Raw genomic sequence first — 57671 nt, forward strand, 5'->3', positions numbered from 1 at the left:
GTACTGCAGGGGGGACCCTGTGGGAGAGTAGGACGCCGCCGAACAATCATTGTGGGAAAGCCCCGCACCGTATGGTGCGGGGCTTTCCTGCGTTTCAGGGCCGTAGCCCTCTCGCTGCCCCGCTGAGCCGCCCTCTCAGAGCCGGCCGGAAGCCTTGAGGGCCAGGTAGGTGTCGGCCAGTTCCGGGGCCAGGAGGGACGGCGTGGCGTCGACGACGGTGACGCCGTGGCCGCGGAGGCGGTCGGCGGTGCGTTGCCGTTCGGCGCGGGTGCGCTCCGCGGCAGCTGCGGCATAGACATCGGCCGGCGTATGGCGGCCGGCAGTCATGGCCTCGATGCGCGGGTCGGCCACCGCGGCCACGATGATCTCGTTGTTCTGCGTGAGCCCGGGGAGGACGGGGAGCAGCCCCTCCTCGACCGGTGCGGCATCGAGGCCGGTGAACAGCACGATGAGGGAGCGGCGTGGCGCGCTGCGGCGGATTGCCGCGGCGAGGCCCCGGGCGTCGGCCTCGACGAGCTCCGGCTCGAGCGGGGTCAGCGCGTCGGTGAGCGCGGGGAGGAGATCGCGCGCGGTACGGCCGTGTACGGCGGCGCGTACGCGACGGTCGTAGGCGAGCAGATCGACGCGGTCGCCGGCGCGCGAGGCCAGCGCTGCGAGGAGAAGGGCCGCGTCCATGGAGGCGTCGAGGCGGGGAACGTCCCCGACGCGGCCGGCCGACGTACGGCCCGTTTCCAGGGCGAGGAGGATGTGGCGGTCGCGCTCCGGGCGCCAGGTGCGTACGGCGACGATCTGCTGGCGAGCGGTGGCGCGCCAGTCGATGGAGCGGGTGTCGTCTCCGGGGGTGTAGTCGCGCAGGCTGTCGAATTCGGTGCCTTCGCCGCGGGTCAGGATGCTGGTCCGGCCGTCGAGCTCGCGCAGGCGGGCGAGCTTGGCGGGGAGGTACTTGCGGCTGGTGAAGGGGGGCAGCGCGCGGACGGCCCAGGGGACCTGGTGGCTGCCCTGGCGGGCGGCCAGGCCGAGCGGGCCGTACGAGCGGACAGTGATGCGGACGGCGCGGTGTTCGCCGCGGCGGGTGGGGCGCAGGGTCGTGGTGACGCGGCGGCGCTCGGACGCGGGGATGCGGAGGCGGTGCCGGGATTCGTCGAACTCGGTGCCGGGGTGGAAGGCGCTGGGCGGCCAGGCGTCGCGGAGGTCTGCACGCAAGGGACGCCCGGTGGGATTGGTGACGGTGAGGTGTGTGGGGACAGCGTCACCGAGTCGAACTGATGTGTCACCGGTGCGGGTGAACTGCAGCTTTCGCACTGGCGCGGCGAGTGAAAGGTCGCACAGAATTGCTGCAAGCAAGGTGAGTTGGACGGTGAGGATGCCGGTCCAGCCGGGGAGAAGGAGCCCGACGAGGAGTGCGCTGATCGCCGCGAGGAGTGCGGTGCGTCCGGTAAGGGCCATGGCGCGGCTCAGCGGGGGACGGGGAGGTGGGTGAGGACCGCGGAGATGACGGAGTCGGCCGTGACTCCTTCCATCTCCGCCTCGGGACGGAGCTGGACGCGGTGGCGCAGGGTGGGCAGGGCCAGGGCCTTGACGTCGTCGGGGGTGACGTAATCGCGGCCGGTCAGCCAGGCCCAGGCGCGGGCCGTGGACAGTAGTGCGGTGGCACCCCGGGGGGAAACGCCGAGGGAGAGCGAGGGGGATTCACGCGTGGCACGGCAGATATCGACGATGTAGGCGGCGATGTCGGGGGACACCGCGGTCTTGGCCACGGCGGTCCGGGCGGCCTCGAGGTCGGCGGCGCCGGCGACGGGGCGTAGCCCGGCGGAGGCCAGATCGCGGGGGCTGAAGCCCTCGGCATGCCGGGTGAGGATGCCGATCTCGTCCTGGCGGGCGGGCAGCGGGACCGTCAGCTTGAGCAGGAAGCGGTCGAGTTGGGCTTCGGGCAGCGGATAGGTGCCCTCGTACTCCACCGGGTTCTGGGTCGCGGCGACCAGGAACGGCTCGGGGAGGGGCCGGGGTGTTCCGTCCACGGTGACCTGCCGCTCCTCCATGGCTTCGAGGAGGGACGCCTGTGTCTTGGGCGGAGTCCGGTTGATTTCGTCGGCGAGCAGGATGTTGGTGAAGACCGGGCCCGGCTGGAACGAGAACTCGGCGGTGCGCGCGTCGTAGACGAGTGAGCCGGTGACGTCGCTCGGCATCAGGTCAGGGGTGAACTGGACGCGCTTCGTGCCCAGGTCGAGCGCTGCCGCGAGGGAGCGGACGAGCAGGGTCTTGGCGACGCCGGGCACGCCTTCGAGCAGGACATGGCCTCGGCACAGCAGCGCGACGACCAGGCCGGTGACGGCGGGGTCCTGGCCGACGACGGCCTTGGCGATCTCGGTGCGCAGGGCCTCGAGGGAAGCTCGGGCGCGGTCAGCTGTCGGGGTGCTCACGAGGTGCGTGCCTCTCTTGGAGAAGGATCGAGCGTTCGAGGTCGTCGAGTTGGTCGGCCAGCTGGACCAGGGCCTTGTCGTCGTCGGGCGCGGGACCGAAAAGCAGGGTGTGCAGGGTGGTGCCGGATTCGCCGCGCGCGGTGAGGCGGGCGGTGACGGCCGGGACGAGGACGTCAGCAGTGTGGATGTCGGAGGGAGGGACGCCGACGAGGGGAGCCAGCCGGGTGCGGGTGGCGGAGCGCAGGACGGCGGCGGCCTGGTCGCGGGCGTCGGCCTGCTGGTAGAGGCGGGCGCGGCCCTCGGTCGTCTCGGCTGCGGGCACGGTGACGGGCAGCCGTTCGGGGACGAGGGGGCCGAGCCGGCGGGCTCGCCAGAGGGCGGTGAGTACGGCGGCGATGGCCAGCTGCAGCAGTCCCCAGCGCCAGCCGGAGGGGATGAGGTCGAGGAAGGAGCGCTCGCCGTTCTGGGCGGTCGCGGGGTCACTGACGGAGGGGAGGTACCAGACCAGATGACGGTGCGAACCGAGGAGTTGAAGGGCGAGCGAGGCATTGCCCCGTTCGGCAAGGCGGTGGTTGTAGAGCAGTTCGGGGGCGCCGAGCAGCACGGTGTCATGGGCGGCCGGACCGGCGTCACCCGCTGCGTTGTTCGGCAGGCGGAGCAGGGTGGGCAGGCCGTCGACGAGGTAGCAGCGGTCGGCATCGGGCGCGGAGGTGCGGTAGCGGACCCCGCCGAGGTCGGCGTCGCCGGCGCGGCGGGCGGCGGGCAGGGTGCAGTCCGGCGCGCGCACGGTGGTGTCGGTGGGCTCCGCTGCCCGAGTGCCGGGGGCCAGCATGTCGAGCGCCCCTTGGTCGGGGGCGAGGAGGACGGTGCGGCCGGTGGCGCGTTCGGTGGCCGTACGCAGGGCGCTGAGCTGCCGGTCGGTCAGCGGGTTCGGGTCGGTGATCAGCAGGGTGGTGTCCGGGCCTGCCGCGGCGGCGGCTTCGCCGGTGGTGGTCACGACGCGGGTACTGACGCCCCGTTCGGACAGCAGGGTGGCGAGGGCGCGGCTGCCGGTGGGGTCGGCGGAGCGCGGGTCGAGCCGGCCGTGCTGTTCGCCGGACTTCAGCGCGGCGATGGTGATGCCGCCCAGGGCGAGGATGAGGAGCGCGATCAGCAGGCCGCGGGAGCGCGCCCAGATCCTGGCGGCGGTGGGCGACACGGAGGTGGAGTACGCGGTCGGAGCGGTCATCCGGCGGCCTCGGAGCGGGCGGTGGTGAGGTCCGGCTTCGCCTGGCTCAGGTCGGTGTCCAGGGCGCTGAGCACGGCGTACTCCTCGGCGGTGCCGGGGCGGCGGCCGTATGTGATGCCGTCGAAGGTCCGGGCGGCGGCGCGCAGCCGGTCGGCGTGGGCCGGGAAGGCGCGGCCGGCCTCGGTGGCCGCCTCGTCAGCGGTGCGTCCAGGGGCCGGTGTGAGCAGCGCGCGTTCCTCCAGGGCGAGGACGAGCGCACGCATCCGTTCCTGGACGGCGGGCGTCCAGTCGCTGCGGGCGGCATGGGCTTCCGCGGCCGTACGGTGCTCGGCGGCGGTGCGGGGCCGGTCGGGGAAGAGCGCGGCGGCGGTGCTGGGCGTGCGGCGCAGTGCGCCGAGCCGCAGCCGGAGGGCGACGATCAGCAGCAGGACCACCAGGACGACGACGAGCAGTCCGACCCGGCCGCCGGGAGTCACTCCGGCGGCCGCGCTGAAGAGGTCGTCGATGCGCTCCCAGAGCCAATTGAGGGCTCGCTGGAGCGGGTTGGGGTCGTACTCGTGGTACCGCGGCTTGGACAGTTCGCGTTCCGCCGCCTCGCGGGCAGGGCCGCGCGGGAGCTGTACGGGCACGTCGTCGCCGGTGCCCGCGAGGTGCTGCGCGAGCACGGCGACTCTCCCCCCGACCGGCACCGCATCAGCTCCCGGGGGTGGCGCCGGGGGCTGGGGCCTCGTCGGTGCCGTAGCCGGGGAGCCCGGCCGCGCGCGCCAGTTCCAGATCGAGGGCCTCGCGCCGGATCCGCTGGTCCATGTACAGCAGCGCGGTGACGCCGGCGCTGATCGGGAAGGTGATCGTCGAGCTGATCACGGCACCGATGCCGACCACGATCAGGAAGGTCCAGCTGGTGGTGGCGTCGCCGGCCATCCAGTTCGTGACGCCCTCCCCGCCGAGCAGGAGGGCGATGACGGTGGCCGGGATCTGGACGACGAACTCCACGATCATCACGATCAGTACGGTGAGCAGCTGGATGCCCAGCACGCGCCACCAGGCGCCGCGTACGAGCTTGGCGGAGCGGCGCATGGACGTGATGACGCCCTGCTTCTCGAGCATCAGAGCCGGGGCGGCGAGGCAGTAGCGGATCCACAGCCAGACGCCGGCGACCAGGCCGGCGAGCCCGCCGAGCAGCGCGAGCGCCACACCGGCGGGGGCCGAGCCGAGCACGGCGACGAGGATGCCGGGCACCAGGCCGACCGTGATGACGGCCGCGATGAGCAGCGGAAGCAGGAGGAGCAGGCCGAAGAGGCGGGGCAGTTGGCGGCGGGAGTCGCGCCATGCCTCACCGGTGGAGACCGAGCGGCCCAGGACGGCACGGCTGACGACGATGGTGATCAGTGCGGTGACGATCACCGTGCCGAGCATGGCGATGAACCAGGTGATGCCGCTGGCGGCGAGCTGGCCGCCGGCCTGACGCATGACCTCGTCGACGTCCGCGCTCGGGTCGGTCCCGAGGGTCATGTTGTCGGCGCCGCGGAACCATACGCCCATCACGACTGTGGCGACGGTCTGCGTGATCACCGCGACGACGAGCGAGATGCCCATCATGGTGCGCCAGTGCGCTCGCATCGTGGCGACCGCGCCGTCGAGGATCTCGTTGACGCCGAGCGGGCGCAGCGGGATGACGCCGGGCTTGGCCGCCGGAGGCGGCGGGGACCATGCGCCGCCCCAACCGGGCTTGCCACCGCCCCAGTTGGTGCCGCCGGGGCTGGGCTGCCCGCCGTTCCAGCCCTGCTGGCCGCCCCAGCCGGGGCCGCCGCCGGGAGGGCCACCCTGGGGGCCGCCGCCCGGCGCGCCTTCGGTCGGCGTTCCGGTCGGTGCTCCGCCGCTCGGCGCGGACCACTGGCCGGCCGGTGGCTGCTCCTTGGCCCACTGGGTGGAGGGCGGTTGACCCGTCGTCTGCTGCGATGCGGGCGACGGCTGCTGACCATCGGTCTGCTGGGGCGTGGGCGTTGGCTGCTGATCCGCCGTCCCCTGCTCGGTTGCCGGGGCGTCCGCGGGCTGCGCGTCCGTTGGTTGCGTGTCCGTTGGTTGCGTCTCGGCGGGCTGCTCGGGCGGGGTGGGCTGCTCCTGGGGGCCGCGGTCCGGCTCGTCGGAGGGGGAGGATCCGGGCGAGGCCCAGCCCGGAGAGTTGTTCATCGTCGCTCCTTCACACTGCCCGTCCGCGGCGGCGGTCGGGTTCCGGGATCCGCGGTGCCAGTCATCGTGCCATGGCAAGTCCGGTTTCGTACCGGCCCCCTTGTCAGGAAGCGATGTTCCGGTACCGGCCGGAGATGTTCCGGTTGTCCCGGCGGCTGTCCTGGTCCCGGATACTGTCCCGTTTCCGAAGTCTGTCCGGGTCGCGAGGGGGGACCTTATGTTTGCCCTGCCGCTGACGGCAGACTGGGCGGATGGCCGATCCGTACGGAGTACGTCAGGCGGGCGCCGTGGCGCCCGCAGTCCCTGCGCTGCGCTGGGAGGAGCTGCCCGAAGGGCCGGTGGTGGTCCTGCTGGACCAGACACGATTGCCCGCGGAAGAAATCGAGTTGGTGTGCACGGACGTGCCGGCGCTGGTCGAGGCGATCCGGACGCTGGCGGTGCGGGGTGCTCCGCTGCTGGGGATCGCCGGGGCGTACGGCGTCGCGCTCGCTGCCGCTCGCGGGTTCGATGCGGCCGATGCCGCGGCGAGCCTGGCGTATGCCCGGCCGACCGCCGTCAACCTCGCGTACGGCGTGCGGCGCGCGGTGGCGGCGTACGACGGGGCACTGCTCGCCGGGCAGTCGCCGGAGGAGGCCGCGGGGGCCGCGCTGGCAGCGGCCAGGGCGGTACACGCCGAGGACGCGCGGGCCAGCGCGCGGATGGCGGAGCACGGGCTCGCGCTGCTCGGTGAGCTGCTGCCGGGCGGCGGTCACCGCATCCTCACGCACTGCAACACGGGAGCGCTGGTCTCCGGGGGCGAGGGCACCGCCTTCGCGGTGGCGCTGGCGGCGCACCGGGCGGGAGAGCTGCGACGCCTGTGGGTGGACGAGACCCGGCCCCTGCTGCAGGGGGCGCGGCTGACCGCGTACGAAGCGGCGCGGGCGGGAATGGCGTACACAGTGCTGCCCGACGGGGCGGCGGGGTCGCTCTTCGCGGCGGGCGAGGTGGATGCCGTACTGATCGGCGCGGACCGGATCGCGGCGGACGGCGCGGTCGCCAACAAGGTGGGCAGCTATCCGCTGGCCGTGCTGGCGCGCTATCACCACGTGCCGTTCGTGGTGGTCGCCCCCACCACGACGCTGGATCCGGAGACCGAGGAGGGTGCGTTGATCGAGGTGGAGCAGCGGGCCGGGCACGAAGTGACCGAAATCTCCCTGCCGCATGTACTCGCGGCGGGGACGGACGCGGGCGTCGGGGTTCCGGTGGCGCCGCTGGGCGCGCAGGCTTACAACCCGGCCTTCGACGTCACCCCGGCGGAGCTGGTGACCGCGATCGTGACCGAGGCCGGTGTGGTCTCTCCGGTCACTCGTGACAGCCTGGCGGAAGTGTGTTCCACGTCACGATTCGCTAAGTCACGATCAGGTAATGGGATGATGGCCGAATGAAGGGACGCGTCCTGGTCGTCGACGACGACACCGCACTGGCAGAGATGCTCGGCATCGTGCTGCGCGGCGAAGGCTTTGAACCGTCGTTCGTGTCGGACGGCGACAAGGCGCTCGCCGCGTTCCGCGAGGCCAAGCCCGACCTTGTACTGCTCGACCTCATGCTGCCCGGACGGGACGGCATCGAGGTGTGCCGGCTGATCCGGGCCGAGTCCGGCGTGCCGATCGTGATGCTCACGGCCAAGAGCGACACCGTGGACGTGGTGGTCGGTCTGGAGTCGGGTGCGGACGATTACATCGTCAAGCCGTTCAAGCCGAAGGAGCTGGTGGCACGGATCCGGGCACGGCTGCGCCGGTCCGAGGAGCCCGCGCCGGAGCAGCTGGCCATCGGTGACCTGGTCATCGACGTGGCGGGGCACTCCGTGAAGCGGGACGGGCAGTCGATAGCGCTGACGCCGCTGGAGTTCGACCTGCTGGTCGCGCTGGCGCGCAAGCCGTGGCAGGTCTTCACCCGCGAGGTGCTGCTGGAGCAGGTCTGGGGGTACCGCCATGCCGCGGACACCCGGCTGGTCAACGTCCACGTGCAGCGGCTGCGCTCGAAGGTCGAGAAGGACCCGGAGCGGCCGGAGATCGTGGTGACGGTGCGTGGCGTCGGCTACAAGGCCGGACCCAGCTGACATGCTCCGGGACGGTTCGGCTCCGGAGGGGACGCGGGGGCGGGCCGCCGACGCGGCGGATGACAGGTCCTTCTTCGAGCGCTTCGTGCGAGGCGGGCAGCAGCTGCTGCCCGACGGGGCGGCCACCGGGCCGGTCCACCCCATGCTGCGCCTCATCGGCCGCTGGGTGCGCCGGCCGCTGCTGCCTGCCATGCGGCTGTGGCGGCGCAACATTCAGCTGCGGGTCGTCGCGACGACCCTGCTGATGTCGCTGGGCGTGGTGCTGCTGCTCGGCCTCGTGGTCATCGGACAGGTGCGGAACGGCCTGCTGGACGCCAAGCGGCAGGCCGCGCAGAGCCAGGCCGCCGGCGGTTTCGCCGTGGCGCAGCAGATGGCCGACGGCGCCGGTGACATCCGCGGGGACGAGGCCCAGCGCCTCGGTAACCGCGGCGCGCAGGACTCCGCGACCTGGCTCACCAGCCTGGTCGAGCAGCTCGCCAGCGGCGGCCAGGGCGTGTTCTCGGTGGTCGCGCTGAGCTCGGACTCGGCTGTCGAGCAGCCGTTCGTGGACGACAGCCCAGGCGTCCGCGGCCCGCGCGCTTCGGGTGATGTGGACCCGGAGCGGAGCGTGCCGGCGGAGATGCGCCGGAAGCTGGACAAGAAGGCGGGTACGTACCGCGAGTACACCCAGATCAAGCGGGTCGGGTCGGACGAGGGCGAGCCCGCGCTGGTCATCGGCAAGCGGCTGGACGACGTCAACAGCAATCCGTACCAGCTCTACTACCTGTTCTCCTTCAGCCAGGAGGAGAAGTCGCTCAGCCTCGTGAAGGGCACCCTCGCCACGGCCGGGGTCTTCGTCGTGGTGCTGCTCGGCGCGATTGCGTGGCTGGTGGTGCGGCAGGTCGTCACCCCGGTACGGATGGCGGCGGGGATCTCCGAGCGGCTGGCCGCCGGCCTGCTGCAGGAGCGGATGAAGGTCACCGGCGAGGACGACATCGCGCGGCTGGGCGAATCGTTCAACAAGATGGCGCAGAACCTCCAGAGCAAGATCCAGCAGCTGGAGGCGCTCTCCCGGATGCAGCGCCGCTTCGTGTCCGATGTGTCGCACGAACTGCGGACGCCGCTGACGACCGTACGGATGGCCGCCGACCTCATCCACGACGCGCGCGAGGACTTCGATCCGGCGACCGCGCGCTCGGCGGAGCTGCTGCGCGGGCAGCTGGACCGGTTCGAGTCGCTGCTGGCGGACCTGCTGGAGATCAGCCGGTTCGATGCGGGGGCGGCCGCGCTGGAGGCCGAGCCGATAGACCTGCGGGACGTCGTCCACCGGGTCATCGAGGGCGCCGAGCCGCTGGCCGAGGCCAAGGGCAGCCGGATCGTCGTGCGCGGCGGCGAGTACCCGGTGGTCGCCGAGGCGGACGCCCGGCGTGTCGAGCGGGTGCTGCGCAATCTGGTGGTCAATGCGGTGGAGCACGGCGAGGGCCGGGACGTCGTCGTACGCCTGGCCTCCGCGGGCGGCCGGAGCGGCGGCGCGGTGGCCATCGCGGTACGGGACTACGGCGTCGGGCTGCGGCCCGGCGAGGCGACGCGGGTCTTCAACCGGTTCTGGCGCGCCGATCCGGCCCGGGCCCGTACGACCGGCGGCACGGGCCTCGGCCTGTCGATCGCGGTCGAGGACGCCCGGCTGCACGGCGGCTGGCTGCAGGCGTGGGGCGAGCCGGGCGGCGGTTCCCAGTTCCGGCTGACGCTGCCGCGGACGGCGGGCGAGTCGCTGCGTGGCTCGCCGATCCCACTGGAGCCGGAGGATTCGCGGCGCAACCGTGCCCGTAGCCGAGCAGCCGGACACCGCGCCATCGAGGCACGCAAGCCCGCGATCACGGTCCCGGCCCAGTCCGGGAACGGCGCCGCGGAGGCCGCGCCGCGCCCGGGCACCAACGGTGCGGCAGGCACCGGAGAGGCGTCGCACGAAGGCCCCGCGCACAACGGGTCGGGGCAGAGCGGCACCGTGCACAGCGGCACGGTGCACAGTGGCACCGTGTACGGCGGTTCCGCGCACAACGGGGCGGGGTCGAACGGGGCGGCGCCCAAGGAGACGCCTGCCGACGACACCACGGACGCGCCCCGCCATACGGGTACGGACGCGCATGCTCGTACGGGTGAAGCCCGGGGCGGCGAGGAACGGAAGGACGAGCTACGTGATCGGCGCTGATCGCCGTCGTGGGCGCGGCCGTGCCGGAAGGCGGCACCGGGGGCGTCGCCTCCGTACCGTCGCGGTGCTCGCCGCCGGGGCGATGCTGCTGGCCGGGTGCGCGTCGATGCCGGACAACGGTGAATCGCTGCCGGTCGACCAGGCGTCCCGCGCGGACGCCGACTCGCAGGTGCGGGTCTACGGCGTGCCGCCGCAGGACGGGGCGCAGCCGACCGACATCGTGCGCGGCTTCCTCGACGCGCTGACCAGTGACGAGGCCAACCTCCGTACGGCCAAGCAGTATCTGGCGGCGCCGGCCCGTAAGACGTGGCAGCCGTTCGCGACCACCAAGGTCCTCCAGGAGCGCCCCAAGGCCACACCGGGGGGCAGCCCGGCCAACCGCGAGGACGCCAAGGGCTTCACGGTCACGCTCGAGGGCACGCAGGTCGCCACGGTGGACCGCAAGCACGCCTACACGCCCCGGGAGAAGGCGTACCGCGAGACGATGCACCTGGCCCGGGAGAACGGGCAGTGGCGCATCGACCGGCTGCCGAACGGGCTGGTGTTGGGGCTGCCGGACTTCCAGCGCATCTATCAGCCCGTCAACAAGTACTACTTCGCGTCCTACAAGTCCGAGGCCGGGGAGCCGAGGGCGGGCAAGGACGTGCTCGTCGCCGATCCCGTGTACCTCCGGCAGCGGATAGATCCCGTCACGGCCAGTGTGAACGCGCTGCTGCAAGGGCCGACCAACTGGCTGCAACAGGTGGCGGTTTCCGCGTTCCCGAAGGACACGCACGTCACGCGGCCCACTCTGACGCTGGACGACTCCAACGCGTTGCGGGTACGCCTCAGCAAGGAGGCGACCGGCGTGGACGCCAATCAGTGCAGCCGGATGGCCGCCCAGGTGCTCTTCACGGTGCAGGGCATGGCGCGCGCTTCGAAGGTCAGCGAGGTGGAGCTCCAGAAGGACAGCGGCGACTCGCTGTGCAAACTGACGCAGGAGGAAGCGGCGGACCGTTTCGGCCAGCAGGCCCGGGTGCGGCACACGGCGCTGGAGTACTACGTCGACGGTGACCACCGGGTGGTCAGCATGACGGACACCGCGACCGACGCGACCCCGGTGCCGGGGCCGCTCGGTACGGGGAAGATCGCGCTCCGTTCGGTGGGCGTGGCACACGGCGAGGAGACCGCCGCCGGCGTCTCGCTGAACGGCCGCGCGCTGTACGTCGCCGCCCTGGACGAGATGTCCAAGCGGGCCGAGGTACGGCTGCGCAGCAAGGCGAAGAACGAGACGGACGGGCTGACCGCGCCGAGCTGGGACGGCCTGGGCGATCTGTGGGTCGCGGACCGGGACGACGACGGGTCGCGGCTGCTGCGGCTGCGGTCGGGCAAGGGCGAGCCGCAGGAGGTCGCGGTTCCCGGGCTCGGAAAGCGGCGCATCAAGGCGATCAGGGTGGCGTCCGACGGCATCCGGATCGCGATGCTCATCGAGGACAAGGGGCGGACGACCCTGCAGCTGGGCCGGGTGGAACGCGGCGGTACGGCGATGCACCCCGAGCTGTCCGTACAGGCGCTGCGCCCGATCGCGCCGCAGCTGGAGGACGTGGTGGCCGCTTCCTGGGCGGGCGACAGCCGGCTGGTCGTGGTCGGCCGGGAGACCGGCGGGGTGCAGCAGATGCAGTTCATGGAGACGGACGGTTCGGCGTCCAACACGCAGACGCTGCCCGGCGTGAACGGCGTCGAGGCGGTGGCGGCCTCGGAGGACGAGACCCGGCCGCTGATCGCGGACGCGGACGAGGGCATCGTCCGGCTGCCGGTCGACGCGAACTGGAAGACGGTGGCGACCCGCGGCACGGGCCCGGTCTACCCGGGCTGATCCGGGGCGCCGACACGGCCCTTCTCTTTCAGTAGAGCGTATTTCCGCAGGTCAAATAGCCTGTGTCCACGTCGCCGCAGGGGCGTCCGCCGAAGTTATCCACAGGGGTGGTGGCCGGGCGGCGGGGGCGGGACAGTGGAGACATGCGGGGGTTGTGGCGGGAATTCGCCGGGCTGGTTCTGCCGGTCGGCTGCGCGGGGTGCGGCCGGCCGCGGACGGAGCTGTGCGAGGAGTGCAGGCGGTCGCTGTGCGCCGGGGGCGGGCAGGCGGCCGGGAGGCGGCGTGGGCCGCGGCGGGTGCGGCCGAGCCCGGCGCCACCGGGACTGCCGAGGGTGTATGCAGCGGCCGCGTACGCCGACGCGGTACGGGCGGTGCTGCTCGCGCACAAGGAGCGCGGTGCGCTGGCCCTGGCCGTGCCGCTGGGCGGGGCGCTGGCGGGTGCTGTACAGGGCCTGAGGGCCGGGCCGGGGCCGCTGCTGCTGATACCCGTGCCGTCCGCCCGGAGCGCCGTGGCGGGGCGTGGACACGACCCGGTGCGCAGGATCGCGTTGGCGGCGGCGCGGGAGCTGCGGCGCGGTGGGACCGGGGCGCGGGTGCTGGCGGCGCTGCGGCAGCGGCGGGCGGTGATCGATCAGGCGGGGCTCGGCGCGCGGCAGCGGCAGCTGAATCTCGCGGGTGCGCTGGAGATCGCCGGCGGTGGTCGGCTGCTGCGCGGCGGGCGGGTGGTGCTGGTGGATGACCTGATGACCACCGGAGCGTCGCTGGCCGAGGCGTCGCGGGCGGTCAGAGAGGCGGGAGGGAGGGTGGCGGGAGCGGCTGTCGTGGCGGCTTCGCCCGGTGCTTTCGAAATCAACTGGAACTGACCGAGAAAATTCATCGTTGCAGGTACCGAGGGCAAAAAATCACCCAAACGGAGCTGACCCCCGTGAGGGGGTGCCGACAACCCCTCAAGCGAGCTATGTTCGGTTGTGAGGACTTGGCAGACGCTTTGCCTCGTATGCCGGATAGGTGCGGTTCGCGGTGTCGGCAGAGATGCTGAAAACGGCTGGAGTGGAGTCCTGGTCCGTGGGGGAGAAGGAGGTGAAAGTCGCCAAGTCCGAGGCTTCGGCAATCACCGGGGCCTGGTGCAAGAAGGAATTGCTCCGCCCACCGAGTGGAGCGATCCGGGAACGGAGTTCTGCGTGGACATCGTCGTCAAGGGCCGCAAGACCGAGGTGCCCGACCGGTTCCGCAAGCACGTGGCCGAGAAGCTGAAGCTGGACAAGGTCCAGAAGCTCGACGCCAAGGTGATCAGCCTGGACGTCGAGGTGTCCAAGGAGCCCAACCCGCGGCAGGCCGACCGTTCCGACCGGGTGGAGATCACTCTCCGCTCCCGTGGTCCGGTGGTCCGGGCCGAGGCGGCCGCCGCCGACCCGTACGCCGCGCTCGATCTGGCCACGGCCAAGCTCGAGGCGCGACTCCGTAAGCAGCACGACAAGCGACACTCGCGGCGCGGCAGCGGACGCACCCCGGCCAGCGACGTGGCCGTCAAGGTCCCGGAAGCGGCGCGGCTCAACACCAACGGCGAATTGGCCGGCGAGGAAGCGGCCACCGAGGAGAAGGTGCCGACCACCCGGATCGGGTCGCTGGAGGTTCAGGGCGAAGGCCCCCTGATCGTCCGCGAGAAGACCCACTCCGCGGCGCCCATGGCCCTCGACCAGGCGCTTTATGAGATGGAGTTGGTCGGACACGACTTCTATCTCTTCGTCGACGTCGACACCAAGCAGCCCAGCGTGGTCTACCGGAGGCACGCATACGACTACGGCGTCATCCGTCTGAACTCCGATCCGTTCGCGGACGGAACGCCCACCGATGCCGGCGGGGCGCTCGGCGGCTGACGCCACTCCCGAGGTGCCCCCGGCGCACGCCGGGGGCGCCATTGTGGCCGCTGTGAGCAGGAGTTGAGACCGTATAGTGTCTGTGCGGCCAGGGTGTTCAGACATGGTGTTCAGGCACGAAGCGGCGACATACGGGGGAGACGAAGTGTGTATGGCGCTGATCGGGCTGGCCGTAGCGGGCTGTTGTCAACCAGCCTTATGAGGAAGCTCAGGCCCTCCGGGCCGAGTAGTTGACGGGGAGGAACGATGGGGGACAGCTTCGGGCCCGTGCGCGACGAAGCGGACGATGACGGCGTCGGCACGGCCGACGATGTCGGCTCGGACGCGGCAGCGTCCCGCAAGGAGCCGATCAGAGTCCTGGTAGTGGACGACCATGCGCTCTTCCGGCGGGGCCTGGAGATCGTGCTGGCCCAGGAAGAGGACATCCAGGTCGTCGGCGAGGCCGGGGACGGCGCGGAGGCCGTGGACAAGGCCGCGGACCTGCTGCCGGACATCGTGCTGATGGACGTCCGGATGCCCCGGCGGGGCGGTATCGAGGCGTGCACCTCCATCAAGGAAGTGGCCCCCAGCGCGAAGATCATCATGCTGACGATCAGCGATGAGGAGGCCGACCTCTACGACGCGATCAAGGCGGGTGCCACGGGGTATCTCCTCAAGGAGATCTCCACCGACGAGGTGGCCACGGCCATTCGCGCGGTCGCGGACGGGCAGTCGCAGATCAGCCCCTCCATGGCGTCCAAACTCCTCACGGAGTTCAAGTCGATGATCCAGCGGACGGACGAGCGGCGGCTCGTGCCGGCGCCGCGGCTCACGGACCGCGAGCTGGAAGTACTGAAGCTCGTCGCCACGGGGATGAACAACCGCGACATCGCCAAGGAACTGTTCATCTCCGAGAACACCGTGAAGAACCACGTCCGCAACATCCTGGAGAAGCTGCAACTGCACTCCCGGATGGAGGCGGTCGTGTACGCGATGCGCGAGAAGATCCTGGAGATCCGCTAGCCGGCGGAGGCGACCCCGGAGACCCAGGAGACCCCGGAGGCGGCCCCGCCGTGTCCCCCGTTCCCGTCTCACGTCAGCCGGGACAGCTCCGCCGTGAGTGCGGCGAGCAGTGCCGGGTCGTCGCAGCGGTCGATGCGTACGGTGTCGCAGTCGACCCAGGCGGCGGCCTCCACCAGGGCCTTAGCCATGGGGCGTACGGCCTTCGGGCCCTGCAGCGAGACCTGCCGGGCGACCAGCGTCGTGCCCTCGCGGGCCGGGTCGACCCGGCCCATCAGCCTGCCGCCGGCGAGCAGGGGCATGGCGAAGTAACCGTGTATCCGCTTGGGCTTGGGGACGTACGCCTCCAGCCGGTGCGTGAAGGCGAACATCCGCTCCGTGCGCGGGCGGTCCCAGATCAGCGAGTCGAACGGTGACAGGAGCGTGGCGCGGTGCCGGCCGCGCGGCGGCTCGGCCAGCGCGGCCGGGTCGGCCCACGCCGGCTTCCCCCACCCTTCGACCTCGACCGGCACCAGCCCGGTGTCCTCGATGACCGCGCTGACCTGCTCGCCCTTGAGGCGGTGGTAGTCCGCCAGGTCCGCCCGGGTGGCGACGCCCATGGCGGCACCGGCCTGCGCGACCAGGCGGCGGACGCACTCGGTGTCGTCCAGGTCGTCGTGCAGCAGGGCGTCGGGAACGGCGCGCTCGGCGAGGTCGTACACCCGCTTCCAGCCACGGCGCTCCGTACAGACCACCTCGCCGGTGTCGAGCAGCCACTCCACGGCGATCTTCGTCTCGGACCAGTCCCACCACTCCCCGCCGTTCCGCCCGCCGCCCAGTTGGGTCGTGGTGAGCGGGCCGTCGGCCTTGAGGCGGTCCAGGACGGCGGCGCAGGAGCGCTCGGAGTCCTGCATGACGTGCCAGCGGTGGCCGCGCGCCCGCATGGCCCGGCGGCGGAACGCGAAGTGCGGCCACTCCTCGATCGGCAGGATGCAGGCGGCGTGCGACCAGTACTCGAAGCTGTGCGGCTCGTACGGGGCGCCGTCCGCGTCCGCGCGCGGGGTCCAGTACGCCGACTCCACGGCCGGGCGGCCGACGGGGCCGAGGCGGGCATACGGAATGAGCTCGTGCGAGCGGGCCAGCACGGAGATCGTGTCGAGCTGGACGGCACCGAGCCGGCGCAGCACGCCGCGCACGCCCGCGCGGCGGTCGGGCGCGCCCAGGAACCCTTGGGCACGCAGCGCGAGGCGGCGCGCTTCATCGGCGGACAGGCTGGTCACGGGCTGCGCTGCGGGCACGGCTGTCATGCGGATCAGCGTAGGACCGGCCACTGACAACGGGCCGGAAAATCGATCAACCGTTCCCTGGCCGGGCGGCTCACTTCTTGTAGGGCAGGTACGGCGTCTCGGAGGGGAGGCCCAGGTCGGAGGGGAGGAGGGAGCCGGCCCAGGCGTCGCGCCGGATGCCCCGATGGACGAGCATCGCGCGGGCCGTGCCCTCCATCCGGAAGCCGGCCTTGAGGGCGACCCCGCGGGATGCCGCGTTGCCGGCCTCCGCGTACCACTCCATGCGCTCCACCCCGAGGTCGGTGAACGCCCAGCGCGCGATCTCCCGGGCCGCCTCGGCGGTGTATCCCTGGCCGCGTCGCTCCTTCACCGTCCAGTAGCCGAGCTCGGCCAGCCGGTGGGGCGGCGCCAGCTGGTGCAGCCGTACCAGGCCGACCGAGCCCACGAGTGTGCCGTCACCCGCCGGACGGCCGTCCTCCTTGAGCGTTACGGCGAACGTGTACGTGGTGTCCTCGCGCCAGCCTCGATCGGTGAACGGGCCGACGAAGTCCTCCGCGTGCGCGCGCGTGTACGGGGAGGGGACGGTCGTCCAGCGCGGGATGTCGGGGTCCTGGCAGGCGGCGTGCACCGCCTCGGCGTCGGCCGGGCGGAAGGGCCGCAGGACGAGCCGCTCGGTGGTGAGGGTGACGGGTTCCATGGCAGCAGTGTGCGTATTGGCCGTGGCGGGGGCGAAGGAATTACGCTGCGCTCCGGGCGCGCCCGGAAACGCTTGCGCGGCGCGTGAACCGGAACAAGTTCCGGCCGTGCAGCGGCACCTTCCGCGGGCCTCGCGCGTTGTCGTAGCGAGAGGACGAGGGAAGGTGACCGACAGTGTCCTAGCGAGCCGTGGAAAGTTGTGGAGAAGGGACAGGGGCCTTCGGGCGACGGACCTCCCTGCGTAGCGGGGTCCTCCCTTACGATGGCCGTTGCGGCGGGGCCTGCCCCTTGGAAATATGCCGCGCCCGCGCACCGACCGTGCACAGGCCCGACCGGCGAGGAGACCAGCCCAAGTGTCCGTCTTGACGAAGATCATGCGTGCAGGCGAAGGCAAGATCCTGCGCAAACTGCACCGCATCGCGGGCCAGGTCAACTCCATCGAGGAAGACTTCGTCAAGCTCTCCGACGCGGAGCTGCGTGCCCTGACCGATGAGTACAAGGAGCGGTACGCCGACGGCGAGAGCCTGGACGACCTGCTCCCCGAGGCGTTCGCGACCGTCCGCGAGGCCGCCAAGCGCGTGCTCGGCCAGCGCCACTACGACGTCCAGCTCATGGGCGGCGCCGCGCTGCACCTCGGGTACGTCGCCGAGATGAAGACCGGTGAGGGCAAGACCCTGGTCGGCACCCTGCCCGCGTATCTGAACGCGCTCTCCGGCGACGGCGTGCACCTCATCACGGTCAACGACTATCTGGCCGAGCGCGACTCCGAGATGATGGGCCGGGTCCACAAGTTCCTGGGCCTCTCGGTCGGTTGCATCCTGGCGAACATGACGCCGGCGCAGCGCCGCGAGCAGTACAACTGCGACATCACCTACGGCACGAACAACGAGTTCGGCTTCGACTACCTCCGCGACAACATGGCGTGGTCGAAGGACGAGTTGGTCCAGCGCGGCCACAACTTCGCGATCGTCGACGAGGTCGACTCCATCCTGGTCGACGAGGCCCGTACGCCGCTGATCATCTCCGGCCCGGCCGACTCCGCGACGAAGTGGTACGGCGACTTCGCCAAGCTGGTCAAGCGCCTGAAGAAGGGCGAGGCGGCCAATCCGCAGCGCGGCATCGAGGAGACCGGCGACTACGACGTCGACGAGAAGAAGCGCACGGTCGGCATCCACGAGGCCGGTGTCAGCAAGGTCGAGGACTGGCTCGGCATCGACAACCTCTACGAGTCGGTCAACACCCCGCTCGTCGGTTATCTGAACAACGCCATCAAGGCGAAGGAACTGTTCAAGAAGGACAAGGACTACGTCGTCATCGACGGCGAGGTCATGATCGTCGACGAGCACACCGGCCGTATCCTCGCCGGCCGCCGCTACAACGAGGGCATGCACCAGGCGATCGAGGCGAAGGAAGGGGTGGAGATCAAGGACGAGAACCAGACCCTCGCCACGATCACCCTCCAGAACTTCTTCCGCCTCTACGACAAGCTCTCCGGCATGACCGGTACGGCCATGACCGAGGCGGCCGAGTTCCACCAGATCTACAAGCTCGGCGTCGTCCCCATCCCGACGAACAGGCCGATGATCCGCAAGGACCAGGCGGACCTGATCTACCGCACCGAGGTCGCCAAGTTCGCCGCGGTCGTCGACGACATCGCCGAGAAGCACGAGCAGGGCCAGCCGATCCTGGTCGGCACGACCTCGGTCGAGAAGTCCGAGTACCTCTCGCAGCAGCTGAACAAGCGCGGCGTGCGGCACGAGGTGCTCAACGCCAAGCAGCACGACCGGGAGGCGTCGATCGTCGCCCAGGCCGGCCGCAAGGGCTCCGTCACGGTCGCGACGAACATGGCCGGACGTGGTACGGACATCAAGCTCGGCGGCAATCCGGACGACCTGGCCGAGACCGAGCTGCGCGGCATGGGCCTGGACCCGGTGGAGCACGTCGAGGAGTGGGCGGCCGCGCTGCCCGCCGCGCTGGAGAAGGCCGAGGCCGCGGTCAAGGCGGAGTTCGAGGAGGTCAAGGCCCTCGGCGGGCTCTACGTCCTCGGTACCGAGCGACACGAGTCGCGCCGTATCGACAACCAGCTCCGCGGCCGCTCCGGCCGACAGGGCGACCCCGGCGAGTCCCGCTTCTACCTCTCGCTCGGCGACGACCTGATGCGGCTCTTCAAGGCCCAGATGGTCGAGCGCGTGATGGCCATGGCCAACGTTCCGGACGATGTGCCGATCGAGAACAAGATGGTGACGCGCGCGATCGCTTCCGCGCAGTCCCAGGTCGAGCAGCAGAACTTCGAGACGCGGAAGAACGTCCTGAAGTACGACGAGGTGCTCAACCGGCAGCGCGAGGTCATCTACGGCGAGCGCCGCCGCGTCCTGGAGGGCGAGGACCTCCAGGAGCAGATCAAGCACTTCATGGACGACACCATCGACGCCTACATCCAGGCGGAGACGGTCGAGGGCTTCGCCGAGGAGTGGGACCTGGACCGGCTGTGGGGCGCGTTCAAGCAGCTGTACCCGGTCAAGGTCACCGTGGAGGAGCTGGAGGACGAGGTCGGCGACCGCGCCGGGATCACCGCCGAGTTCATCGCCGAGGCGATCAAGGACGACATCCACGAGCAGTACGCGGCCCGCGAGGAGCAGCTCGGCTCGGACATCATGCGCGAGCTGGAGCGCCGCGTGGTGCTGTCGGTCCTGGACCGCAAGTGGCGCGAGCACCTCTACGAGATGGACTACCTCCAGGAGGGCATCGGCCTGCGGGCGATGGCCCAGAAGGACCCGCTGGTCGAGTACCAGCGCGAGGGCTTCGACATGTTCACCGCCATGATGGAGGGCATCAAGGAGGAGTCCGTCGGCTACCTGTTCAACCTGGAGGTCCAGGTCGAGCAGCAGGTCGAGGAGGTCCCGGTCCAGGAGGCGGCGGAAGAGGCCCCGGCGGTCCAGGACGCGGTGCCGGCGCAGGCCGGAGCCGGCGGCCGGCCGGAGATCCACGCCAAGGGCCTGGACGCGCCGCAGCGCCCGGACCGGCTGCACTTCTCCGCGCCGACGGTGGACGGCGAGGGCGGGGTCGTCGAGGGCGACTTCACCAATGACGCCGTGCCGAGCGGCCAGACCCGCTCGGAGTCGGACGGCCTGACGCGCGCGGAGCGCCGCAAGGCCCAGAAGGGCGGACGGCGCCGCAAGAAGTGACCCTGCCGGCTTTGCCGGCGAGGTGGTGAGACGGGCCGGGGTGCGCAGCGGTGGCTGCGCCCCCGGCCCGTCGCATGCCGCTCGCCGCCCCTGCATGTACGGTCGGCGCGCGCTGCTTGCCGTACTCACACCGTCCGGCTCCAGACCGACACCGACGGGCCGATGTCCAGGGCCGCGCAGCGCCAGCGGGCGTCGCGGCCGCGTTCGAGGCGGAAGGCGAGGGCCCGTACGCGGTCCCCGGCGGTGATCCGGGCGAACGCCTCGATGACGCCGCTGCGCGGGCAGCACACGCCGCACTCACGGACCTCCGGGTCGGGGCCGCGGTGGTACCGGCCGGTGGGGCGGAGCGGGGCCTGCGGGGCGAGCTCCACCAGGCGGTCGTAGGCGGCGGGCAGGGCGTGGCCCAGCAGCGCGTGCACGGGGCGCCGGCCGCTCAGGGTGAGCACCAGCTGGTCGGCGAACCAGCGGTGCGGCAGCCGGGCGGCGGCGCGGCGGCGGGCGGCTGCCTGCGGGAAGGCGGCCTGCGGGAAGGTGGCCTGCGGAGCGCCCACCGCGCGCGGGCCGCCGGGGCGGCGGGTGTCGCGGCGGCCGGACACCGGCCGGGACGCGGGCCTGGACGTGCGCGTGGATGTGGTCATGGTGGAGATCCCCCGTTCTGCCGGACCCGTTGGATACCGGGCAGTAGCTCCTGTGGTGGAGCTCTTCTACCGAGTGGCCCGAGGCGCGGCAAGGCGGCCGGGGAGCGGGCCGGGGGCTCCGGAAGATTCACCTGACAGGGTGACGGGCCGTGTGCGGGAAGGGCGAGATCCGGCCACAACGGGTGTCCGGCGGGCCGTCGGTGAGGCCGTACCGGCAGCACGAAGGGGGACCCCCGCCCGTATGCTGGCTGCCTGCGCCCCAACCAGCCAGTACCCAGCAGTCCGAACGAAAGCGGCGGCCACCATGCGTGTCTACGTCCCCCTGACGCTCCCCGGTCTCGCAGAGGCGTACAAGGCGGGCGAGCTGGGTTCCGGCCCGCTGGACGCCTTCGCCGTCACGCCCGCGCTGCGCGAGTGGTACGTCTCCGACGACATCGAGGAGCTGGAGTACGCCGCGCTGAACCGTGCCGCGCAGGCGTCGCTGCGGCTGCTGGCCACCGATCCGCAGGCGCCCCGCAAGCGGGTCGTGGTGGCCGTGGACGTGGCCGACGGCGCGGCGTCCGTGGACCCCGACCGGGGGCTGGACAAGTCGGCGCTGGGCGTCGTGCGGGTGGCCGGGCCGGTGCCGATGAAGAAGGCGGCGGCGGTGCACGTCGACTCCAATGACGCGGAGCCGGACGTCACGGCAGCGGCGGCGGCGCTGGGCGCGGCGGACCAGGGGGACGACGACGCGCAGTTCACGGTGGACGGGGCCGAGGACCACGAGCTGATGTGGTTCGGCGTCCAGGAGATCCCGAACCTGATCGGCTGAGGCCGAGCCGCGCCTGCAGAAAGCCCTCGCAAGGCCATGACCTGCGGTTTCGTTGTCGAGCGGCAAGATTATCAGTGGCCGCGAGTACCTTTTTCGCATGGGGAAGCACGCGACGCACATCGTCTGGGACTGGAACGGCACGCTCTTTCACGACATCGACGCCGTGATCGGCGCGACCAATGCCGCGTTCGGTGAGATCGGCCTGCCCCCGATCACCCTGGAGCGGTACCGGGAGCTGTACTGCGTGCCGATCCCGCGCTTCTACGAGCGGCTGATGGGGCGGCTGCCGACGGACGCCGAGTGGACGGTCATGGACGAGGCGTTCCACCGGCACTACACGCTCCGGCGGGAGGCGTGCGCGCTCGCCGAGGGCGTGGAGATGCTGCTGGACGGCTGGCGGACGGCGGGGCGCAGCCAGTCGATCCTGAGCATGTACGGGCACGACGAGCTGCTGCCGCTGGTGCGCGACTTCGGCATCGAGTCGCACTTCATACGGGTGGACGGCCGGACCGGGCCGTCCGGTGGCAGCAAGAGCGCGCACATGGTGCGGCACCTCGCGGCGATGGAGGGCGCGCGCGTCGAGCCGGGCCGTACGGTCGTCATCGGCGACGCCGTGGACGACGCGGTGGCGGCCCAGGACGCGGGGGCGCACGCGGTGCTGTACACGGGCGGTTCGCACAGCCGCGCCAGCCTCTTGGAGGCCGGGGTGCCGGTCGTCGACAGCCTGGCGGAGGCCGTCGCGGCGGCGGAGCGGCTGGTGCTCTGAGGGCCGGGCCCGGACGGCGGCGGGGCGCGCCGCCGAGAGCCGAGCCCCGGGCGGGGACACAGCATGACGGTCGACTTCAGCCAGCGGCGGAGCGGCGTGCTGCCGGTCGAGGTGACCGGGTTCGTCGGGCGGGCGGCAGAGCTGGACCGGGTGGCGCGGCTGCTGAAGACGGCGCGGCTGGTCACCCTCCTCGGGCCGGGCGGCGTCGGCAAGAGCCGGGTCGCCCTGCGCGCGGCCGCCGGCCTCAAGGACGCGTTCACGGACGGGGTGTGGCTCGCGGAGCTGTCCGCGCTGCGCTCCGCCGAGTTGCTGCCGCAGACCATGGCCGCGGTGCTCGGGCTGCCGGAGCAGGCCGGGCGCAGCCCGCTGGACGCCGTGGTGGAGCACCTCCAGGACCGGCGGGCGCTCATCGTGCTGGACACCTGCGAGCATCTGGTCGACGTCTGCGCGATGCTCGCCGACATACTCCTGCGCGAGGCGCCCCGGGTGCGGATCCTGGCGACCAGCCGCGAGCCGTTGGACGTGCCGGGCGAGCACACGCTGCAGATCCCGCCGCTGCCGGTGGAGGACACGCCGGAGGCGCAGAACGGCTGTGGGGCGGTGGCGCTCTTCGCGCAGCGGGCCGCGGCCGTGGTGCCCGGCTTCACGGTCAGCGCCGCGAACCGCCCGGACGTGATCGCCCTGTGCCGCCGTCTGGACGGCATTCCGCTGGCGGTGGAGCTGGCGGCCGTACGGCTGCGCGCGATCCCTCTGACGCAGCTCGTGGCCCGTCTGGAGGGCCGTTTCGAGGTGCTCACCGGGGGCCGCCGGGCTGCGCTGTCCCGGCACCAGACGCTGCGTACGGCGATCGACTGGAGCCACGACCTGTGTACGCCCGCCGAGCGGCTGCTGTGGGCCCGGCTGTCGGTCTTCGCGGGCTCCTTCGACCTGGCCGCCGTCGAGGAGGTCTGCGCGGGCGGCGAGCTGCGGGCCGAGGAGCTGGTGGAGCACCTCATCGGGCTGGTGGACAAGTCGGTGGTGCTGCGCGGGGACGGCGCGGAGGGGGACCGGTACCGCCTGCTGGACACGATCCGTGAGTACGGCGGCCAGTGGCTGGCGGAGGCGGGGGAGGCGAAGGAGTTCCGCGGGCGGCACTTCGCGTACTACCGCGGGCTGGCCGACCGCTTTCGCGACCGCTTCCTCACGGACGAGCAGCTGCCGCTGTACGAGGCGCTGCTTCGGGAGCAGGCCAATCTGCGGGCGGCTCTGGAGTACGGCCTGTCCGCGGACGGCGACCGGACGGGCGCGCTGGGGACGGCGGCGCGGCTGTGGCCGTTCTGGCGCTCGGCCGGACTGCAGAGGGAAGGGCAGTACTGGATCGGCAGGGCGCTGGACCTGGTCCCCGAGGAGGGCCCGGAGCGGGCCCTGGGGCTGCTGGCCGGCGGCATGCTCTGCCTGTGGCAGGGCGATCCGCAGGGCATCCTGCGGGAGTGCGGGCGGGCGCGGGAGCCGGCGGAGCGGCTGGGGGACGAGTCGGTGGTGTGCTGGGCCGACGGCTTCATGGGTCTGGCGCACGGCATGCTGGGGGAGGTCGAGCAGTCGGCGGAGCAGCTGGCCGAGGTGCGCACACGGATGATCGCCTCGGGCGACCGGCTCGGCATCGTGATCCTCCACTACCACGAGGCGTTCCTGCGGGTCACGATCGGTGACTGCCCGGGGGCCCGGAAGCTGTGCGAGGTGGCGCTGAGCCATATCGACGCCGCGGAGGAGCGGCTGATGCGGTCCGTCGTGCTGGCCGTCCACGGGTTCGCGCTGTGGTGGCAGGGGGAGCGGCCGGAGGGCGCGCGGGCGATCCGGACCGCGCTGCAGTTGAAGCGCGAGATCCATGAGCGGTACGGCGTCGCGTACTGCGCCGAGGTGCTGGCCTGGGACGCCGCCGAGGACGGGCGGTACACGCGCGCGGCGTAGGTGCTGGGCGCTGCGCACGGCGTGTGGCGCAGCATCGGCGCCACGATGTTCGGCATGCGCCCTTGGGTGGCGGTGCACGACCGGATGGCGGCCGCGGCCCGCGAGGCGCTCGGCGAGGGCCCGTACGAGCGGCTCTTCGAGCAGGGCCTGCGGCTCCCGCTGGACCGGGCGGTGGAGCTGATGCTGGCGGACGCGGACGGACCCGTGGTGCCGGGCCCGCGCACGGCCGTCCGGGGGCCCGGCGGCGATGTGCTGACCCGCCGGGAGCGGGAGGTGGCCGCGCTGGTCGCCGAGGGGCTGTCGAACCGGGAGATCGCCTGGGGGCACCTCCCATGCCCGTTCAGGGCTATGGGGGAGGCTGGTGATCTCCAAGCGCACGGCGGACGCGCATGTCGAGCACATCTTCGCGAAGCTCGGCGTCAGCTCCCGCACGGAGATCGCGGACCGCTGCGCCGACGCGTGACGACAGCCTTCCTGTGGGGGCCCGGACGTGGCCCCCACAGGTGTCCGGACCTCACATCGCCGGTGCCTTCGCGCGCAGCACCTTCAGGAACTCGCGCATCCAGCCGGAGTGGTCCGGCCAGGCGCGGGAGGAGACCAGGGTGCCGTCGACGACGACCTCGGCGTCGCGGAAGCCGGCGCCCGCCGCCTGCATGTCCATCTCCAGGGCCGGATAGCAGGTGACCCGGCGGCCGTTCAGGCGGCCGATCGCGGCGGTCAGCAGGGGGCCGTGGCAGATCTGCGCGACCGGCTTGTCGGCGTCGAAGAACGCCTTGATCACCTTGCGCAGCTCGGCGTCGTTGCGCAGGTATTCGGGGGCCCGGCCGCCGGGGATCACCAGAGCGGCGTAAGCGCCGGGGTCTACTTCGGAGAAGGCCAGGTCGGCCGGCCAGGTGTAGCCGGGCTTCTCGGTGTAGGTGTCGAAGCCGGGCTCGAAGTCGTGGACGACGAAGCGGAGGGTCTTGCGGGCCGGGGCGGCGATGTGGACGTCGTAGCCCTCCTCGCGCAGGCGCTGATAGGGGTACAGGACCTCCAAGGACTCCGCCGCGTCCCCGGTCACGATCAGGATCTTGGCTGCCATGGCGTACCTCCGCGGGGCTCGCTTCCGACTCCGTCCCGCTCAAGGTCCTCCGGTTCCGAGCGGTTGCCAAGACCTCCTGCGGACGCCCGAGTGTGATCGGACGAGGTGCGTCTCTGTCCATACCGGCAAAGAAACGGGTGTGGTTTTGTACACACAAGGCCCATGACGCCACCCCCGTCAGGAGCGATAGCCTGGCAGCGTGATCAGCGCGATAACCCGCGGGGGCGTCGAGGCCCCTGCTTCGCGCCCGGGATGCCACGGCGCCCGGGCGGCCGTTGATCATTCTTGTTACGACCTGGTGCCAGGAATGCCAAATCTGGCAGATTTCGCCCCGGTCGCCCCTCATCGCGGCATAGCGTCGATTCCGACAGGACACACCCCTGGGCTCTTCCCGGGGGAGCTTTTCGCGTCGGCTCGGCGTTGTGCCGTATCCGCTTATTTCCACAACGTCACGCAACGGCGCGCGACAGGAGCCAGAGGACATGCAGACCAAGCTGGACGAAGCCAAGACCGAGCTGCTCACGAAGACCGCCAGGGTCGCTGAGAGCGGACCGGCGGGAGGGCAGTCACCGGTACCGGGTCTCGACCCGGACACCCTCAGTGGATACCTCCAGCGCTACTACCTGCACACCGCTCCGGAGGACCTCCTCGGGCGCGACCCCGAAGACGTCTTCGGCGCGGCACTCTCGCACTACCGGCTGGCGGGCGTCCGCCCGCAGGGCACGGCGAACGTCAGAGTCCACACCCCGACCGTCGAGGAGAACGGCTGGACCTGCAGCCACTCGGTCGTCGAGGTCGTCACCGACGACATGCCGTTCCTGGTCGACTCGGTCACCAATGAGCTGTCGCGGCAGAGCCGCGGCATCCACGTCGTGATCCACCCGCAGGTCGTCGTCCGGCGTGACGTCACCGGCAAGCTGATCGAGATCCTGGACGCCGAGGACGACGCGCACGGCACCCCCGGCAAGGGCAAGGACGCCGAGCTGCCGCACGACGCGCTCGTGGAGTCCTGGATCCATGTGGAGATCGACCGCGAGACCGACCGGTCGGACCTGAAGCAGATCACCGCCGATCTGCTGCGGATCCTCAACGACGTGCGCGAGGCCGTCGAGGACTGGGAGAAGATGCGCGATGCCGCGCTGCGCATCGCGGACGAGCTGCCCTCCGAGCCCACCGCCGACGACCTGCGCGACCGTGAGGTGGAGGAGGCCCGCGAGCTGCTGCGCTGGCTGTCCGCCGACCACTTCACCTTCCTCGGCTACCGCGAGTACGAGCTGGCCTCGGCGCCGAGCGAGACGGACGGCGAGGAGGACGTGCTCACCGCCGTGCCCGGCACCGGCCTCGGCATCCTCCGCTCGGACCCCAAGCACCGCGAGGACGACGAGGGCCACCCCGTCTCCCCGTCCTTCAACCGGCTCCCGAGGGACGCCCGCAAGAAGGCCCGCGAGCACAAGCTGCTGATCCTCACCAAGGCGAACAGCCGCGCGACCGTGCACCGGCCGAGCTACCTCGACTACGTCGGCGTGAAGAAGTTCGACGCGCAGGGCAACGTCATCGGTGAGCGGCGCTTCCTGGGCCTGTTCTCCTCCGCCGCGTACACCGAGTCCGTGCGCCGGGTGCCGGTCATCCGCCGCAAGGTCACCGAGGTGCTGGAGGGCGCCGGCTTCTCGCCCAACAGCCACGACGGCCGCGACCTGCTCCAGATCCTGGAGACCTACCCGCGCGACGAGCTGTTCCAGACCCCGGTCGACCAGCTGCGCGCCATCGCCACCAGCGTGCTGTACCTCCAGGAGCGCCGCCGGCTGCGGCTGTACCTGCGCCAGGACGAGTACGGGCGCTACTACTCCGCGCTGGTCTACCTCCCGCGGGACCGTTACACCACCGGCGTCCGGCTGCGGCTGATCGAGATCCTCAAGGAGGAGCTGGGCGGCACCAACGTCGACTTCACCGCCTGGAACACCGAATCGATCCTCTCCCGGCTGCACTTCGTCATCCGGGTCGAGCCGGGCGCCACGCTGCCCGACCTCACCGACGCCGACGTCGACCGCATCGAGGCGCGGCTGGTGGAGGCCGCCCGCTCCTGGGCGGACGGCTTCGCCGAGGCGCTGAACGCCGAGTGCGGCGAGGAGCGCGCGGCCGAGCTGCTGCGCCGGTACGCCCAGGCGTTCCCCGAGGGCTACAAGGCCGACAACTCCCCGCGCGCCGCGGTCGCCGACCTCCAGCACCTGGAGAAGCTGTGGACCGCCGAGGGCCGCGACTTCGAGGTCAGCCTGTACGAGCCGGTCGGCGCGGGCCCCGGCGAGCGCCGCTTCAAGATCTACCGCACCGGTGAGCCGGTCTCGCTCTCGAAGGTGCTGCCGCTGCTCAACCGCCTGGGCGTGGAGGTCGTCGACGAGCGGCCGCACGAGCTGCGCTGCGCCGACCGGTCCGCCGCGTGGATCTACGACTTCGGCCTGCGGATGCCGGAGCGGCCGAACGGCGACGACTACCGCGAGCGCTTCCAGGACGCCTTCACGGCGGTCTGGACCGGCCTCGCGGAGAGCGACAACTTCAACAAGCTGGTGCTGGGCGCGGGCCTGGACTGGCGGCAGGCGATGGTGCTCCGCGCGTACGCGAAGTACCTGCGGCAGGCCGGCTCCACCTTCAGCCAGACGTACATGGAGGACACCCTCTCCCACAACGTCCACACCACCCGGCTGCTGGTCAGCCTCTTCGAGGCGCGGATGGCCCCGCGTCGGCAGCGGGCCGGCACGGAGCTGATCGACGGGCTGCTGGAGGAGCTGGACGGCGCGCTGGACCAGGTGGCGTCGCTGGACGAGGACCGCATCCTGCGCTCGTTCCTCACCGTCATCAAGGCCACGCTGCGCACCAACCACTTCCAGAAGAACGGCAACGGCGAGCCGCACGCCTACCTGTCCCTGAAGCTGGACCCGCAGGCCATCCCCGACCTGCCGGCGCCCCGCCCGGCGTACGAGATCTGGGTGTACTCGCCGCGTGTCGAGGGCGTGCACCTGCGCTTCGGCAAGGTTGCGCGCGGCGGTCTGCGCTGGTCGGACCGGCGGGAGGACTTCCGTACGGAGATCCTCGGCCTGGTCAAGGCGCAGATGGTCAAGAACACCGTCATCGTGCCGGTCGGCGCGAAGGGCGGCTTCGTCGGCAAGCAGCTGCCGGACCCGGCGGTGGACCGCGACGCCTGGATGGCCGAGGGCATCGCCTCGTACAAGACCTTCATCTCGGGTCTGCTGGACATCACCGACAACCTCGTCGGCGGCGAGGTCGTGCACCCGGAGGACGTGGTCCGGCACGACGAGGACGACACCTACCTCGTCGTCGCGGCCGACAAGGGCACCGCGAAGTTCTCCGACATCGCCAACGAGGTCGCCGAGTCCTACGGCTTCTGGCTGGGCGACGCCTTCGCCTCCGGCGGCTCGGCGGGCTACGACCACAAGGGCATGGGCATCACGGCCCGCGGCGCGTGGGAGTCGGTCAAGCGGCACTTCCGCGAGCTGGGCGTGGACACCCAGTCCGAGGACTTCACGGTCGTCGGCGTCGGCGACATGTCCGGTGACGTGTTCGGCAACGGCATGCTGCTCTCCGAGCACATCCGGCTGGTCGCCGCCTTCGACCACCGGCACATCTTCCTCGACCCGAACCCGGACGCGGCCACCTCGTACGCCGAGCGCCGCCGCCTGTTCGAGCTGCCCCGCTCCTCCTGGGAGGACTACAACAAGGAGCTGCTGTCGCAGGGCGGCGGCATCCACCCCCGTACGGCGAAGTCGATCCCGGTCAACCAGCACGTCCGTGCGGCGCTGGGCATCGAGGCGGGCGTCACGAAGATGACCCCGAACGACCTGATGAAGGCGATCCTGCAGGCCCCGGTGGACCTGCTGTGGAACGGCGGCATCGGTACGTACGTGAAGTCCTCGGCCGAGTCGAACGCGGACGTCGGCGACAAGTCCAACGACGCCATCCGCGTCGACGGCCAGGACCTGCGGGTCAAGGTCGTCGGCGAGGGCGGCAACCTGGGCCTGACCCAGCTGGGCCGGATCGAGTTCGCCACGAACGGCGGCCGGATCAACACCGACGCGATCGACAACAGCGCCGGCGTGGACACCTCCGACCACGAGGTGAACATCAAGATCCTGCTGAACTCCGTGGTGACCGACGGGGACATGACGGTCAAGCAGCGCAACAAGCTGCTCGCCGAGATGACCGACGAGGTCGGCGCGCTGGTGCTGCGCAACAACTACGCGCAGAACACCGCCCTCTCGCTGGCCCTCGCCCAGTCCTCCAACATGCTCCACGCCCAGCAGCGGTTCATCCGCCGCCTGGTGCGCGACGGCCAGCTGGACCGGGCGCTGGAGTTCCTGCCGTCCGAGCGGCAGATCCGCGAGCGGCTGGCCAACGGCCGGGGCCTGACCCAGCCGGAGACCGCCGTCCTGCTCGCGTACACCAAGATCACGGTGGCCGACGCGCTCATCCAGACGAGCCTGCCGGACGACCCGTACTTCAAGCACCTGCTGCACGCGTACTTCCCGACCGCGCTGCGCGAGCGGTTCGCCGACCAGGTGAACAACCACGCCCTGCACCGTGAGATCACCACGACGGTGATGGTCAACGACACCGTCAACACCGGTGGTACGAGCTTCCTGCACCGCATGGTGGAGGAGACCGGCGCGTCCCTGGAAGAGGTCGTCCGGGCGCACACCGCGGCCCGCGCGATCTTCGACCTGAACCAGGTCTGGGACGACGTCGAGGCGCTGGACAACAAGGTGCCCGCCGCGGTGCAGACCCGCATCCGGCTGCACTCCCGGCGGCTGGTCGAGCGCGGCACCCGCTGGCTGCTCAACAACCGCCCGCAGCCGCTGGAGCTGTCCGGCACCATCGACTTCTTCCGCGACCGGGTCGGCACGGTCTGGGCCGAGCTGCCCAAGCTGCTGCGCGGCAGTGACATGGAGTGGTACGAGTCGATCCTTGGGCAGCTGACCGAGGCGGGCGTGCCGGAGGCGCTGGCGCACCGCGTGGCCGGCTTCTCCTCGGCCTTCCCGGCGCTGGACATCGTGGCCATCGCCGACCGCACCGGCAAGGAGCCGCTGGACGTCGCCGAGGTCTACTACGACCTGGGCGACCGGCTGCGGATCAACCAGCTCCTGGACCGCATCCTGGAGCTGCCGCGCGCCGACCGCTGGCAGTCCATGGCCCGCGCCTCGATCCGTGAGGACCTGTTCGCCGCGCACGCCGCGCTGACCGCGGACGTCCTCTCGGCGGGCAACGGCACGGCCACGCCGGAGCAGCGCTTCAAGGCGTGGGAGGAGAAGAACGCCGCGATCCTGGGCCGCGCCCGCGCCACGCTGGAGGAGATCCAGGGCTCGGACTCCTTCGACCTGGCGAACCTGTCGGTCGCGATGCGCACGATGCGGACGCTGCTGCGTCAGCACAGCTGAGCGTGAAAGGGGGCGGCCCCCGGAGCGAGTGCTCCGGGGGCCGCCCCCTTTTTTTACTGCTGTGCCTACTTCTTGGTGAACGCCTCGTACTCCTTGAGGACGTCCGCCGTGGGGCCGTCCATCAGGAGCTCGCCCTTCTCCAGCCACAGCACCCGGTCGCAGGTGTCCCGGATGGACTTGTTGTTGTGGCTGACCAGGAAGACCGTGCCGGCCTCCTTGCGCAGCTCCCGGATACGGGCCTCGGAGCGCTTCTGGAACTTCCGGTCACCGGTCGCCAGGGCCTCGTCGATCATCAGCACGTCGTGGTCCTTGGCGGCGGCGATGGAGAACCGCAGCCGGGCCGCCATGCCCGAGGAGTAGGTGCGCATCGGCAGGCTGATGAAGTCGCCCTTCTCGTTGATCCCGGAGAAGTCGACGATCTGCTGGTAGCGCTCGCGGACCTGCTCGCGGGTCATGCCCATGGCCAGCCCGCCCAGGATCACGTTGCGCTCGCCGGTGAGGTCGTTCATCAGCGCCGCGTTCACGCCCAGCAGGGACGGCTGGCCGTGCGTGTAGACATGGCCGCGCTCGGCCGGCAGCAGGCCTGCCACCGCCTTGAGCAGCGTGGACTTGCCCGAGCCGTTGGTGCCGATCAGGCCGATGGACTCGCCGCGGTAGGCGGTGAAGGACACGCCCTTGACCGCGTGCACCTCCCGCACCCCGGTGGAGGGCTTGCGGCGGATGATCCGGTTCAGCGCGGCGGTGGCGCTGCCCCGGCCCGCGCCCGAGCCGTAGACCCGGTACACGATGTGCAGATCGTCGGCGATGACGGTGGGGATGCGCTCCTCGGTGGCGGCTGCGTCCTCCACCGCGGGCTGTTCGAGTTCGGTGTTCTGCTGCTCAGCCACGGCCGTACCGCTCCTCCGCCTTCCAGAAGTACACAAAGCCCGCCAGGCCGATCACGACGGCCCAGCCCAGCGCCAGCGGCCAGACGTGGGGCGGCAGCTTGTCGGCGTGGAAGCTGTCGATGAGTGCGAAGCGCATCAGGTCGATGTAGACCGCGGCCGGGTTCACGTCCAGCAGGAAGTGGACGAAGCCGGGGATGTCCTTGCCCTTGGTCACCTGGCTGATGCTGTACATGACGCCGGAGGCGTACATCCAGGTGCGCAGGATGAACGGCATCAGCTGGGCCAGGTCCGGGGTCTTGCTGCCCAGCCTCGCCATGATCATGGCGAGGCCGGTGTTGAAGACGAACTGGAGGCACAGCGCTGGGACCGCCAGCAGCCACGACCAGCCCGGCACGATCCCGAACGCCAGCACGATGACGATCAGCACGCCCATGGAGAAGAGCAGCTGCTTGAGCTGCATCAGGCAGAACGAGATCGGCAGGGACGCGCGCGGGAAGTGCAGCGCGCGTACGAGACCCAGGTTGCCGGAGATCGCCTTGGTGCCGGCCAGCACCGAGCTCTGGGTGAAGGTGAAGATGAAGACGCCCGTCACCAGGAACGGGATGTAGTCGTCCACGCCCCGGTGGGTGCCGAGCAGCAGGCCGAAGATCAAGTAGTAGACCAGCGCGTTCAGCAGCGGGGTCACCACCTGCCACAGCTGGCCGAGCTTCGCCTGGCTGTACTGGGCGGTCAGCTTGGCGCTGGAGAAGGCGGAGATGAAGTGGCGCCGGTGCCAGAGCTGCCGGACGTACTCCGGGAGCGAGGGGCGGCGGCCGCTGACGGTGAGGCCGTACTTCGCGGCGAGCGCGCGCGGGTCGTCCGGCGGGGCGGTGGGGGCCGGGCGCGTGAGGGTCTCAGACATGGGTCCGCTTTCGTGCGTGGACGCGTCACGACGAGACGGGGCCGTATCGTCGCAAGCCGAGATTAGGCGTCCGGTACGTCGAAACGCAACCGTTGCGTCGCGACGCTATGCTCGGGGCATGGCAAAGGACCCAGCGGTTGCGCCGAAGGCGCCTCAGGATGCGACCACGCCCGCGCCGCGCCGGGCCCCGGCCGGGGCGGCCGTGCTGCGCGAGGAGAAGACCGCGGCGATTCGCGCGGCGGTGTTCGCGGAGCTGGCCGCTGTCGGGTTCGGGCGGATGTCGATCGAGGGGATTGCGCGGCGGGCGGGGGTCGGCAAGACGGCCGTGTACCGCCGCTGGCGGTCCAAGCTGCATCTGGTGCTCGACGTGGTGACCGCGCTGGCCGCGGAGGGGATGCCGGTACCGGATACGGGGTCGCTGCGCGGCGACGTGCGCATGCTGCTGGAGGTGGCGTCCCGGGCGCTGCGCCACCCTATGGCGGCGCAGATCATTCCGGATCTGTTGGCGGAGGCGGCGCGTAGTCCGGAGATCGCTGAGGCGCTGCGGGGGGCGCTTCACGACTCGCAGGAGGCGATGACGCGGGCGATGGTGAGCCGCGCGGTCGAGCGCGGTGAGCTTCCGGAGGGCGTCGATGTCCGTCTCGCCCTCGACCTGATCACGGGCCCGCTGTATTGGCGCGTGGTCGTACTCCGAGGTGACCTTCCGCCCGGGTATCTGGACGAACTCGCCGCAGCCGTGACGAGCGCGCTGGGAGCTCGGGACAGTGCGTAAGCGCTCGGCTGCCGGCCGTATGTGGCTGGTCGCGCAGTTCCCCGCGCCCCTGAGCCCCCGTCAGCCGGCCAGGTCCAGGTCCGTTGTGTCCGCCTGTACCGGGAGCGTGGTCAGGCCTGTGCTGGTCGCCGTCGCCTCGCGTGGGCTCGGTGCCACCGTGCGTTCCGCCAGCGGTACGACCTTCGGGGTCGCCTCCTGGTCCAGGAAGACTCGGCGGACGACGCGCTCCGCCGCGTGGCCGTCGTCCCACTGGCAGAAGCGGGTGCGGAAGGCGGCGCGGCGGGCCGCGGCCTCCTCGCCGTCCCAGCTGCCGTCCTTGAAGGCGGCGATCAGCTCCTCCTCGCTCGTGGCGACGATGCCCGGTGTGTCGCCCGGCTCGCCGGAGAGCAGGTCGAAGGTGACGCCGCGGGACTTCACGTACACCTCCCAGTCGTCGGCGTACGTGATGATCGGCCGGTCCAGGTTGGCGTAGTCGAACATGATCGACGAGTAGTCGGTGATCAGGGCGTCGGCGGCGAGGCACAGCTCCTCGACCGAGGGGTGGCGGGAGACGTCGATCAGCGCGCCCTGCTCCTGGAGCTCGGCCAGCCGGGGGTTGGCGCCGTAGAAGTAGTGGGTGCGGACGAGCAGTACGACATCGGGGCCCAGTTCGCGGGTGACGCGCTCCAGGTCCATCCGCGGGACGTAGCCGTTCTGGTAGTCGCGGACGGTGGGTGCGTACAGGACGGCGGTGCGGCCGGGGGCGATGCCGAGGCGGGCGCGGATGTCCAGGACGTCGGCCGCGGTGGCGCGGTAGTACACGTCGTTGCGCGGATAGCCGGTGTCCAGCGACTGGAAGGCGCAGGGGTAGACCCGCTCCCACTGCTCGGTGGTGTGCTGGTTGGACGAGACGCTGAAGTCCCAGCGGTCGGCGCGCTGGAGGAGTTTGCGCATGGACATGCCTTTGGCGGCCGCCGGGTACTGCTGTTGGTCGATGCCCATCCGCTTGAGCGGGGTGCCGTGGTGGGTCTGGAGGTGGAGCTGGCCGGGGCGCTTGACGATCGCGTCGGCGAAGTTGACGTTGTTGATCAGGTACGTGGCGCGGGCCATCACCTCCCAGTAGCGCGGCGAGTTCACGATGACGTGGTCGACGCCCTCGGGGACGGTGTCCTCCATGCCCTTCTTGATGACCCATACGCCGTGGATGTGCGGCGCGAGCTCCTTGGCCTGCTCGTAGATCGCGAGGGGATTGCAGGCGGGGGTGCGGTTCCAGTACGCGGCGTAGACGGCGAGGTGCGGGTCGAGCGGGCGGTGCAGCTGCAGCTGGTAGAGGCGCGCGTACGCCTGCTTGCCGAGGGTGTGCTTGACCTTCTTCAGCCGCCCGGCCGCCTTCTTGCGGCCCCGCGCGGCCAGCTTCAGCGCGGTGTAGGCGGGGAACGAGCCGCGCGCGAGGGCGTCGTACTGGATGCCGATGACGCCCTTGGGCCGTACGAAGTCCGTGGGCAGATAGCGGCGGTAGTGCTGCGCTGCACAGCGGAAGAACTCCGCGCGTGCCGCGGCGGGGACGCGGTCGGGGCGGGCCAGGATGAAGAGATAGTGGTCGATCATGTGCTCGAAGAGGAAGGCGCGCCAGCGGTGCAGCCCCGGCCGCTCCTCGATGAACGCGAACAGCCGCTCGTACTGGTCGAAGGCGGCGAAGTGCTCCCTGCTGGGGGTGCGCAGCGCGTTGCCCTGGCGCCGCTGCCGGTAGTGCACGCAGACCTGGTTCAGCAGCGCGATGCGCTCGGCGCTGAAGAGCGATTCGTAGACGACGACCGCGTCCTCGTAGAAGCCGTCGGGGAAGCTGAAACCGCCGGCGAGGTAGAAGTCGCGGCGGTACGCCTTGTTCCATACGACCGTGAACAGGCGCAGCAGGTCGGGGCGGTCGTCGATGGTGCCGACCTCGGGGCCGGGCGCGGCGAGCACCTCGGCGTCGCGGTTGCGCTTGGCCTCGCCCCACCAGAAGGTGCGCGCGTAGTCGTAGACCAGGACGTCGGGGTCCTCGGTCTCGGTCAGCCGGCCGGCTATGGACTCCAGCGCGTCGGGCAGCAGCGTGTCGTCGCTGTCGAGGAAGAGGAGGTAGTCGCCGCGGGCGTGCGCAACGCCCTCGTTGCGGGCGTTGCCGATGCCCTTGTTCTCGGCGAGGTGCAGCGGAACCACGCGCGGGTCCCGGGCCGCGTACTCGTCCAGGATCGCCCCGGAGCCGTCGGGCGAGCGGTCGTCCACCGCGACGACCTCGAAGTCGCCGTACGTCTGCGCCAGGACCGAGTCCAGGCAGGCGCGGAGGTAGCCCTGCACCTTGAAGACGGGGACGACGATGCTGAAGCGCGGCGCGGCGGCGGAGCTTCCGGGGGCGGGCATTACGGTAACTACTCCTCGTATCGGACCGGGCACGGACAGCGGAATGCCCGGAATGAGAGGGCTGTCCGCTACCTGTGAGACGGGCGGGACGAGGAATTGGTTGTCCGGCGATGTGGGAAAAGTACGGACTTTGTTCAGCGGCAGCGTTCAGTCGCGAGCGGCTTCCGGGTGCTGCAGCAGCCAGCCCGCCCAGGCCGAAGCGATCATGTCGCGCACGTCGTGCCGGGCCTTCCAGTCCAGCTCCGCCGCGATCCGGTCGGCGGCCGCGACCACCCGCGCCGGGTCGCCGGGCCGCCGCGCCGTGACCTCCGCCGCCCGGTCCCCGTATCCGGTGACCTCCGTGATCAGGTCGACCATCTCGCGGACGGAGACGCCCTCGCCGCGCCCGATGTTGAGCGTCAGGTCGCGGACCGGGCCGCGCTCGCCGAGCTTGCGCGCGGCCGCGACGTGCGCGTCGGCCAGGTCCTCGACGTGGATGTAGTCCCGAATGCAGGTGCCGTCGGGGGTGTCGTAGTCGGCGCCGAAGATCCGCGGCGCCGCGCCCTCGGTGAGCTTCTCGAAGACCATCGGGACGATGTTGAAGACGCCGGTGTCGGCGAGCTCCGGGGCCGCCGCGCCCGCGACGTTGAAGTAGCGCAGGCAGGCGGTGGAGATGCCGTGCGCCCGGCCCGCGGCGCGGGTCAGCCACTCGCCCGCCAGCTTGGTCTGGCCGTACGGGCTCATCGGCGCGCACGGGGTGTCCTCGGTGACCAGGTCCACGTCCGGTGTGCCGTAGACCGAGGCGGAGGAGGAGAAGACGAAGCGGCCGACGCCGCCCGCCGCCACCGCCTCCAGCAGCACGGTCAGGCCGTGCACGTTCTCGCGGTAGTACCGCAGCGGCAGCTCCACCGACTCGGCGACCTGCTTCTTCGCCGCCAGGTGCACCACCCCGGTGATCCCGTGCTCGGCGATCGTGCGGTCCAGCAGCCCGCGGTCCAGCGTCGACCCGACGATCAGCGGCACGTCCTCGGGCACCCGCTCCGCCACGCCCGTGGACAGGTCGTCCAGGACCACCGCACGCTCGCCCGCGCCGGTCATCACCCGCACCACGTGCGCGCCGATGTAGCCCGCACCACCAGTGATCAGCCAGGTCATCTCGCTCCGCGCTCCTTCTGCTCGGTCAGCCGCGCTCGTACGGCGACGGTACGGGGAAGTACGCGCCCAGGAAGGCACGCACCACCCGGTCCTGCTCGGTGGCCGGCACCTCGGCGTCGGCGGAGTCCCCGATGCAGAAGACGCTGTGGCTGCGGGTGGCGAGCAGGCGGCTGAGAACAGTGTGGTGGTCGTAGCGGCCGGCGTTCGCGAAGGAGCAGGAAATGGTCGCGGGCGTCGACTTCCCGGTCAGGTATCCGTAGTAGTGGTGCAGGGACGAAGCGATGGAGAGATCGGTACGGGCCCGGAAGCGGCTCCCCGCCGTCGCCGCCACCTCCTCGGGGAAGCGGTCGGCGAGCTCCGCGAGGACGCTGCGCCGCAGCGGGTGCGGGGCGTGCAGGAAGCCGTGCGTGGCGACCCGGCCGAACTCCCGCTTCAGCAGTGCCCGGTTGTTCTTGGCGGCGGCGAAGTAGCCCTCGTCGTCCGGGGTGACCTCGCCGGGCGGTACGGCGGTGGGCGAGCGGAAGAAGTGCGCGGTGCCGTTGCTGTGGAAGAACGCCGACGGCGGTACCGGGCGGCCGAAGAACACATCGTCGTTGATGTACAGGAACTGCTCGGACAGGCCCTCGATGCGGTGCAGTTGGCTTTCGATGGCGTGCGAGTTGAAGGTCGGCAGCAGGGACGGGTCGGCGAACAGCTCCCGGTGGTCGACGACCTTCAGGCCCGGGTGCGCGGTGTTCAGCCAGTCGGGCACCTGGTCGTCGGTGACGATGTGGACGGTGCGGACCCAGGGCGCGTACATCGCCAGTGAGCGGAGCGAGTGGCGCAGTTCGTCGCGGCTGCGGAAGCGTGCGTCGCTGCTGTCCACGTCGTCCGTGGCGAAGCCGGCCGCCCGCAGCGCCGCGTCCCGCCGCGCCCGCCAGTCGGGATCGGCGTCGTCGACCCAGGTGTAGACGACGTCGACGGGGAAGTCGATGTCCCACATCAGGGTGTCGGTGAAGGCGGCGAGCGTGGGGTGGTCCCGGTCCGCGACCCGCCACTTGGCCGTCGGTTCCAGGCCGGGCAGCCGCGGCCCGAGGAGGGTCGTGCCGCGCGGCGCCTCCCGCCAGCCGTCCTCGTCCTCGGCCCAGAACTCCACCGTGCAGCCGAACCCGGGGCCGTACCGCAGCGTGCGGCTCTCGCTGGTCACCGGCTTGAAGACGCGTACCCCCGCGACCTCGCCGGCCTCCCGCAGCCGCTCGGCCAGCAGCGCGCCCGGCGCATGGCCGCGCGGCGAGACCAGCTCCCCGTACACCGGCTCCCCTGCCAGCTCCTCGGCGAGCGCGGCCAGCGCCCGCTCCCGGTCCTCCACGGCCACCGCGACCCGGTGCGCGAGCGCGTCGTCGCGCAGCAGGACGTAGCCGATGCCGTGTGCCGTGAGCGCGTCGGTGGCCAGCTCCAGATTGCGGTCGGCGACCTGCGGCGCGGTGAGGTCGTCGCGCAGCTCGGCGAGGCGCCCGGCGGAGCGCACCAGCTTGCCCGTCCGGTCCTGGGCCTTGAGCAGTACTTCGCGGGCCTTCTGTGCGTCGGCGGAGGCGGCGAGCGGGCCGCCGTGCGGGGCCGCCACGCTGAACGCCCGGCCGCCTCCTGCCGCGATGCGCAGCGCGGTGCGGTCGGCGCGGGCCGCGAGCCGGTCGGGGCCGTCGCGGCGGTCCACCAGCTTCTCGAACAGCCGCTCCCACTCGGCGGTGACCCGCTCGCCGGAGAAGCGCTCGTACACGCCCGCGCGCGCGGCTTTCCCGTACGCCCGCAGCCGCTCCTGATCACCCATCAGTTCACCGAGCGCCGCGGCCAGCGCTTCGACGTCGGCGGGCGGCACGAGGAGCCCGTCCACGCCGTGCCGGATGATCTCGGCGGGGCCGGTGACGATGTCGTACGCGATGGCCGGCACCCCCGCCGCGAACGCTTCGACCAGCACCAGCCCGAACGCCTCGTTGCGCGACGGCAGCAGGCACAGGCTCGCCTTCGCCCACTCGGCCGCCATGTCCGGCGTCCGGCCGAGCAGTTCCACCCGGTCGTGCAGGGCGAGCCCCTCGATCAGCTGGCGCAGCCGTACTTCCTGCGGCCCGTCGCCGAAGATGCGCAGCCGCCAGCCCGGGTGGTCCTCCGCGGCCTGCGCGAAGGCCCGTACGGCGTGGTCGAGCTGCTTCTCGGGGGTCAGCCGGGCGGCGGCCACGACGAGGCGGCCCGTGAGGTCGGAGCGGGGGCGGTAGCCGTCGGGCAGCGCGTTGGGAATGGTGGCGAGCTCGGGAGCGGCCGGGCCGAGGGACTCGCGGAACCACTCCTCGGTGCGCTCGGTCAGCGTGACCAGCGCGTCGATCCGCGGTGCGTACATCAGCAGCGGCTCGCCGCTGACCCCGCGCAGCTGGGAGGCGCGGTGCTCCTGGTGCACGGTGATCACCCGGCCCTGTACGAGCTCCGCTGCGGCCGCCATGAGGGCGGGCGTGGTGGTGACCAGTACGTCGGTCTCCAGCGCGGCGATGGTGGCGCTCAGCTCGATGTCCGAGAGCCGGTTGAAGGTGTGCTCCCAGGCGGGCTTGATCAGCTCACTGGGGAGCGCGGCCAGCGTGCGGCAGGCCGCCTCGTCCAGACTGCTGGCCCGCACCGGCCGCTCGTACGGTCCGGTCCGGTCGATCAGGTAGCGGTGCCGGACGTCCCGGGCGACAGGGAAGAACGGCTCGGCGCGGGTGCGGAAGACGCTCAGCACCTCGACGTCGTGGCGCGCCGCGAGGTGGGCCGCCTGGGTGTACGCGGCCATTTCCGTGCCGCCCATCTCGTCGCCGAGGGTGAGCAGGAACGTGATCCTCATGGCCGGTCCTCCGAGGTCTCTTGGGCGCGGGCGGGTGGCGCGTACGCGGCGCAGCTGACGGCGAGGGTCCCGTTGGCGGCGAAGTGGGCGTGCACCCGCAGCAGCCGGCCGTCCGCAAGCGCTATGGACCGGTAGGGCGTACGGAAGACCCGCTTCGGGCGGCGTACGTCGGTCAGCCGGCGGCCGACCTTCAGCCGGGTCCGCCCGGACCGCAGCCGTACTTCCCAGGTGTGCTGGACGTGCCCGTCGGCGGCCATCGCGGGCAGCGGGAGGTCGGCCATGAGGTGCCCCGCGTGCTGCTCCAGCGGCATCGGCAGCACGGCTCCGCCGGCGCCCTGCCGGACGGCCTCGGCGGTCCAGAGGGCGTGCCGGGGCAGCGGGCCGACCAGCCGGACCTGCACGGTCACGCGGTCCCAGCGCAGGCCGAGCGCGACCAGTTCGGCCTGCGGCGCCGGGGCGGTGACCTTGAGCAGGGCGTGGCCGTCGGCCGAGCGCACGGGGCGAAAGAGGGCGCCGGTGCCGGGGTCGGGGGAGTGCGGGAGGGTCGGCCCGCCGGCGGTGCGGGCCGGGGCCGCGCCGAGGCCGGCCAGGATCTCCCGGCCCGCCGTGTCCGTCACGGCCAGCGACAGCCGCCAGATGCCGGGGCCGAGCGCGAGGGCGCCGGGCTCGGCGTACTCGGCGGGCTCGTCGTGCGGGGCGAAGTGCAGCGGGGCCGTGGCGGTGAGCAGCAGGGTGCCGTCGGGCTGGGGCTCGGGGGTCAGCGGGGCGGTCCGGCGGTGGCCGCGGTGGTCCAGATGGAGCAGTGCGGTGCCGATCCCGTGAGCGCGGCGGGGGTAACGCACCGCCACGTTCAGGGTGCGGCCGCCCAGGACGGAGAGGTGGACGGGGCGCAGGACGGGGCGCGGGCGCAGCCGTGCGGCGAGCACCGGGACGGTGTCGACGCGCTCGATGCGGCGGCGTACGCCGGCCGCCGCGCGGCGGGCACGGCGGCCGGCTTTCACCGCTCGCGACAGCAGGGCCTGATCCATGGCGGCCGGTGCTCCCTTCTGTGGGACGCGGGGCGGCGCCCGTTGGGCACGTGGCAGGGCATCCTTCTCGTCCCCTGGCGAGTCATCCCTTGTGTGAGCCTCCCCCGTGGGCGCGTGAACACCCCCGGGGTCCGGATGCACAGGGGATGTGTACCCGGACGTACGGCGTCATAGTTGCATCAAACGCCCATAGGGGTAAATGACCGGACCGCGGGGAGCGACGCGAAGGGGGAGACCGGAGTGAGTGCACAGATGGGACAGCGGACCGCCGAGCCACGCCGCCGGCCCGTACGGCATCCGGGTGCCCGCCGCGCCGCCGGGACGGTGCGGCGGATCAACCCGGAGGCGTCGACCCTGGTGTCGGTCTACCGCAAGGCGGTACCGGAGCACCTGCGGCGCGCCATCGCGACCCGCTCCAGCCCGGAGCTGCGCCGCCGCATCAAGCAGCAGGTCAGCTGGCTGGCGACGGCCCGGCACCTGGAAGGGCTGCGCACCCGGGGCGTGGCGCTGTGCCACCGCGCCCTCGCCGCCGGACCCGGCCGCGCCGTCACGATGGCCGACGGACACCCCCGCATCGCCCTTGTGCAGCACGACCTGTCACCCGCCCGGGCCCGTCGCGACAACCTCGTCACCGTCACCGAGACCCTGGAGCAGGCCGGCATCGGCCACTTCTGCGTACGCGGCAAGGAGCGCGGCCGGGGCGTGGTCGCGGTGGCCCAGGAGGACGGACCGCGCGCGCTCGCCGCGCTGGCCGCCCGCTGCCGCGCGCTGCCCGGCTACGTCTCCCTGCTGGCCCCGGGGCACGAGGTCCGGCACACGGTGCCCGGCTACGACTCCGGCGGCTGGCACCGGGCCGCGCGTGCCGGGCTGTTCCGGGTGACCTGGTTCCGTACCGACCCCGGCCGCTCGCTCGTGCTGGACCAGGCGTACGGCTGCGACGTGGAGTTCTGGCCGCGCGAGGGCGACCGGCTGATCGCCCCGCGGCGGAACGCCGTCACCGAATGGGTGCCGGCCGAAGGCCACCGGATCAGCGTCCCCGCCGCGCTCTTCACCTGCCCCAACGGGTCGGGCGACGACCGCGCGCCCCGAGTGGCCACCTACCGCGACTTCACCGTCCCGCTCCCCGGCGACCTCACCTTCCCCGTCGACGTCGTCTACACCTGGGTGGACGGCGCCGACCCGGCCTGGCTGGAGCGCCGCGCCAAGTACACCGGGCAGGCGTACCACGACGAGGCGGCCAACGCGGCGCGCTACGCCAACCGCGACGAGCTGCGCTACTCCCTCCGCTCCCTGGACATGTACGCGCCCTGGGTGCGCGACATCTACCTCGTCACCGACGACCAGGTACCGCCCTGGCTGAACACCGCGCACCCGCGCGTGAAGATCGTCAGCCACCGCGAGATATTCACCGACACCAGTGCGCTGCCGACGTTCAACTCCCATGCCATCGAGAGCCAGCTGCACCACATCGAGGGCCTCTCGGAGCACTTCCTCTACTTCAACGACGACGTGTTCCTCGGCCGGGAGGCGTCGCCGCACGACTTCTTCCTGGCCAACGGGCTGACGAAGTACTTCCCCTCGCCCGCGCTCGTACCGCTCGGGCCGCCCGGCGACGACGACGTCCCGGTGTCCGTCGCGGGCAAGAACAACCGCGCGCTCATCGAGGCCCGCTTCGGCACCACACCGGTGCAGAAGATGAAGCACGTCCCGCACGCCCTGCGGCGCAGCGTGCTGGCCGAGATAGAGCGGGAGTTCGGCGCCCAGCACCGGGCGACCGCCGCGCACCGCTTCCGCAGCATGGACGACATCTCCATCCCGTCCTCGCTGCACCACTACTACGCCTTCCACACCGGCCGCGCGCTGCCCGCCGACATCGCCTACTCCTACCTCGACCTCTCCCGGCCCAACGCCGCCGACCGGCTGGACCGGCTGCTCGCCCGCCGCGACCGGGACGTCTTCTGCCTCAACGACACCCAGTCGGAGGAGACCGACCTGGCGGACCAGCTGGCGCTGCTCCGGCCGTTCCTGGAGGCGTACTTCCCGCTGCCGAGCCCGTACGAGCTGCCGGAGCCATGAGCGGACCGGGTGTCGCGGACCCCGAGGAGGAGCGGCCGCCGCCGTCCGCGGTGCCGGGCCGCCGGGCGCCGCTGACCGTGCGCGGCGTCCCGTGCGCGCGCCGCCGCGCCACCCTCGTCGCCGTCCTCGTCCCCTGCGCGGTCATGTTCGCGCTGGGCCTGTGGGGGCTGGACCGCGGCACGCTGTGGCGGGACGAGGCGGCCACCGCGCAGCTCGCGGGCCGCTCGCTGCCGCAGCTGTGGCAGCTGCTCGGCACCGCCGACGCGGTGCACGGCCTGTACTACGCCCTGATGCACTGCGTCCGCGCGCTGCTGGGCGGCGGCGAGACGGCGCTGCGGCTGCCGTCCGTGCTCGGCGCGACGGCCGCGGCCGGGCTGGTGGCGCTGACCGGCAGCCGGCTGGCCGCGCCGCGCGTCGGCCTGTGGGCCGGACTGCTCTTCGCCGCCTTCCCCACGGTGAGCCACTACGCGCAGGAGGCCCGCTCCTACGCACTGGTCACGGCCGGCGCCGCGCTGTCCACGCTGCTGCTGACGACCGCCGTACGGCATGCCCGTGCGCGGGACTGGACGGCGTACGCGGCGGCCACGGCACTCACCGCGCTGCTCCACGAGTGCGCCGTGCTGGTACTCGCCGCGCACGCGCTGACGCTGCTGGTCTCGCGCGTGCCGCGCGCGGTGTGGTGGCGCTGGGCGGCCGCCGCCTGCGCGGTCGCCCTCGCGCTGCTGCCCCTCGTGGCGCTCTCCCGTGGCCAGAGCAATCAGCTGAACTGGCTCTATCCGCCGGGGCTGCGCGCCGCCTGGCTGCTGCTGCGGTCGTTCGCGGGGCCGTCCTTGTTGGTCGTCGTGGCCGTGTGCCTCCTGCTGGCGGTGGCCGCGTGGCGGCCGCTGCCGCGCCGTGGCCCACTCGGCCTGTCCGCCGTCGCGCTCCCGCTCGCCCTGCTGCCGTCGGTACTCCTCTTCGCGATCTCCCAGCTGCACCCGGTCTTCCTCGACCGCTACCTGCTCTTCTGCCTCCCGGGCGTGGCGCTGGCCGCGGCGGCCGGGGCCGAGCGGCTGGTGATCGCGGCAGCCGTACGGCGGTCCCGGCGGCTGCCGCCGCGCGCGGTGGCAGCGGCGGGCGCGGCCGCGGTCGCCGTGGCGTTCCTGTGCCAGCTCCCCGCCCAGCAGCGCGAACGGCTGCGCACCGGCCGCCCGGACGACCTCGCGGCCGTGGCGGCGATGGTCGCGCGCCACGCCGCACCCGGCGACGGCGTCTTCTTCGTCCCCACCTACGAACGCCGGGTCCGGCTCGCCTACCCGGCGCAGTTCACCGGACTGACGGACCTCACGCTCGGCACCTCGGGCGCGGAGTCGGGGACGCTGTACGGGCGGGACGCGCCGCTTCGGCAGATCCGCGCGCGGCTCGGCCGCACCGACCGGGTCTGGCTGGTCGCCGCCGACGGCGTGGACCGCACGCGGTGGTTCCGCCACAACGCCACCGAGACCGCCAAATGGCGCCTGCTGCACGACCTCTTCGCCCAGCGGTACTGGCTCGACGGCCCCGGCGGCAATGTCGCCCTCTTCGTACGCCGGACCTGAGCGCGGCGGAACTGTGCTCGGCGGAGTACTTCTTACGCGCCGAACGCCACCCGCATTCCGGAATTCCGGCCGCCCGGCGGCTAACGTCTGCCGCCGCGATTTCCGTCGTGCTTTCCGTCGAGAGGCCGGACATGACCCCACTGAACACCGAGACCATCGCCGTGCCCACCGGAGCGGCGGGCACGGGGCTGCCCCGCCCCGGCACGCTCGCGGACGTCAAGGGCTGGTTCTTCGGCCAGGACCAGCTGCTCTTCGACTGGCTGCTGACCCACCAGGCCCGCTCCGGCGCACGCGGCGACCTGCTGGAAATGGGCGCATACCTGGGAAAGAGCGCCGCCTTCCTGGGTGGTTACCGCCACCCTGGGGAGGAATTCACGGTCTGTGACCTCTTCGATTCCCCGGCCGTGGACGAGGCCAACGACGAGGAAATGCAGCGCTCCTACGCGGCCCTCACCCGCCGCGCCTTCGAGGCGAATTACCTCTCCTTCCACGACGAGCTGCCCACGATCATCCAGGGCCCCACCTCGCTCGTCCCCGAGAAAGTCGCCCCCGGCAGCTGCCGCTTCGTCCACATCGACGCCTCGCACCTCTACGACCACGTACGCGACGACATCCTGGCCGCGCGCCGCGTGCTGTCACCCGAAGGAGTGGTCGTCCTGGACGACTACCGCTCCGAGCACACGCCGGGCGTCTCGGCCGCCGCCTGGGAGGCGCTGTTCACCGAGGGGCTGCGGCCCATCTGCCTGAGCCGCTGCAAGTTCTACGGCACCTGGGGAGACCCGGCGCCCTGGCAGGAGGCCCTGATCCTGGAGATCGTCACCCGCGCCGACTGCCACGCCGACCTCCAGACCATCGCCGGCCACCGCGTCCTGCGCCTGGTCAGCGACCAGAACCTGGCCGTCCCGGAGCCCGCACGCTCCCGCCACTACGAAGCCCTGCGGGCCGAGAAGCGCGCGGCCGAGGAGATCCCTCAGCCCAGCAGGTCCGCGGCCCGCGCCGCCGCTCGTCCGTCGTCCCGGGAGCAGTACGCCTCGCGGAAGCGCGCATAAGCATCCGCGCTGCGCCGCTCGACACCGTCCAAGTCGCGCAGGGCGTCCACCAGTTCGCCGGTGTCCCGCAGCAGTGGGCCCGGGGCTTCCGCCTCGAAGTCGAAGGTGAAGCCGCGGACGGTGTCGCGGAAGTGTTCCAGGTCCGGGGTCAGGAAGAGCATCGGGCGGCCGGTGTTGGCGAAGTCCACTGCCAGCGACGAGTAGTCCGTGACCAGGACGTCGGCGGCCAGGAGGAGGTCCATGGCGTCCGGGAAGTCGGTCACGTCCCGTACGAAGCCGTCGGCCCCGCCCGGAACCCGGTCGGCCACCAGCGGGTGGCTGCGCAGCAGCAGGACGTGGTCGTTGCCGAGTGCTGCCCCGGCGTGTGCGGTGTCCAGCGGGAGGTGCAGTTGGTAGTGGTCGGCGTCGTATGCCTTGTCGTCCCGTTGTGTGGGGGCGTAGAGGACCACCTTTTTGACCGCGGGGATGCCGAGGCGCTCGCGTACGCGTAGGGCCTGCTTGTCGCGGTCTTCGGAGAGGAGGGCGTCGGTGCGGGGGAGGCCGGTTTCGTGGATGCTGCCGTCGTAGCCCAGGGAGCGGGCCAGCAGGGACGTGGTGTGGGGGTTGGGGGAGAGCAGCGCGCTCCACTGGTGGCCGCGGCGGGGCTGTGGCCACAGGTGGACCAGGTCGGCGCAGAGGGTGCCGGCCAGGTCGGTGCCGATGCGCTTGACCGGGGTGCCGTGCCAGGTCTGCAGGACCTGCTGGCCGGGGCGGCGGACGAACCACTCCGGGAGGTGGGTGTTGGTGATGATGCGGCGGGAGCGGGCCAGGGCCTCGTGCCAGTCGGTGCTGTGCAGGAGTACGGGGCGGGTGCCGGGCGGGATGTGGGTATGGGCGTCGCGGACCACCCAGAGGTGGTCGGCGTACGGCTCGCGGCGGGCCAGTTCGCGGTGGAGGGCGCGTGGTGAGTCGCCGCCGCAGCGGCCGTCGAAGCTGCTGAAGAGAACCGTGTCGCGCAGCGGGCGGGAGCGGCGCCGCGGGTAGTGCTCCTCGCGCAGCAGCCGCTGCCGGTACGGTCCGCGGTCCGCGTCCGGCACGGCGGGGCCCGCCTCGACGAAGAGCCGGTCGTGGAAGCGGCGGTCCACGGTGAGCGGCCGGGGCGCCGCGGGGCAGGCCGCGGGCAGCGTGGCGAAGAGCGTGGGGCACAGCCGTACGGGCAGGTCAGCGGCGCCGTGCCGGTGGCCGCCGTCGTCCGCCGCGCCCGAGTCGTACTCGGCGCCCGGCCCCACCGTGCCGTCCGCGTCCGCCGTCCGCAGGAACAGATACCAGCGGCCCTCGCGCAGCGGGCGTTCGCCGCCGTGGCAGGGGACGGCCGCGGGGCGCAGTACGGCCGTGAAGCGGTCGCCGTCGCGGGTGGCGGGGAAGATCGCCTCGGCGGCGTACCGGCTGTGCCGCAGTACGGCCGCGAGCGGCGCGTCGCCCTCGGCCGCGCCGGGCAGCTGCCCCGCCACCTCCAGCGATCCGTCGGGGCGCCATGCCAGCCGGTCGGCGAACGGCTCGGGGGCGCGGAGGTGCAGGACGAGGTTGCCGGCCGCGGTGGCGGTGACCACCAGCTCCCGGCCGCCGCTGTCGACCCCCCGCCCGACAGGCGCGGTGGGGTCGGCCGCGATCCGGGCCGTCCTGCCGTCCGCGTAGACCAGTACGGGGTCCCAGGTGGCGGCCGCTTCCTGTCCGGCGCCCGGGGCGGTCCCGGCCGTGGCCAGCTCGGCCGGGTCGATGCGCAGGGTGAGGCGGTGGCCACCGTCCTCGGCCGTCACGTCGCCGTCCGCGAGCGGCCGTTCGAGGCGTTCGTCCGTGCCGCGGCGGGTCAGCCGCAGCGCCACCGGCGCGTTCGCCGAGGCGTCCCGCACGGTCAGCTCGGCCGCGCCGTCGCCCACCGTGCGCTGCCCGGCCAGCCGCCGCACGGTCCGCTCCACCGACAGATGCAGCCGCCCGTCCTTGTACCAGGGCACCACCCGCATCCCGTCCGCCACCTCGTGCGGCAGCGGGGACGCGCCGGAGCCGGTGTCCAGGGCGCGCAGCGCGGCCGGCCGCACCACGCCCGCCCCGGCGACCACGATGCCCGCCTTCCACTGGCCGGGCCGGAACCGGCCGCCCTTGGCCAGCCGCTGCGGATCCACCGTGATCTCGAAGCCGGACCAGTCGTAACAGTGCTGCTCCTGACGGGAGTTGTGGGTGGCGTCCGGCGCGGGCACGGACCGCACCGGCAGCACGATCCGGCGCTTGCCCGACATCAGGACCGCCGCCTTCAGGCAGCTGAGCCGGCCGGGCGCCGCGATGTTGCGGATGTAGGCGTAGCCGCGCAGCACCAGCTTGCCGTCCCGCCACACCGCCTCCCGCAGCCGCGCCCGTACCGGCAGGTCCTGGGCGGTGAGCCGGGTGACCTCGGGCGGCAGCGGGATCGGCCGGCCGCCGCCGACGGCGAGCACCGCGCGCTTGCGCAGCGGCGGACCCGCCACATGGAAGCCGGAGTTGTTCCGCTGCTGGTACTCCAGCAGCCGCAGCAGGTCGTCGAGGCGGTCCTCCCGGATCAGCGTCCACTTCATGCGCTGCTCGACGGGGAGTTCGGCGTAGAGCGTGGGGTCGATGCGGCTGAGGAAGTCCCGGGCGCCGGTCATGAAGACCCGGTGGTACTCCTCGCCCGCCATGGGCAGCGCGTCGATGAAGTACTGCAGGTCGTCCAGGAGGACGGAGCGGTCGTAGTCGCGCTTGTGCCGGGTCCAGCGGGTGCGGTCCGGGTCCGCGAGGAAGCGGCTGACGCCGTCGACGGCGGCGAGCCGGTCCCGTACGCCCTTCACGTCGGTGCGGCGGCGGGTGATCGAGCCCTCGCGGATGCGCCAGTAGTAGACGTGCTCGTGCAGGACGTCGACGGCCTCGGCGAGGAAGTGCGCGGGGATGGTGAGCGGGGTGTCCTCGTAGAGCACGCCCTCGGGGAAGGCCAGTCGGTGCCGGTCCCAGAAGGCGCGCCGGAAGACCTTGTTCCAGGCCACCCGGTCGGCCAGCAGGGTCAGGTCCCGGCTGATGTGGGTGCCCAGGACCGTGCGGGTCATGGTCTTGTGCTGCCACGCCTGGCTGCGGCCCTCGGTGGTCAGCCGGTAGACGTTGCCGGTCGCGAAGTCCGAGCCGGACTTGTCCAGGAGGGCGACCAGGCCCTCGTACGCGCGCGGCGGCAGCACGTCGTCGCTGTCCATGAAGGTGAGGTAGGCGGTGCGCGGATCGGCGTGCCGGGCGCCGGTGTTGCGGGCGTGTCCCAGACCCCCGTTCTCCTGCGTCACCAGCCGGAATCGCGGGTCGCGGGCGGCGAACTCCCGGGCCAGCTGTGGCCCGGAGTCGGTGGAGCCGTCGTCGACCATCACCACGTCCAGCTCCCGCAGGGTCTGGGCGGCCACGGACGCGAGGCATTCGTGGAGGTACTCCTCCACGTTGTAGATCGGGATGACGACGGTGAGCCGGGGATCCATGGAGCAGACCACACCTTTTCCAGGGGACGCACGGGACACCAGTCCAACCCCGTGCGGACTCACCCGTCACATTTGCTGCGCTGATCGAGTGACCGGCCGTGGCGGAAGAGCGGGACGGAGCGTGATCGTCCGCCTACGCTGACGCTGCACCGTGCGTACCGACCCCTGGATGGCCATGCCCCGCTTCAGCGTCATCGTCCCCGCCCGCGGCGTGCAGGGTTTCCTGCGCCACTGCCTGGACTCCGTGCTCACGCAGTCCTTCGAAGGGGTGGAGCTGATCGCCGTCGACGACTGCTCGGACGGCGGCGACGGGGCGATCATCGACGCGTACGCGGCGGCCGACCCCCGGGTGGTGGCGCTGCACCTGGAGCGCCCCGGCGGCGTGGGCCCGGCCCGCAACGCCGGGGTCCGCCACGCCACCGGCGAGTACCTCCTCTTCCTCGACGGCGACGACTTCCTCGCCCCCGGCGCGCTGGCGGCCGTCGACGCGCGGCTGCGCGCTGCGGGCGAGCCCGATGTGCTGCTCTTCGACCACGACCGGATCGACGTCTGGGAGAAGCGGCACGGCAGCGCGGACCGGGAGTTCCTGGAGGCACACGCCGACACCGTCTTCACCGCCGAGGACGTGCCGGAGTGCCTGGCCGTGCTGCCCGCCTCGTGGAACCGCGCGGTCCGCCGCGACCTGTGGGAAGCGCACCGCTTCGCGTTCGCCGACGGCCCGTACGACGACGTGCCGGTGGTCTTCGGGGTACTGCTGGCCGCCGCCCGCATCGCCTGCCTGGACCAGGTGTGCGTGACCTGGCGCAAGCGCCGCCGGGGCAGCGCCTCCACCGTCCCCGGACGGCACCACTTCGCGGTCATCGGCCGTTACGACGCGCTGTTCCGCACGCTGGCCGGGACCGGGCTGGGCGGCGGCACCGAGGCGGCCCGCGGCGTCCTGTTCGCCCACGCCGCACGCCGGCTGCTGCGGATCATGGAGGACGACGGCCGGGTGCGGGCCGGGGACCGGCCCGACTTCCACCGGGAGCTGGCCCGCCTGCTGCGCCGGCATCGCCCGGCCGGCGCCGAGCTGCCCGCGCATCTGAACTCCTACGCCGTCTACCGCTCCATGCGGCATGCCGGAACGCTTCGGCACCGCACGGCAAAGAAGCTGCGCGCCCGCAAGCACAGCACCGCGCGCAGCGTCTACCGCCGCTACTACGGCCTCCAGCTGCGCCGCCCCATCGACGAGAACCTTGTCGTCTACGCCGCCTACTGGAACCGCGGCGTGCTGTGCAGCCCCGCCGCGATCCACGCGAAGGCCCGCGAGCTGGCGCCGCACCTGCGCGGCGTGTGGGTGGTGGACCGCCGGCACCGCGAGGACGTGCCGCCGGGCGTGGAGGCCGTACTGGTGAACTCGCGCCGGTACTGGGAGGTCATGGCCCGCGCCAAGTACCTCGTCAACAACGCCAACTTCTCCGGCACCGTGCACAAGCGCCCCGAGCAGATCTACGTCCAGACCCACCACGGCACCCCGCTGAAGAAGATGGGCATGGACCTGCGCCGGCACCCGGCCGCCGCCCAGGGCGTCAGCTTCCTGCGGATGCTCGACCACGCCGACCAGTGGGACTACTGCCTGTCCTCGAATCCGCACTCCACCGAGGTGTGGCAGCGCGTCTACCCCAGCGACTACGAGACGCTGCCGACCGGATACCCGCGCAACGACCGGTACTTCGCCACCACCGCGGAGGACGTGCGCAGGATCCGCGCCGGGCTGGGCATCGCGCCCGGCACCACCGCGATCCTCTACGCGCCCACCCACCGCGACTACGAACGCGGCTTCAACCCGCCGCTGGACCTGGAGCGCCTCGCCGAAGCGCTCGGCGAGGGCTACCAACTCCTGGTCCGCACGCACTACTTCTACGGCGCGGACTCGCGGCTCGCCGCGCTGGAGGAGGTGGGCCGCATCCTGGACGTCTCCCGGCACCCGTCCGTGGAGGACCTGGCGCTGGCCTCCGACGCGCTGCTCTGCGACTTCTCGTCGCTGATGTTCGACTACGCGGCGCTCGACCGGCCGATCGTCGTGCACTCCTCGGACTGGGAGGCGTACCGGCACGCCCGCGGCGTCTACTTCGACCTGCTCTCCGGCGAACCCGGCGACACCCCTGGCCACGTGGCGGGCGACGAACAGGAGATCGCCGCCCTCTTCCACTCCGGCCGCTGGTCGGACGAGCACTCGGCGCAACTGCGGACCGCATTCCGGGAACGCTTCTGCCCCTACGACGACGGCCTGGCCGCGGAGCGCGTCGTCCGCCGCGTGTTCCTCGGTGAGGAGGACCTACTCCCGGTAGTCCCGCTCACCGAACGAACCGTAGCCCCACCCCCGCACAAGGCCGAGCCCTGCGCACAGGCGTGAGGCGCGCCCCCTAAGGGGCGCGGGGAACTGCGCGACCAGCCACATACGGCCCGCAGCCGAGAAACTGCCCCCCGCGGAGCGGCTATCGCCCCCGATTACGCGCCGCGACGATCGCCTTCGTGACCACCGGCGGCAGCACATTCACAGCAACCCGCCGAAGGGCGCTACGGCCCGGCCGCCCCCCACGTCCCGCGGCAAGCGGGACCCCGGCCCGCGGCGCTCCGGGCCGCATCCGATGCCGCGACACCGGATGCACCGGCTCCTGCGCACCCTTCGCCGACAGCCGGATCAACGGTTGCCCCGCAACCTCCTGCACCTCGTGCCACAGATCATCGCGCGACCGCAGCCACTCCAGCAGCTCGGTGCGCACCGGCTCCGCGTCGCCCCACGTGCCGTAGAACTTCGTGCCGGTGATGCACAGCGGCTGCAGCCCGCCCGTGGTCACCGCCTGCCACGTGGCCGCGGCCACGCCGGGGCAGTGCTCGGCGCGGTAGTCGTCCAGGACGACGACACCGTGCGGGCGCAGCAGCTCCCGTACGGCCAGGATGTCGCCGTGTACATGCTCGTACAGATGCGAGGCGTCGATGTGCGCGAAGCGGCAGCTGTCGTCCTCGACGTGCGCGCGGATCACCGAGGACAGGCCCTGCACGAGGTGCGGCAGCTCGTCGTGGAAGGCGAGGTAGTTCGCCTCGAAGGCGCGGCGGGTGAGCGTGCTGTAGGACTTCGCCATCTCCTTGGAGTTGGAGGCGTCCTCGGCGGGGGAGTCGAAGAGGTCGCAGACCGTGAAGCGGTCACCGGCGCGCAGCCGGGCGCCCATGAAGATGGCGCTCTTCCCCATGTACGCGCCGAGCTCCAGCAGGTCACCCGGTTCCTCGAGTCGTTCCTGGCGGGCCAGGAACCAGTCGAACATGAGCTGGTCGGCGGTGAAGAACCAGCCCTTGACGTCGGACAGGCGGGTAGGTCGCGGGAGCTGTTCGGCACTCTGGTCTGCGGTGAGGGCAGTCATGTGCGGTCCGTCTCCAGACGGTCGGGGGCTTCGATGGCGACGTGCGAGGCGTGTGCTGTTGTGGGCGGCCCGGGCACCGGCTGCGGCACCGCGAGACGGCGGGCCCGCTCGGGCGAGGGCGCGGGCCGGCGCTCATGGAGGGGTACGGCATCGGGCGGCGACCCCTCGTCGCCGAGGAACACACGGCGTACCACGCGTTCCGCGGCGTGGCCGTCATCGTAGGGGCAGAAAAGTGAACGGAAAGTGGCCCGCAGAGCGGCCGAACGGGGACCGTGCCATGCGGGACTCGCAAAGATGTCGATGAGCTCCTCCTCGCTGCGCGCCACCGGGCCCGGCGGGTGCCGGCGAAGATCGAAATAAGTGCCGCGGGCCGCCCGGTACGCCTCCCAGTCGTCGGTGAGCACCACCACTGGGCGGTCGAGGTTCACGTAGTCGAACATGAGCGAGGAGTAGTCGGTGACCAGCGCGTCCGAGGCCAGGCAGAGGTCCTCCACGCACGGGTGGCCGCTCACGTCGATCACCCCGTCGCCGGGCGGCGCCGGCGGCACGTCCGCGGCGTACGGCGGACCCTCCAGCGAGGAGAAGTGCGGCCGCACCAGCACCACGAAGCCGGGGCCGAGCTTCCGCAGCAGCCGGTGCGGGTCCAGCGCGGGGCGCCGGGAGCGCCGGTAGTCGCGGTGGGTCGGCGCGTACAGGATCGCGGTGGCGGACGGCGGGATGCCCAGCTCGGTACGGATGCGCAGCACGTCCTGGGCGGTGGCGCGCAGGAACCGGTCGGTGCGCGGCTGCCCGTACTCCAGCGTCGTGTAGTCGGCCGGGTAGACCCGCTCCCAGGTCAGCGTGGCGTGGCGGTTGGCGGAGAGGCTGTAGTCCCAGCTGTCCACGCCGCGCAGCAGCCGCGCGAAGTCGGTGTCGCGGGCCGCGGCCGGGCGCTCCTGGAGGTCCAGGCCCATGTGCTTGAGCGGGGTGCCGCGGTGCGTCTGCAGCAGCACTTGGCCCGGCCGCTTGGCCAGCCGCCCGTCGAAGTGCACGTTGTTGACCAGGTACTTCGAGCGGGCCAGCGCGGTCCAGTACGCGGCGGTGCCGGGCTGCAGCCAGCGCACGCCCGGCGGCACGGTGTCCTCGTACCCGGGCGCCGCCACCCATGCCGTGCGCATCCCCGGGCACAGCTCGCGCAGCTTGGCCTCGATGGCGGCGGGGTCGCCGGCGTAGCCGCGGTGCCAGTGGGCGGTGAAGACCGCCTGGTCGGGGCGTACCGGCAGCCGCCGCTGGAGCCGGTAGTGGAGCCCGAGCGCGGCGCGCCGCGTCCGCCGCAGCAGCCACCGGGCGCGGCGCGCGACGGCCCGGCGCAGCCGCTGCGCGCCCGCCAGCAGCCGGAACGGGCGGTGCCAGCCGAGCCGTACCAGGCCGTGCCGGACCCGCACGGCGAGCCGCGGCGGGCCGTCGTCCACGGCGGCGGGGGCGGGGCAGCGGTACCGGCGGCAGTGCGCGGCGGCCCGCCGGAAGAACTCGGCGCGGCTGTCGCGCGGCAGCCGTCCGCGCGCCGTGTAGACGGCCGTGAGGTGGTCGGTCATCCGGCGGACCATCAGCGGTCGCCAACGGGCCAGCTCCGGGCGGGAGTCGAGGAAGGCGAACACCCGGTCGTACTGGTCGAAGATGTCGAAGTGGCCGCGCCCCGTGGTGCCGAGGATGTTGCCCCGGCGGCGCTGCCGGTAGTGCACGCAGACCCGGTCCAGTACCGCGATCGACTCCGCGGTCGCCAGCGCCGGGAACGTCCAGGGCAGGTCCTCGTAGTAGCCCGGCGGGAAGGTGAGCCCCTGCCGCTGCACGAAGTCCCTGCGGTACGCCTTGTTCCACACCACCATCAGCAGCCGCAGCAGGGCGGGCCGGTCGGCCAGCCGGAAGGCCGGCGGGCCGTCCTCGGCGAGCAGCTGGGCGTACTGGTTGCGGGCCGCGGTGCCGGACCAGGTGGTGCGGGCGTAGTCGTAGACCAGCACGTCCGGGTCGCCGGTCGCGGCCAGCCGGTCGGCGACGGCCCGCAGGGCGCCCGGTGTGAGGGTGTCGTCGCCGTCCAGGAAGAGCAGGTAATCGCCGCGGGCGTGGGCGATGCCCGCGTTGCGGGCCGGGCCGAGGCCGGTGTTGGCCGGCAGGTGCACGGGCCGTACCCGGTGGTCGCGGCGGGCGAAGTCCTGGATGAGAGCCCCGCAGCCGTCCGGCGACCCGTCGTCGACCGCGATCAGCTCGAAGTCCGGCCACTCCTGGGAGAGGACGGACTCCAGGCATTCCGGCAGATACGCCTGGACCTGATAAGCGGGAACGATGACGCTGAACCGTGGCAAGGGCACTTCCATGAGTCGGCGGCCGGCTGCGCTGTCGGTCAGCGATCGTTCCCGGCCGCGCCGCGCCGCCATGCGGCGCGGCGGCCGGTTACCCCCGGCTGGCGGGCGACTCGCACCCGTAAGGGTGAGCCACCTGCTCCTACTTGACCGCGCCCGCCATCACGCCGGACACGAACTGCCGCTGGAAGGCGAAGAAGACCACCAGGGGGATGATCATCGAGACGAAGGCGCCGGGCGCCAGTACGTCGATGTTGTTGCCGAACTGGCGCACCTCCTGCTGGAGCGCCACGGTGATCGGCGGGTTGCCGCTGTCGGCGAAGATCAGCGCGATCAGCATGTCGTTCCACACCCACAGGAACTGGAAGATGCCCAGCGAGGCGATGGCCGGGCCGCCCAGCGGCATGACCACCCGTGTGAACAGCCGCAGTTCGCTCGCCCCGTCCAGCCGCGCGGCCTCCAGCAGCTCGCGCGGGATCTCCGCGAAGAAGTTCCGCAGCAGGAACACCGCGAACGGCAGGCCGAAGGCCGTATGGAAGAGCACCACGCCGGCCGTCGTCTCGAACAGCCCGACCGCGCCGAAGAGCTTCGCCACCGGGATCAGCGCGACCTGTACGGGGACCACCAGCAGCCCGACGACGACCATGAACCAGGTGTCGCGCCCTGGGAAGTCCATCCAGGCGAACGCATAGCCCGCCAGCGCCCCGATGACCACCACCAGCACCGTCGCCGGGACCGTGATCAGTGCGGTGGTCCACAGCGAGTCCATGATCTTGGCGTTGCCCAGCAGATTGCCGTACCCGGACCAGGTCAGCTGCGCCGGCTTGGCGAACACCTCCCACCAGCCGCTCTCCGCGACATCCGCCGGATCGCGCAGCGAGGAGATCAGCAGCCCGACCGTCGGCATCAGCCAGAACAGCCCGACCAGGATCAGGAAGACCCGCAGCACGCCGCCGCCGGTACGGGCCGCGAGCCGCGCGGCCAGGGACTGCCGGGCGCGTACCGCCCCGTCGGCCACCGCCGTCATCGCTGCCGCTCCTTCCGCAGCCGCCGGAGATTGACGATCATCACCGGCAGGACGAGGAGCAGCAGGAACACCGCGATCGCGGAGCCGATGCCCTGGTTCACGTCCGTGCCGAAGGACGACTGGTACAGCTGGAGGGCGAGCACATTCGCCTCGTCCTGGCTGGCGCCCGGCGCGATGATGTACACCAGGTCGAAGATCTTCAGGACGTTGATCATCAGCGTGACGAGGACGACCACCAGGACCGGCGCCAGCAGCGGCACCGTCACCCGGCGGAAGACCTGCCACTCGTTCGCGCCGTCCACCCGCGCCGCCTCCAGCAGCTCCCGCGGCACGCTCGCCAGGCCCGCCGCGATCAGCACCATCGCGAAGCCCGCCCACATCCACACATAGCTGCCGATGATCGCGGGCGTCACCAGCGCCGGGCCGAGCCAGTCGACGCCGTTGTACGCCTCGGCGAAGTTGGACGCGGGCAGCCGCAGCTGCGCCCCGTCGGCCCGGGCCGGCAGGGCGTACGTACCGTCGGCGCCGGTGGTGGCCGTGGCGACGACCTTGCCGCCCCTGACCGCCTCGACCGTCAGGCCGGCCAGCGCCTTCTCCTGCTTGTCGATCCTGTTCGGGGTGCCACCGCCGCCGCGCGTGAAGTCCAGCCACGCGGTGCCGGTGATCTGCCCCGGGCGCGGCTTCGCCGCCGCGGCCCGCTGCGCGCCCTTGAGGTCGTCCGGCTGCACCGCCACCAGCGGCAGGCTCACCGCGGTACCGGTCTTCGCCGCCGTCTTCGTGGTGAACGCGCCGCCGCCGGACGCCTTGAGGTCGGCGTTCGGCCGCGGATTGGCCCCCGGATACGGTGCCGGCTCGGCGAAGGTGTCGTGCACACCCACCCACACCGCGTTGGCGACCCCGCGCTCCGGGTCCTGCTCGTACACCAGCCGGAAGATGATGCCCGCGGCCAGCATGGAGATCGCCATCGGCATGAAGACGACCAGCTTGAACGCGGTGCCCCAGCGCACCCGCTCGGTCAGCACGGCGAAGATCAGACCCAGCGCGGTGGCCACGGTCGGCGCGACCACCACCCAGACGATGTTGTTCTTCAGCGCCGTGCGGATGCGGTCGTCGGAGAATAGCTCGGCGTAGTTGTCCAGCCCCACGAAGCCGCTGCCCGGCGCGTCGAAGAGGCTGCGCCAGACCGAGTACCCGATCGGATAGACCACCAGCGCGCCGAGCAGCAGCAGGGCGGGGAGGAGGAACGCGCCCGCGATCCACGGGCGCGTCCCCGTCACGCTCTTGGTCATGGCATCAGTTCCCGAACGACTTGGCGGCGTCCTTCTCCAGCTGCGCCTGGGTCCCCGCGACGTCCTTCGGGTTCTTCAGGAAGTCCTGCAGCGCCTTCCACTCGCCCTGCCCCGGCTTGCCGCCGAAGGACGCCGGGGCCTGGTCGGACATGTCGAAGCGGAAGTCGTCACCGGCCGCGACCAGCGCCTTGCCGATCTCCCGGAACACGGCGTTCGGATACACCGCCGGGTCCAGCTTCTTGTTCGCGGAGACGAAGCCGCCCTGCCCCGCCCAGATCCGGGCGGCGTCCGGGGACGCCAGGAAGGTCAGCAGCGCCTGCGACGCCTTGTTGTCCTTCAGCGCCACCGCCACGTCCCCGCCGGTCACCACCGGCGACTCCTTGCCGACCGCCGGGAACGGGAAGACCTTGGCGTCCGTACCGACCTTCGCCTTGGTCTGGCCGATGTTGGCGGCGGCGAAGTCGGCCGAGGAGACCATCGCGGCCTTCGGCTCCTCCTTGAACGTCTGCGTCACCGACTGCGGGAACGCCGTCTGCAGCGCACCCGCGTTGCCGCCCGCGAGCAGTCCCTTGGCACCGAAGAGCGAGCCGAGCGTGGTCAGCGCCTGCTTCACCGACGGGTCGGTCCACTTGATCTCGTGCTTGGCCAGCTGGTCGTACTTCTCCGGGCCTGCCTGCGAGAGGTAGATGTTCTCGAACCAGTCGGTGAGCGTCCAGCCGTCCGCGCCGCCCACCGAGACCGGCTCCACGCCGGAGTCCGCGAGCGTCCTGGCGGTCTTCAGG

Annotated in this window: 39 protein-coding genes and 1 pseudogene (1 of these 40 running past the window's edge); 19 read left to right on the forward strand and 21 right to left on the reverse strand. The window is 71.9% G+C overall.

The window, feature by feature from the left end; translation table 11 throughout:
- Positions 1-135: 135 nt before the first annotated feature.
- Genes AB0I82_RS33995 through AB0I82_RS34015 form a run of 5 tightly spaced genes read right to left on the reverse strand, consistent with a single transcriptional unit; the run spans position 136 to position 5838 of the window.
- On the reverse strand, positions 136-1446 hold the full coding sequence (locus AB0I82_RS33995) for a DUF58 domain-containing protein (RefSeq protein WP_363261347.1): 1311 nt from the start codon (positions 1444-1446) through the stop codon (positions 136-138).
- An 8-nt stretch (positions 1447-1454) separates the two neighbouring features.
- The gene (locus AB0I82_RS34000; protein WP_363261348.1) at positions 1455-2420 is read right to left on the reverse strand and encodes a MoxR family ATPase; all 966 of its coding nucleotides are present in this window, start codon (positions 2418-2420) and stop codon (positions 1455-1457) included.
- Complete coding sequence (locus AB0I82_RS34005) at positions 2401-3648, reverse strand: DUF4350 domain-containing protein (RefSeq protein WP_363261349.1); 1248 nt, start codon at positions 3646-3648, stop codon at positions 2401-2403. The genes AB0I82_RS34000 and AB0I82_RS34005 overlap by 20 nt, the downstream gene beginning before the upstream one ends.
- A complete protein-coding gene (locus AB0I82_RS34010; protein ID WP_363261350.1) occupies positions 3645-4313 on the reverse strand; it encodes a DUF4129 domain-containing protein in 669 nt (222 codons plus the stop codon). The genes AB0I82_RS34005 and AB0I82_RS34010 overlap by 4 nt, the downstream gene beginning before the upstream one ends.
- Positions 4314-4341: 28 nt before the next feature.
- On the reverse strand, positions 4342-5838 hold the full coding sequence (locus tag AB0I82_RS34015) for a hypothetical protein (protein WP_363261351.1): 1497 nt from the start codon (positions 5836-5838) through the stop codon (positions 4342-4344).
- A 251-nt stretch (positions 5839-6089) separates the two neighbouring features.
- On the opposite strand from AB0I82_RS34015, the gene mtnA reads away from it, so the two are divergent.
- From mtnA to AB0I82_RS34050, 7 genes are all read left to right on the forward strand, one after another.
- Complete coding sequence (mtnA, locus tag AB0I82_RS34020) at positions 6090-7262, forward strand: S-methyl-5-thioribose-1-phosphate isomerase (RefSeq protein WP_363261352.1); 1173 nt, start codon at positions 6090-6092, stop codon at positions 7260-7262.
- Complete coding sequence (gene mtrA / locus AB0I82_RS34025) at positions 7259-7936, forward strand: two-component system response regulator MtrA (RefSeq protein ID WP_030250475.1); 678 nt, start codon at positions 7259-7261, stop codon at positions 7934-7936. The genes mtnA and mtrA overlap by 4 nt, the downstream gene beginning before the upstream one ends.
- Before the next feature lie 142 nt (positions 7937-8078).
- On the forward strand, positions 8079-10124 hold the full coding sequence (gene mtrB, locus AB0I82_RS34030; RefSeq protein WP_363261448.1) for an MtrAB system histidine kinase MtrB: 2046 nt from the start codon (positions 8079-8081) through the stop codon (positions 10122-10124).
- An 82-nt stretch (positions 10125-10206) separates the two neighbouring features.
- Positions 10207-11979 (forward strand): LpqB family beta-propeller domain-containing protein, encoded by a 1773-nt coding sequence (locus AB0I82_RS34035; RefSeq protein WP_363261449.1) that lies wholly within the window; start codon positions 10207-10209, stop codon positions 11977-11979.
- A 143-nt stretch (positions 11980-12122) separates the two neighbouring features.
- The gene (locus AB0I82_RS34040) at positions 12123-12842 is read left to right on the forward strand and encodes a phosphoribosyltransferase family protein (RefSeq protein WP_363261353.1); all 720 of its coding nucleotides are present in this window, start codon (positions 12123-12125) and stop codon (positions 12840-12842) included.
- Positions 12843-13160: 318 nt separating this feature from the next.
- A complete protein-coding gene (gene raiA, locus AB0I82_RS34045; RefSeq protein WP_363261354.1) occupies positions 13161-13856 on the forward strand; it encodes a ribosome-associated translation inhibitor RaiA in 696 nt (231 codons plus the stop codon).
- 246 nt (positions 13857-14102) lie between these two features.
- Entirely contained in the window at positions 14103-14858 is a 756-nt protein-coding gene (locus AB0I82_RS34050; RefSeq protein ID WP_223732263.1) for a response regulator transcription factor, read from the forward strand.
- A 68-nt stretch (positions 14859-14926) separates the two neighbouring features.
- Here the strand turns inward: AB0I82_RS34050 and AB0I82_RS34055 are convergent, their stop codons facing one another.
- The gene (locus tag AB0I82_RS34055; protein ID WP_363261355.1) at positions 14927-16141 is read right to left on the reverse strand and encodes a crosslink repair DNA glycosylase YcaQ family protein; all 1215 of its coding nucleotides are present in this window, start codon (positions 16139-16141) and stop codon (positions 14927-14929) included.
- A gap of 70 nt (positions 16142-16211) precedes the next feature.
- Positions 16212-16817: a GNAT family N-acetyltransferase gene (locus AB0I82_RS34060; protein WP_363261356.1), complete on the reverse strand. Its 606-nt coding sequence runs from the start codon at positions 16815-16817 to the stop codon at positions 16212-16214.
- 352 nt (positions 16818-17169) lie between these two features.
- Between AB0I82_RS34060 and secA the strand changes: the two genes are divergently transcribed.
- Positions 17170-20001, forward strand: a complete 2832-nt coding sequence (gene secA / locus AB0I82_RS34065; protein WP_363261357.1) for a preprotein translocase subunit SecA — start codon at positions 17170-17172, stop codon at positions 19999-20001.
- Positions 20002-20126: 125 nt separating this feature from the next.
- On the opposite strand, the gene AB0I82_RS34070 is transcribed toward secA, so the two are convergent.
- Positions 20127-20639: an Rv3235 family protein gene (locus AB0I82_RS34070; RefSeq protein ID WP_363261359.1), complete on the reverse strand. Its 513-nt coding sequence runs from the start codon at positions 20637-20639 to the stop codon at positions 20127-20129.
- A 304-nt stretch (positions 20640-20943) separates the two neighbouring features.
- Between AB0I82_RS34070 and AB0I82_RS34075 the strand changes: the two genes are divergently transcribed.
- From AB0I82_RS34075 to AB0I82_RS34095, 5 genes and pseudogenes are all read left to right on the forward strand, one after another.
- Complete coding sequence (locus tag AB0I82_RS34075) at positions 20944-21450, forward strand: hypothetical protein (protein WP_363261360.1); 507 nt, start codon at positions 20944-20946, stop codon at positions 21448-21450.
- 97 nt (positions 21451-21547) lie between these two features.
- The gene (locus tag AB0I82_RS34080) at positions 21548-22216 is read left to right on the forward strand and encodes an HAD family hydrolase (protein ID WP_363261361.1); all 669 of its coding nucleotides are present in this window, start codon (positions 21548-21550) and stop codon (positions 22214-22216) included.
- Positions 22217-22279: 63 nt separating this feature from the next.
- Entirely contained in the window at positions 22280-24163 is a 1884-nt protein-coding gene (locus AB0I82_RS34085) for a LuxR family transcriptional regulator (protein WP_363261362.1), read from the forward strand.
- Between the two features lie 180 nt (positions 24164-24343).
- Positions 24344-24448 (forward strand): annotated as a pseudogene (locus AB0I82_RS34090) (hypothetical protein); the annotation flags it as partial.
- 76 nt (positions 24449-24524) lie between these two features.
- Positions 24525-24626 carry a LuxR C-terminal-related transcriptional regulator gene (locus tag AB0I82_RS34095; protein WP_363261363.1) on the forward strand — a complete coding sequence of 34 codons (102 nt, stop codon included), beginning with the start codon at positions 24525-24527 and terminating at the stop codon, positions 24624-24626.
- Between the two features lie 51 nt (positions 24627-24677).
- On the opposite strand, the gene AB0I82_RS34100 is transcribed toward AB0I82_RS34095, so the two are convergent.
- Entirely contained in the window at positions 24678-25244 is a 567-nt protein-coding gene (locus AB0I82_RS34100) for a DJ-1/PfpI family protein (RefSeq protein ID WP_030250437.1), read from the reverse strand.
- Positions 25245-25726: 482 nt separating this feature from the next.
- On the opposite strand from AB0I82_RS34100, the gene AB0I82_RS34105 reads away from it, so the two are divergent.
- Positions 25727-30688 carry an NAD-glutamate dehydrogenase gene (locus AB0I82_RS34105; RefSeq protein ID WP_363261364.1) on the forward strand — a complete coding sequence of 1654 codons (4962 nt, stop codon included), beginning with the start codon at positions 25727-25729 and terminating at the stop codon, positions 30686-30688.
- 65 nt (positions 30689-30753) lie between these two features.
- On the opposite strand, the gene AB0I82_RS34110 is transcribed toward AB0I82_RS34105, so the two are convergent.
- Both AB0I82_RS34110 and AB0I82_RS34115 read right to left on the reverse strand, forming a co-directional pair.
- On the reverse strand, positions 30754-31536 hold the full coding sequence (locus AB0I82_RS34110; protein WP_363261450.1) for an ABC transporter ATP-binding protein: 783 nt from the start codon (positions 31534-31536) through the stop codon (positions 30754-30756).
- Positions 31537-31567: 31 nt separating this feature from the next.
- Entirely contained in the window at positions 31568-32476 is a 909-nt protein-coding gene (locus AB0I82_RS34115) for an ABC transporter permease (RefSeq protein WP_363261365.1), read from the reverse strand.
- Positions 32477-32594: 118 nt separating this feature from the next.
- Here AB0I82_RS34115 and AB0I82_RS34120 point away from each other — a divergent pair, with 118 nt between their 5' ends.
- Positions 32595-33248, forward strand: coding sequence for a TetR/AcrR family transcriptional regulator (locus tag AB0I82_RS34120; RefSeq protein ID WP_363261366.1), 654 nt, complete (start codon positions 32595-32597; stop codon positions 33246-33248).
- 60 nt (positions 33249-33308) lie between these two features.
- Here the strand turns inward: AB0I82_RS34120 and AB0I82_RS34125 are convergent, their stop codons facing one another.
- From AB0I82_RS34125 to AB0I82_RS34140, 4 genes are all read right to left on the reverse strand, one after another.
- Entirely contained in the window at positions 33309-35627 is a 2319-nt protein-coding gene (locus AB0I82_RS34125; RefSeq protein ID WP_363261367.1) for a bifunctional glycosyltransferase family 2 protein/CDP-glycerol:glycerophosphate glycerophosphotransferase, read from the reverse strand.
- 147 nt (positions 35628-35774) lie between these two features.
- Positions 35775-36761: a UDP-glucose 4-epimerase GalE gene (galE, locus tag AB0I82_RS34130; RefSeq protein WP_363261368.1), complete on the reverse strand. Its 987-nt coding sequence runs from the start codon at positions 36759-36761 to the stop codon at positions 35775-35777.
- A 25-nt stretch (positions 36762-36786) separates the two neighbouring features.
- A complete protein-coding gene (locus AB0I82_RS34135; RefSeq protein ID WP_363261369.1) occupies positions 36787-39606 on the reverse strand; it encodes a stealth conserved region 3 domain-containing protein in 2820 nt (939 codons plus the stop codon).
- Complete coding sequence (locus tag AB0I82_RS34140; protein WP_363261370.1) at positions 39603-40634, reverse strand: hypothetical protein; 1032 nt, start codon at positions 40632-40634, stop codon at positions 39603-39605. Before AB0I82_RS34140 ends, AB0I82_RS34135 begins: the two co-directional genes overlap by 4 nt.
- Positions 40635-40886: 252 nt before the next feature.
- Between AB0I82_RS34140 and AB0I82_RS34145 the strand changes: the two genes are divergently transcribed.
- The 3 genes from AB0I82_RS34145 (at position 40887) to AB0I82_RS34155 (ending at position 45336) form a co-directional block, all read left to right on the forward strand.
- Positions 40887-42710, forward strand: a complete 1824-nt coding sequence (locus AB0I82_RS34145; protein ID WP_363261451.1) for a stealth family protein — start codon at positions 40887-40889, stop codon at positions 42708-42710.
- Positions 42707-44287 (forward strand): glycosyltransferase family 39 protein, encoded by a 1581-nt coding sequence (locus tag AB0I82_RS34150; RefSeq protein WP_363261371.1) that lies wholly within the window; start codon positions 42707-42709, stop codon positions 44285-44287. Before AB0I82_RS34145 ends, AB0I82_RS34150 begins: the two co-directional genes overlap by 4 nt.
- A 131-nt stretch (positions 44288-44418) precedes the next feature.
- Positions 44419-45336 (forward strand): class I SAM-dependent methyltransferase, encoded by a 918-nt coding sequence (locus AB0I82_RS34155; RefSeq protein ID WP_363261372.1) that lies wholly within the window; start codon positions 44419-44421, stop codon positions 45334-45336.
- Here the strand turns inward: AB0I82_RS34155 and AB0I82_RS34160 are convergent.
- Positions 45258-48836, reverse strand: a complete 3579-nt coding sequence (locus tag AB0I82_RS34160) for a CDP-glycerol glycerophosphotransferase family protein (protein WP_363261373.1) — start codon at positions 48834-48836, stop codon at positions 45258-45260. The genes AB0I82_RS34155 and AB0I82_RS34160 overlap by 79 nt on opposite strands.
- Positions 48837-49005: 169 nt before the next feature.
- Here AB0I82_RS34160 and AB0I82_RS34165 point away from each other — a divergent pair, with 169 nt between their 5' ends.
- On the forward strand, positions 49006-51231 hold the full coding sequence (locus tag AB0I82_RS34165; protein ID WP_363261374.1) for a CDP-glycerol:glycerophosphate glycerophosphotransferase: 2226 nt from the start codon (positions 49006-49008) through the stop codon (positions 51229-51231).
- Positions 51232-51313: 82 nt separating this feature from the next.
- Here AB0I82_RS34165 and AB0I82_RS34170 read toward each other — a convergent pair whose 3' ends face one another.
- The 5 genes from AB0I82_RS34170 to AB0I82_RS34190 all read right to left on the reverse strand — a co-directional run.
- Positions 51314-52237, reverse strand: a complete 924-nt coding sequence (locus AB0I82_RS34170; RefSeq protein ID WP_363261375.1) for a class I SAM-dependent methyltransferase — start codon at positions 52235-52237, stop codon at positions 51314-51316.
- Positions 52234-54576 carry a bifunctional glycosyltransferase family 2 protein/CDP-glycerol:glycerophosphate glycerophosphotransferase gene (locus AB0I82_RS34175; protein ID WP_363261376.1) on the reverse strand — a complete coding sequence of 781 codons (2343 nt, stop codon included), beginning with the start codon at positions 54574-54576 and terminating at the stop codon, positions 52234-52236. Before AB0I82_RS34175 ends, AB0I82_RS34170 begins: the two co-directional genes overlap by 4 nt.
- Positions 54577-54715: 139 nt before the next feature.
- On the reverse strand, positions 54716-55600 hold the full coding sequence (locus tag AB0I82_RS34180) for a carbohydrate ABC transporter permease (protein ID WP_363261377.1): 885 nt from the start codon (positions 55598-55600) through the stop codon (positions 54716-54718).
- Entirely contained in the window at positions 55597-56889 is a 1293-nt protein-coding gene (locus AB0I82_RS34185; RefSeq protein ID WP_363261378.1) for a sugar ABC transporter permease, read from the reverse strand. The genes AB0I82_RS34180 and AB0I82_RS34185 overlap by 4 nt, the downstream gene beginning before the upstream one ends.
- 4 nt (positions 56890-56893) lie before the next feature.
- A protein-coding gene (locus AB0I82_RS34190) for an ABC transporter substrate-binding protein (protein ID WP_363261379.1) crosses the window boundary here: on the reverse strand, positions 56894-57671 show its 3' portion. Its footprint extends 563 nt past the window's final position; only the last 778 of its 1341 coding nucleotides appear in the window; its start codon lies beyond the right edge, outside the window; its stop codon occupies positions 56894-56896.

It is taken from the genome of Streptomyces sp. NPDC050315 (assembly GCF_040655775.1).
Classification (GTDB): domain Bacteria; phylum Actinomycetota; class Actinomycetes; order Streptomycetales; family Streptomycetaceae; genus Streptomyces.

Bases quoted from the DNA above. Each gene is read 5' to 3' on its own strand.
- AB0I82_RS34105 (WP_363261364.1), top strand. From the start codon at position 25,727: ATGCAGACCAAGCTGGACGAAGCCAAGACCGAGCTGCTCACGAAGACC.
- mtrB (WP_363261448.1), top strand. From the start codon at position 8,079: ATGCTGCGCCTCATCGGCCGCTGGGTGCGCCGGCCGCTGCTGCCTGCC.
- AB0I82_RS34155 (WP_363261372.1), top strand. From the start codon at position 44,419: ATGACCCCACTGAACACCGAGACCATCGCCGTGCCCACCGGAGCGGCG.
- AB0I82_RS34005 (WP_363261349.1), bottom strand. From the start codon at position 3,648: ATGACCGCTCCGACCGCGTACTCCACCTCCGTGTCGCCCACCGCCGCC.
- AB0I82_RS34150 (WP_363261371.1), top strand. From the start codon at position 42,707: ATGAGCGGACCGGGTGTCGCGGACCCCGAGGAGGAGCGGCCGCCGCCG.
- AB0I82_RS34135 (WP_363261369.1), bottom strand. From the start codon at position 39,606: ATGAGGATCACGTTCCTGCTCACCCTCGGCGACGAGATGGGCGGCACG.
- AB0I82_RS34145 (WP_363261451.1), top strand. From the start codon at position 40,887: ATGGGACAGCGGACCGCCGAGCCACGCCGCCGGCCCGTACGGCATCCG.
- AB0I82_RS34100 (WP_030250437.1), bottom strand. From the start codon at position 25,244: ATGGCAGCCAAGATCCTGATCGTGACCGGGGACGCGGCGGAGTCCTTG.
- AB0I82_RS34160 (WP_363261373.1), bottom strand. From the start codon at position 48,836: ATGGATCCCCGGCTCACCGTCGTCATCCCGATCTACAACGTGGAGGAG.
- AB0I82_RS34185 (WP_363261378.1), bottom strand. From the start codon at position 56,889: ATGACCAAGAGCGTGACGGGGACGCGCCCGTGGATCGCGGGCGCGTTC.
- AB0I82_RS34055 (WP_363261355.1), bottom strand. From the start codon at position 16,141: ATGACAGCCGTGCCCGCAGCGCAGCCCGTGACCAGCCTGTCCGCCGAT.
- AB0I82_RS34125 (WP_363261367.1), bottom strand. From the start codon at position 35,627: ATGCCCGCCCCCGGAAGCTCCGCCGCCGCGCCGCGCTTCAGCATCGTC.
- AB0I82_RS34165 (WP_363261374.1), top strand. From the start codon at position 49,006: ATGGCCATGCCCCGCTTCAGCGTCATCGTCCCCGCCCGCGGCGTGCAG.
- AB0I82_RS34035 (WP_363261449.1), top strand. From the start codon at position 10,207: ATGCTGCTGGCCGGGTGCGCGTCGATGCCGGACAACGGTGAATCGCTG.
- AB0I82_RS34015 (WP_363261351.1), bottom strand. From the start codon at position 5,838: ATGAACAACTCTCCGGGCTGGGCCTCGCCCGGATCCTCCCCCTCCGAC.
- AB0I82_RS34040 (WP_363261353.1), top strand. From the start codon at position 12,123: ATGCGGGGGTTGTGGCGGGAATTCGCCGGGCTGGTTCTGCCGGTCGGC.
- mtrA (WP_030250475.1), top strand. From the start codon at position 7,259: ATGAAGGGACGCGTCCTGGTCGTCGACGACGACACCGCACTGGCAGAG.
- AB0I82_RS34115 (WP_363261365.1), bottom strand. From the start codon at position 32,476: ATGTCTGAGACCCTCACGCGCCCGGCCCCCACCGCCCCGCCGGACGAC.
- AB0I82_RS34070 (WP_363261359.1), bottom strand. From the start codon at position 20,639: ATGACCACATCCACGCGCACGTCCAGGCCCGCGTCCCGGCCGGTGTCC.
- AB0I82_RS34075 (WP_363261360.1), top strand. From the start codon at position 20,944: ATGCGTGTCTACGTCCCCCTGACGCTCCCCGGTCTCGCAGAGGCGTAC.
- AB0I82_RS34170 (WP_363261375.1), bottom strand. From the start codon at position 52,237: ATGACTGCCCTCACCGCAGACCAGAGTGCCGAACAGCTCCCGCGACCT.
- AB0I82_RS34060 (WP_363261356.1), bottom strand. From the start codon at position 16,817: ATGGAACCCGTCACCCTCACCACCGAGCGGCTCGTCCTGCGGCCCTTC.
- AB0I82_RS33995 (WP_363261347.1), bottom strand. From the start codon at position 1,446: ATGGCCCTTACCGGACGCACCGCACTCCTCGCGGCGATCAGCGCACTC.
- AB0I82_RS34120 (WP_363261366.1), top strand. From the start codon at position 32,595: ATGGCAAAGGACCCAGCGGTTGCGCCGAAGGCGCCTCAGGATGCGACC.
- AB0I82_RS34085 (WP_363261362.1), top strand. From the start codon at position 22,280: ATGACGGTCGACTTCAGCCAGCGGCGGAGCGGCGTGCTGCCGGTCGAG.
- AB0I82_RS34050 (WP_223732263.1), top strand. From the start codon at position 14,103: ATGGGGGACAGCTTCGGGCCCGTGCGCGACGAAGCGGACGATGACGGC.
- AB0I82_RS34180 (WP_363261377.1), bottom strand. From the start codon at position 55,600: ATGACGGCGGTGGCCGACGGGGCGGTACGCGCCCGGCAGTCCCTGGCC.
- AB0I82_RS34140 (WP_363261370.1), bottom strand. From the start codon at position 40,634: ATGGATCAGGCCCTGCTGTCGCGAGCGGTGAAAGCCGGCCGCCGTGCC.
- AB0I82_RS34080 (WP_363261361.1), top strand. From the start codon at position 21,548: ATGGGGAAGCACGCGACGCACATCGTCTGGGACTGGAACGGCACGCTC.
- mtnA (WP_363261352.1), top strand. From the start codon at position 6,090: ATGGCCGATCCGTACGGAGTACGTCAGGCGGGCGCCGTGGCGCCCGCA.
- galE (WP_363261368.1), bottom strand. From the start codon at position 36,761: ATGACCTGGCTGATCACTGGTGGTGCGGGCTACATCGGCGCGCACGTG.